Annotated in this window: 61 protein-coding genes and 1 tRNA gene (1 of these 62 only partly in view); 35 read left to right on the top strand and 27 right to left on the bottom strand. The window is 67.8% G+C overall.

Going from position 1 to position 55,401, the window contains the following annotated elements; genetic code table 11:
• Positions 1-478 carry the start of a sensor histidine kinase gene (locus tag RU09_RS03585; RefSeq protein ID WP_042537566.1) on the bottom strand. The gene continues 779 nt to the left of window position 1, outside the view, so only the first 478 of its 1,257 coding nucleotides appear in the window; the start codon lies at positions 476-478; its stop codon lies off the left edge, out of view.
• A gap of 5 nt (positions 479-483) precedes the next feature.
• On the bottom strand, positions 484-1,104 hold the full coding sequence (locus tag RU09_RS03580; protein WP_042537564.1) for a DedA family protein: 621 nt from the start codon (positions 1,102-1,104) through the stop codon (positions 484-486).
• A gap of 111 nt (positions 1,105-1,215) precedes the next feature.
• Here RU09_RS03580 and RU09_RS03575 point away from each other — a divergent pair, with 111 nt between their 5' ends.
• From RU09_RS03575 to RU09_RS03555, 5 genes are all read left to right on the top strand, one after another.
• Positions 1,216-1,518: a CHY zinc finger protein gene (locus RU09_RS03575; protein ID WP_042537757.1), complete on the top strand. Its 303-nt coding sequence runs from the start codon at positions 1,216-1,218 to the stop codon at positions 1,516-1,518.
• A gap of 75 nt (positions 1,519-1,593) precedes the next feature.
• On the top strand, positions 1,594-3,192 hold the full coding sequence (locus RU09_RS03570) for an ABC-F family ATP-binding cassette domain-containing protein (RefSeq protein ID WP_042537558.1): 1,599 nt from the start codon (positions 1,594-1,596) through the stop codon (positions 3,190-3,192).
• A gap of 30 nt (positions 3,193-3,222) precedes the next feature.
• Positions 3,223-3,840 (top strand): pyridoxamine 5'-phosphate oxidase family protein, encoded by a 618-nt coding sequence (locus RU09_RS03565; protein WP_042537556.1) that lies wholly within the window; start codon positions 3,223-3,225, stop codon positions 3,838-3,840.
• A complete protein-coding gene (locus RU09_RS03560; protein ID WP_042537554.1) occupies positions 3,837-4,271 on the top strand; it encodes a cupin domain-containing protein in 435 nt (144 codons plus the stop codon). Before RU09_RS03565 ends, RU09_RS03560 begins: the two co-directional genes overlap by 4 nt.
• Before the next feature lie 3 nt (positions 4,272-4,274).
• Entirely contained in the window at positions 4,275-5,042 is a 768-nt protein-coding gene (locus RU09_RS03555; protein WP_231567457.1) for a hypothetical protein, read from the top strand.
• A gap of 6 nt (positions 5,043-5,048) precedes the next feature.
• Here the strand turns inward: RU09_RS03555 and RU09_RS03550 are convergent, their stop codons facing one another.
• Genes RU09_RS03550 through RU09_RS03535 form a run of 4 tightly spaced genes read right to left on the bottom strand, consistent with a single transcriptional unit; the run spans position 5,049 to position 7,109 of the window.
• Positions 5,049-5,849 carry an SURF1 family cytochrome oxidase biogenesis protein gene (locus RU09_RS03550; protein WP_042537552.1) on the bottom strand — a complete coding sequence of 267 codons (801 nt, stop codon included), beginning with the start codon at positions 5,847-5,849 and terminating at the stop codon, positions 5,049-5,051.
• Positions 5,850-5,857: 8 nt separating this feature from the next.
• The gene (locus tag RU09_RS03545) at positions 5,858-6,052 is read right to left on the bottom strand and encodes a hypothetical protein (RefSeq protein WP_042537550.1); all 195 of its coding nucleotides are present in this window, start codon (positions 6,050-6,052) and stop codon (positions 5,858-5,860) included.
• Positions 6,049-6,405, bottom strand: a complete 357-nt coding sequence (locus RU09_RS03540; RefSeq protein WP_079112931.1) for a DUF3099 domain-containing protein — start codon at positions 6,403-6,405, stop codon at positions 6,049-6,051. Before RU09_RS03540 ends, RU09_RS03545 begins: the two co-directional genes overlap by 4 nt.
• Positions 6,406-6,455: 50 nt before the next feature.
• The gene (locus RU09_RS03535; RefSeq protein ID WP_052492844.1) at positions 6,456-7,109 is read right to left on the bottom strand and encodes a DUF4190 domain-containing protein; all 654 of its coding nucleotides are present in this window, start codon (positions 7,107-7,109) and stop codon (positions 6,456-6,458) included.
• A 103-nt stretch (positions 7,110-7,212) separates the two neighbouring features.
• Between RU09_RS03535 and RU09_RS03530 the strand changes: the two genes are divergently transcribed.
• Positions 7,213-7,920, top strand: coding sequence for a beta-ketoacyl-ACP reductase (locus RU09_RS03530; RefSeq protein ID WP_042537549.1), 708 nt, complete (start codon positions 7,213-7,215; stop codon positions 7,918-7,920).
• 21 nt (positions 7,921-7,941) lie between these two features.
• Here the strand turns inward: RU09_RS03530 and RU09_RS03525 are convergent, their stop codons facing one another.
• The 3 genes from RU09_RS03525 to glgC form a co-directional block, all read right to left on the bottom strand.
• On the bottom strand, positions 7,942-8,640 hold the full coding sequence (locus tag RU09_RS03525) for an alpha/beta fold hydrolase (RefSeq protein ID WP_042537547.1): 699 nt from the start codon (positions 8,638-8,640) through the stop codon (positions 7,942-7,944).
• Positions 8,641-8,673: 33 nt separating this feature from the next.
• Positions 8,674-9,309, bottom strand: coding sequence for a phosphoserine phosphatase SerB (serB, locus tag RU09_RS03520; RefSeq protein WP_042537545.1), 636 nt, complete (start codon positions 9,307-9,309; stop codon positions 8,674-8,676).
• 61 nt (positions 9,310-9,370) lie between these two features.
• The gene (glgC, locus tag RU09_RS03515; RefSeq protein WP_042537543.1) at positions 9,371-10,612 is read right to left on the bottom strand and encodes a glucose-1-phosphate adenylyltransferase; all 1,242 of its coding nucleotides are present in this window, start codon (positions 10,610-10,612) and stop codon (positions 9,371-9,373) included.
• 69 nt (positions 10,613-10,681) lie between these two features.
• Between glgC and glgA the strand changes: the two genes are divergently transcribed.
• The 3 genes from glgA (at position 10,682) to RU09_RS03500 (ending at position 13,018) form a co-directional block, all read left to right on the top strand.
• On the top strand, positions 10,682-11,866 hold the full coding sequence (glgA, locus tag RU09_RS03510) for a glycogen synthase (protein ID WP_042537541.1): 1,185 nt from the start codon (positions 10,682-10,684) through the stop codon (positions 11,864-11,866).
• A gap of 17 nt (positions 11,867-11,883) precedes the next feature.
• On the top strand, positions 11,884-12,669 hold the full coding sequence (locus RU09_RS03505) for an ABC transporter ATP-binding protein (RefSeq protein ID WP_042537538.1): 786 nt from the start codon (positions 11,884-11,886) through the stop codon (positions 12,667-12,669).
• A gap of 91 nt (positions 12,670-12,760) precedes the next feature.
• On the top strand, positions 12,761-13,018 hold the full coding sequence (locus RU09_RS03500) for a type B 50S ribosomal protein L31 (protein WP_042537536.1): 258 nt from the start codon (positions 12,761-12,763) through the stop codon (positions 13,016-13,018).
• 75 nt (positions 13,019-13,093) lie between these two features.
• On the opposite strand, the gene RU09_RS03495 is transcribed toward RU09_RS03500, so the two are convergent.
• The 3 genes from RU09_RS03495 to RU09_RS03485 form a co-directional block, all read right to left on the bottom strand.
• Positions 13,094-13,375: a hypothetical protein gene (locus RU09_RS03495; protein WP_042537534.1), complete on the bottom strand. Its 282-nt coding sequence runs from the start codon at positions 13,373-13,375 to the stop codon at positions 13,094-13,096.
• A gap of 65 nt (positions 13,376-13,440) precedes the next feature.
• Positions 13,441-14,688, bottom strand: a complete 1,248-nt coding sequence (locus RU09_RS03490) for an alpha/beta fold hydrolase (protein ID WP_042537532.1) — start codon at positions 14,686-14,688, stop codon at positions 13,441-13,443.
• A 1-nt stretch (position 14,689) separates the two neighbouring features.
• A complete protein-coding gene (locus tag RU09_RS03485) occupies positions 14,690-16,693 on the bottom strand; it encodes a DUF262 domain-containing protein (RefSeq protein ID WP_042537530.1) in 2,004 nt (667 codons plus the stop codon).
• A gap of 176 nt (positions 16,694-16,869) precedes the next feature.
• On the opposite strand from RU09_RS03485, the gene RU09_RS03480 reads away from it, so the two are divergent.
• Positions 16,870-17,643, top strand: coding sequence for a hypothetical protein (locus tag RU09_RS03480; RefSeq protein ID WP_042537528.1), 774 nt, complete (start codon positions 16,870-16,872; stop codon positions 17,641-17,643).
• 190 nt (positions 17,644-17,833) lie between these two features.
• Entirely contained in the window at positions 17,834-18,337 is a 504-nt protein-coding gene (locus tag RU09_RS03475) for a DUF3145 domain-containing protein (protein WP_042537526.1), read from the top strand.
• Positions 18,338-18,473: 136 nt separating this feature from the next.
• Here RU09_RS03475 and yczR read toward each other — a convergent pair whose 3' ends face one another.
• The gene (gene yczR, locus RU09_RS03470; RefSeq protein ID WP_042537524.1) at positions 18,474-19,877 is read right to left on the bottom strand and encodes a MocR-like transcription factor YczR; all 1,404 of its coding nucleotides are present in this window, start codon (positions 19,875-19,877) and stop codon (positions 18,474-18,476) included.
• A gap of 95 nt (positions 19,878-19,972) precedes the next feature.
• Here yczR and yczE point away from each other — a divergent pair, with 95 nt between their 5' ends.
• Complete coding sequence (gene yczE, locus RU09_RS03465; protein WP_042537522.1) at positions 19,973-20,638, top strand: membrane protein YczE; 666 nt, start codon at positions 19,973-19,975, stop codon at positions 20,636-20,638.
• A 62-nt stretch (positions 20,639-20,700) separates the two neighbouring features.
• Here yczE and RU09_RS03460 read toward each other — a convergent pair whose 3' ends face one another.
• From RU09_RS03460 to aceE, 6 genes are all read right to left on the bottom strand, one after another.
• Positions 20,701-21,939: a beta-ketoacyl-[acyl-carrier-protein] synthase family protein gene (locus tag RU09_RS03460; protein WP_042537520.1), complete on the bottom strand. Its 1,239-nt coding sequence runs from the start codon at positions 21,937-21,939 to the stop codon at positions 20,701-20,703.
• 90 nt (positions 21,940-22,029) lie between these two features.
• Positions 22,030-22,278 (bottom strand): acyl carrier protein, encoded by a 249-nt coding sequence (locus RU09_RS03455; protein WP_017202249.1) that lies wholly within the window; start codon positions 22,276-22,278, stop codon positions 22,030-22,032.
• 69 nt (positions 22,279-22,347) lie between these two features.
• Positions 22,348-23,349 (bottom strand): beta-ketoacyl-ACP synthase III, encoded by a 1,002-nt coding sequence (locus RU09_RS03450; RefSeq protein WP_042537516.1) that lies wholly within the window; start codon positions 23,347-23,349, stop codon positions 22,348-22,350.
• Positions 23,346-24,266 carry an ACP S-malonyltransferase gene (locus tag RU09_RS03445; RefSeq protein WP_042537514.1) on the bottom strand — a complete coding sequence of 307 codons (921 nt, stop codon included), beginning with the start codon at positions 24,264-24,266 and terminating at the stop codon, positions 23,346-23,348. Before RU09_RS03445 ends, RU09_RS03450 begins: the two co-directional genes overlap by 4 nt.
• Positions 24,267-24,370: 104 nt before the next feature.
• Positions 24,371-25,576: a PucR family transcriptional regulator gene (locus RU09_RS03440; RefSeq protein WP_042537512.1), complete on the bottom strand. Its 1,206-nt coding sequence runs from the start codon at positions 25,574-25,576 to the stop codon at positions 24,371-24,373.
• Positions 25,577-25,607: 31 nt separating this feature from the next.
• Entirely contained in the window at positions 25,608-28,334 is a 2,727-nt protein-coding gene (gene aceE / locus RU09_RS03435; RefSeq protein ID WP_042537511.1) for a pyruvate dehydrogenase (acetyl-transferring), homodimeric type, read from the bottom strand.
• Between the two features lie 153 nt (positions 28,335-28,487).
• On the opposite strand from aceE, the gene RU09_RS03430 reads away from it, so the two are divergent.
• Positions 28,488-28,560 (top strand) — tRNA-Val (locus tag RU09_RS03430).
• A 191-nt stretch (positions 28,561-28,751) separates the two neighbouring features.
• Positions 28,752-29,186, top strand: coding sequence for a hypothetical protein (locus RU09_RS03425; protein ID WP_042537510.1), 435 nt, complete (start codon positions 28,752-28,754; stop codon positions 29,184-29,186).
• A 57-nt stretch (positions 29,187-29,243) separates the two neighbouring features.
• Here the strand turns inward: RU09_RS03425 and RU09_RS03420 are convergent, their stop codons facing one another.
• Entirely contained in the window at positions 29,244-30,080 is an 837-nt protein-coding gene (locus RU09_RS03420; RefSeq protein WP_042537505.1) for an alpha/beta fold hydrolase, read from the bottom strand.
• A gap of 194 nt (positions 30,081-30,274) precedes the next feature.
• Between RU09_RS03420 and RU09_RS03415 the strand changes: the two genes are divergently transcribed.
• Both RU09_RS03415 and RU09_RS03410 read left to right on the top strand, forming a co-directional pair.
• Complete coding sequence (locus tag RU09_RS03415) at positions 30,275-31,528, top strand: MFS transporter (protein WP_042537503.1); 1,254 nt, start codon at positions 30,275-30,277, stop codon at positions 31,526-31,528.
• Between the two features lie 62 nt (positions 31,529-31,590).
• A complete protein-coding gene (locus RU09_RS03410) occupies positions 31,591-33,879 on the top strand; it encodes a helix-turn-helix domain-containing protein (protein ID WP_052492843.1) in 2,289 nt (762 codons plus the stop codon).
• Between the two features lie 21 nt (positions 33,880-33,900).
• Here the strand turns inward: RU09_RS03410 and RU09_RS18020 are convergent, their stop codons facing one another.
• Entirely contained in the window at positions 33,901-34,953 is a 1,053-nt protein-coding gene (locus RU09_RS18020; protein ID WP_052492842.1) for a PucR family transcriptional regulator, read from the bottom strand.
• Between the two features lie 228 nt (positions 34,954-35,181).
• Here RU09_RS18020 and RU09_RS03400 point away from each other — a divergent pair, with 228 nt between their 5' ends.
• Both RU09_RS03400 and RU09_RS03395 read left to right on the top strand, forming a co-directional pair.
• On the top strand, positions 35,182-35,907 hold the full coding sequence (locus RU09_RS03400; RefSeq protein ID WP_052492841.1) for an alpha/beta hydrolase: 726 nt from the start codon (positions 35,182-35,184) through the stop codon (positions 35,905-35,907).
• Entirely contained in the window at positions 35,900-37,546 is a 1,647-nt protein-coding gene (locus RU09_RS03395) for an MFS transporter (protein WP_042537501.1), read from the top strand. Before RU09_RS03400 ends, RU09_RS03395 begins: the two co-directional genes overlap by 8 nt.
• Before the next feature lie 131 nt (positions 37,547-37,677).
• Here RU09_RS03395 and RU09_RS03390 read toward each other — a convergent pair whose 3' ends face one another.
• Positions 37,678-38,931, bottom strand: coding sequence for an NAD(P)/FAD-dependent oxidoreductase (locus RU09_RS03390; protein ID WP_042537500.1), 1,254 nt, complete (start codon positions 38,929-38,931; stop codon positions 37,678-37,680).
• Positions 38,928-39,287, bottom strand: a complete 360-nt coding sequence (locus tag RU09_RS03385) for a UBP-type zinc finger domain-containing protein (RefSeq protein WP_042537498.1) — start codon at positions 39,285-39,287, stop codon at positions 38,928-38,930. Before RU09_RS03385 ends, RU09_RS03390 begins: the two co-directional genes overlap by 4 nt.
• A gap of 142 nt (positions 39,288-39,429) precedes the next feature.
• On the opposite strand from RU09_RS03385, the gene RU09_RS03380 reads away from it, so the two are divergent.
• Positions 39,430-40,398: a Dyp-type peroxidase gene (locus tag RU09_RS03380; RefSeq protein ID WP_042537497.1), complete on the top strand. Its 969-nt coding sequence runs from the start codon at positions 39,430-39,432 to the stop codon at positions 40,396-40,398.
• Positions 40,399-40,416: 18 nt separating this feature from the next.
• Here the strand turns inward: RU09_RS03380 and RU09_RS03375 are convergent, their stop codons facing one another.
• A complete protein-coding gene (locus RU09_RS03375) occupies positions 40,417-40,755 on the bottom strand; it encodes a DUF7882 family protein (protein ID WP_042537496.1) in 339 nt (112 codons plus the stop codon).
• Between the two features lie 106 nt (positions 40,756-40,861).
• Here RU09_RS03375 and RU09_RS03370 point away from each other — a divergent pair, with 106 nt between their 5' ends.
• Genes RU09_RS03370 through RU09_RS18200 form a run of 3 tightly spaced genes read left to right on the top strand, consistent with a single transcriptional unit; the run spans position 40,862 to position 43,047 of the window.
• Positions 40,862-41,254 carry a thiol-disulfide oxidoreductase DCC family protein gene (locus RU09_RS03370; protein WP_042537493.1) on the top strand — a complete coding sequence of 131 codons (393 nt, stop codon included), beginning with the start codon at positions 40,862-40,864 and terminating at the stop codon, positions 41,252-41,254.
• 24 nt (positions 41,255-41,278) lie between these two features.
• The gene (locus RU09_RS03365) at positions 41,279-42,916 is read left to right on the top strand and encodes a sodium-dependent transporter (protein WP_042537491.1); all 1,638 of its coding nucleotides are present in this window, start codon (positions 41,279-41,281) and stop codon (positions 42,914-42,916) included.
• Positions 42,913-43,047 carry a methionine/alanine import family NSS transporter small subunit gene (locus RU09_RS18200; protein WP_079112911.1) on the top strand — a complete coding sequence of 45 codons (135 nt, stop codon included), beginning with the start codon at positions 42,913-42,915 and terminating at the stop codon, positions 43,045-43,047. Before RU09_RS03365 ends, RU09_RS18200 begins: the two co-directional genes overlap by 4 nt.
• Before the next feature lie 55 nt (positions 43,048-43,102).
• On the opposite strand, the gene RU09_RS03360 is transcribed toward RU09_RS18200, so the two are convergent.
• From RU09_RS03360 to RU09_RS03350, 3 genes are read right to left on the bottom strand one after another with little or no spacing between them, the layout of a single operon-like run.
• Positions 43,103-43,387 carry a DUF6510 family protein gene (locus RU09_RS03360; protein WP_042537489.1) on the bottom strand — a complete coding sequence of 95 codons (285 nt, stop codon included), beginning with the start codon at positions 43,385-43,387 and terminating at the stop codon, positions 43,103-43,105.
• Complete coding sequence (locus tag RU09_RS03355) at positions 43,387-44,112, bottom strand: ferredoxin reductase (protein ID WP_042537486.1); 726 nt, start codon at positions 44,110-44,112, stop codon at positions 43,387-43,389. Before RU09_RS03355 ends, RU09_RS03360 begins: the two co-directional genes overlap by 1 nt.
• Positions 44,109-44,699 carry a sulfite oxidase-like oxidoreductase gene (locus RU09_RS03350; protein WP_042537483.1) on the bottom strand — a complete coding sequence of 197 codons (591 nt, stop codon included), beginning with the start codon at positions 44,697-44,699 and terminating at the stop codon, positions 44,109-44,111. The genes RU09_RS03355 and RU09_RS03350 overlap by 4 nt, the downstream gene beginning before the upstream one ends.
• Positions 44,700-44,877: 178 nt before the next feature.
• Between RU09_RS03350 and RU09_RS03345 the strand changes: the two genes are divergently transcribed.
• From RU09_RS03345 to RU09_RS03285, 13 genes are all read left to right on the top strand, one after another.
• Positions 44,878-45,735, top strand: a complete 858-nt coding sequence (locus tag RU09_RS03345; RefSeq protein WP_269430302.1) for a sigma-70 family RNA polymerase sigma factor — start codon at positions 44,878-44,880, stop codon at positions 45,733-45,735.
• A gap of 117 nt (positions 45,736-45,852) precedes the next feature.
• Positions 45,853-46,677, top strand: coding sequence for a flagellin N-terminal helical domain-containing protein (locus RU09_RS03340; protein ID WP_042537481.1), 825 nt, complete (start codon positions 45,853-45,855; stop codon positions 46,675-46,677).
• 102 nt (positions 46,678-46,779) lie between these two features.
• Positions 46,780-48,144: a flagellar filament capping protein FliD gene (gene fliD, locus RU09_RS03335; protein WP_042537480.1), complete on the top strand. Its 1,365-nt coding sequence runs from the start codon at positions 46,780-46,782 to the stop codon at positions 48,142-48,144.
• Between the two features lie 40 nt (positions 48,145-48,184).
• Positions 48,185-48,598 (top strand): flagellar export chaperone FliS, encoded by a 414-nt coding sequence (fliS, locus tag RU09_RS03330; protein WP_042537479.1) that lies wholly within the window; start codon positions 48,185-48,187, stop codon positions 48,596-48,598.
• 6 nt (positions 48,599-48,604) lie between these two features.
• Positions 48,605-48,883: a hypothetical protein gene (locus tag RU09_RS03325; protein ID WP_042537478.1), complete on the top strand. Its 279-nt coding sequence runs from the start codon at positions 48,605-48,607 to the stop codon at positions 48,881-48,883.
• 108 nt (positions 48,884-48,991) lie between these two features.
• Positions 48,992-49,339: a flagellar basal body rod protein FlgB gene (locus RU09_RS03320; protein ID WP_042537477.1), complete on the top strand. Its 348-nt coding sequence runs from the start codon at positions 48,992-48,994 to the stop codon at positions 49,337-49,339.
• A complete protein-coding gene (gene flgC / locus RU09_RS03315) occupies positions 49,336-49,728 on the top strand; it encodes a flagellar basal body rod protein FlgC (RefSeq protein WP_042537476.1) in 393 nt (130 codons plus the stop codon). Before RU09_RS03320 ends, flgC begins: the two co-directional genes overlap by 4 nt.
• Positions 49,728-50,045, top strand: coding sequence for a flagellar hook-basal body complex protein FliE (gene fliE, locus RU09_RS03310; protein ID WP_042537474.1), 318 nt, complete (start codon positions 49,728-49,730; stop codon positions 50,043-50,045). Before flgC ends, fliE begins: the two co-directional genes overlap by 1 nt.
• 2 nt (positions 50,046-50,047) lie before the next feature.
• Complete coding sequence (fliF, locus tag RU09_RS03305; protein WP_042537472.1) at positions 50,048-51,688, top strand: flagellar basal-body MS-ring/collar protein FliF; 1,641 nt, start codon at positions 50,048-50,050, stop codon at positions 51,686-51,688.
• On the top strand, positions 51,685-52,767 hold the full coding sequence (gene fliG / locus RU09_RS03300; RefSeq protein ID WP_228385512.1) for a flagellar motor switch protein FliG: 1,083 nt from the start codon (positions 51,685-51,687) through the stop codon (positions 52,765-52,767). The genes fliF and fliG overlap by 4 nt, the downstream gene beginning before the upstream one ends.
• A 134-nt stretch (positions 52,768-52,901) precedes the next feature.
• Complete coding sequence (locus RU09_RS03295; RefSeq protein WP_042537470.1) at positions 52,902-53,540, top strand: FliH/SctL family protein; 639 nt, start codon at positions 52,902-52,904, stop codon at positions 53,538-53,540.
• Entirely contained in the window at positions 53,540-54,865 is a 1,326-nt protein-coding gene (locus RU09_RS03290) for a FliI/YscN family ATPase (protein ID WP_376708834.1), read from the top strand. The genes RU09_RS03295 and RU09_RS03290 overlap by 1 nt, the downstream gene beginning before the upstream one ends.
• Entirely contained in the window at positions 54,862-55,287 is a 426-nt protein-coding gene (locus RU09_RS03285) for a flagellar FliJ family protein (RefSeq protein WP_042537465.1), read from the top strand. Before RU09_RS03290 ends, RU09_RS03285 begins: the two co-directional genes overlap by 4 nt.
• Positions 55,288-55,401 lie beyond the last annotated feature (114 nt).

Here is a 55,401-nt window from a genome sequence, read left to right as displayed (position 1 = left end):
TGACGATGAGGTCGGCGGTGACGCTGCCGGCCGTCTCGGGAGTGGCGACGACTTCGGGGCGCAGCAGCGGCGCCGTGAGGGAGAGCAGAGCTCCGATGGACAGGGGGAAGACGCCCGCTCTGGCCCCGTGCACGAAGGTCACGACGCCGACCAGGATCACGAACGTCAGCAGCGCGGGCACAGACCACGGCCAGGGGGCCTCCGTCGCGAGAGCCGGGACGACGAGAAGCGGAAGCGTGAACGCCGCAGCGCAGAACAGCGCGATCGCCCAGCGCGGGTGACGCAGCGACATCAGTGGTGCGGCGCACAGAGCGGCACCGAGGATGAACGAGAGCGGCAGCGAGGTGCCGTACAGCACGGTCTGCACCGGCACGAGCACCGAGAACAGCACGAGGCTCGCAGCGCCGAGCGCCGTGAGCGCGGCGGTGCGACGGCTGATGCGGGGAGCGCGCTCGGTGCGCGGCCGACGACGTGCCATGTCTGTCATCCTGCCAGTTGCAGAACACGGGTGCGTCGCCGACGGGATGCCGTGACGCGGTCGATCACCAGCCCGATGACGAGAGCCACGGCGATGCCGATGCCGGCGCTCACGAGCGGCTGGTCCTTGATCCACGAGCCCGCGAGAAGTCCGATGGCGAGGCTCAGGGCGCTCCAGCTGATGCCTCCCACGATGCTCAACGGGAGGAACCTCCGCCAGGGGAAGCGCAGGGCACCGGCTGACATGTTGACGGCGACGCGGCCGACCGGGATGTACCGGGCGCCCAGAATGAGCGCCGCACTGCGGTGCGCGAGTGCTCTCTCTGCATGAGCGAATGCGGAGGCGACTCGCGGACGGCGCATCCATGCCCACCGGGTCGTGCCCAGCCTGCGGCCGAGGGCGAACGCGATGTTGTCGCCGATCGTCGCCCCCACAGCGGCGATGAGGCCGAGGGGCAGCAGCGTCCAGAACTCACCGGTCGACGCGAGTACAGCGGCGGCTGCCACGAGGACTGTCTCGCTCGGCACCGGCGGGAAGAAGCCGTCGATGATCGTCACCGCGAGCAGCACGGCGTACAGCCAGGGAGAGGCGACGGTCTGCAGGATCAGCTCGTTGATAACATCCACCTCAGAAGGCTAGGAAGCAGGTGGCTGGTGGGGCATCACCCTGAGGTATCGACCGCGTCCCTCTGGAGAGGTAGATCCGACGATCGCCCGACCGAGGTCGGGGCGACCACCGTGCACGGCCTGCTGGTCGACGACCAGACCCGGTGCGAGCACTATCAGGGGCCGCTCGACGTCATCGCCCTCAAGTTCGCGTGCTGCCGCGACTGGTACCCGTGCCACCTGTGTCACGCGGAGCTCGCCCGGCACGATGCGCGCCGGTGGTCGACGGACGAGCGTTCGACGCAGGCGGTGCTCTGCGGCGTCTGCGGTTCGCTGCTGAGCATCGACGCCTACCTCGAGACATCGGAGTGTCCGACGTGCTCGGCGGTCTTCAATCCGGGCTGCCGGCTGCATCACGATCTGTACTTCGACTGAACACACAGCCGGGCGATCTATACTGGGAGTTTGGCCCCTCGGCCTGAATCCCCTTGAACGAACGGACATCCCGCTGTGCTTGCCGTGCACGAACTCGAGATCCGCGTGGGCGCACGCCTCCTGATGGAGAACGTGTCGTTCCGCGTGAGCGACGGAGACAAGATCGGTCTCGTCGGCCGCAACGGTGCAGGCAAGACCACGCTCACCAAGGTGCTCGCCGGTGACGTTCTGCCGTCGGGCGGAAGCGTGACCCGCTCGGGCCAGCTCGGCTACCTGCCGCAGGATCCCCGATCGGGCAACCCCGAAGACCTCGCCCGCACCCGCATCCTCGACGCCCGCGGACTCGGCCAGCTCAACCTCGGGATGAGCGAAGCCGCACTCGCGATGGGGTCGGACGACCCCGCGGTCGCCGACAAGGCGATGAAGCGCTACGCGCGTCTCACCGAGGAGTTCGAAGGTCAGGGCGGGTACGCGGCCGAGGCTGAGGCAGCCTCCATCGCGAACAACCTGTCGCTGCCCGACCGCATCCTCGACCAGCCGCTCTCGACGCTGTCCGGTGGTCAGCGCCGTCGTATCGAGCTGGCCCGCATCCTCTTCTCCGATGCGGAGACGATGATCCTCGATGAGCCGACCAACCACCTCGACGCCGACAGCGTCGTGTGGCTGCGCGAGTTCCTCAAGAACTACAAGGGCGGGCTGATCGTGATCAGTCACGACGTCGAGCTCGTCGGCGAGACCGTCAACCGGGTGTTCTACCTCGACGCGAACCGCCAGATCATCGACACCTACAACATGAACTGGAAGAACTACCTGCGTCAGCGGGTGGCCGACGAGGAGCGCCGCAAGAAGGAGCGCGCCAACGCCGAGAAGAAGGCCACGACCCTGCAGCTGCAGGCGGCCCGCTTCGGGGCGAAGGCGTCGAAGGCCGCCGCCGCTCATCAGATGATCGCGCGTGCCGACAAGCTGCTCGCCGGACTCGATGACGTCCGCCAGGAAGAACGCGTCGCCAAGCTGCGCTTCCCGAAGCCCGCACCGTGCGGCAAGACCCCGATGATGGCGACCGGACTCTCGAAGTCCTATGGCTCACTCGAGATCTTCACCGACGTCGACCTCGCGATCGACCGCGGATCCAAGGTCGTCGTGCTCGGACTCAACGGTGCAGGAAAGACGACGCTGCTGCGCATGCTCGCGGGCGTCGACCAGCCCGACACCGGTCAGCTCGAGCCCGGACACGGTCTCAAGGTCGGGTACTACGCGCAGGAGCACGAGAACCTCGATGTGAATCGTTCGGTGCTCGAGAACATGGTGTCGGCTGCTCCGCACATCACCGAGATGGAAGCGCGCAGAGTGCTCGGCTCGTTCCTGTTCACCGGAGATGATGTGCTCAAGCCCGCCGGGGTGCTCTCCGGCGGTGAGAAGACGCGTCTCTCGCTGGCGACGCTCGTGGTCTCGTCCGCGAACCTGCTGCTGCTCGACGAGCCCACCAACAACCTCGACCCCGCATCGCGCGAGGAGATCCTCGGCGCGCTCGCGCACTACGAGGGAGCAGTCGTGCTCGTCTCGCACGACCCGGGTGCGGTGCAGTCGCTCAACCCCGAGCGCGTTCTGATCCTCCCCGACGGAGTCGAAGACCTCTGGAGCCAGGAGTACCAGGACCTCATCGAGCTCGCCTGATCCTTCGCCCCTCGTGGCATAGTCGAGAGCGTGACGCACGACGAACATGACTTCGACACCGCCCAGCTCAACGAGTGGCTGAAGGGTCGGCACGCTCTCACCGGGCGAGCCCCTGACTGGGATCTCAGCGCACTTCCTGACGACCCGAGCGCGCTGTTCGCCACGTGGCTGCGCGCAGCGGCTGAGGCCGGGGTGGCTGAGCCGCACACGGTGACGCTCGCGACCGTGGATGCCGACGGACTGCCCGACGCTCGCACGCTCATCCTGAAGCGGATCGATGAGCGAGGCTGGGCGTTCGCCAGCACGAGGTCGTCCCGCAAGGGCGCGCAGCTGGCTGCCTCGCCGGGCGCGGCCCTGAACTTCTGGTGGCAGCCGCAGGTGCGCGCGGTGCGGGTGCGAGGCCGTGTGGAAGAGGCGACTGCCGAGGAGAGCGCCGCTGATCTCGCAGCGCGCTCCCCGGCCGCGCGGGCAGAGGTCGCCGACGGCGACTGGGTGCTGTGGCGGATCATCCCCACTCGGGTCGAGTTCTGGCAGGGATCGAGAGACCGCCGTCACACGCGGGTGGTCTTCGACGCTGTCGACGACGGATGGAGCCGCTCGATCATGGGCGGCCCGGCAGATCAGAGGTCGGAAGGGCGAAGGGCGTGAGCGGATACCAGGTGATCGAGATCGGTGCTCTCGACGAGTGGCGCGCACATCATGGCGGGTTCGACCAGGCGCGCTCGCGCGACGGCCGTCGAGTCGTCGATCATGAGCTGACGATGCAGTACATCGGCCTCACCGCGAACGCCCTCGAACCGGGGGAGGAAGCCGGCTACTGGCACGTCCATTCGCGGGTCGAGGAGCTCTATGTGTTTCTCGACGGACGCGGGCAGCTGGGACTCGACGACGAGGTCGTGGAGGTGGGCCCGGGAACGGTGATCCGCGTGGGACAGGGCGTCGCGCGTACCTGGCGCGCTCGGTCCGACAGCCCGGGAGAGCTGCGCTGGCTCTGCATTCGAGCCGGAGGAGAACAACTTCCGCATCTCCCCGACGACAGCTCTCGCCTCCCCGAGAAGCCGATGCCCTGGCGGGATTGATCCGTGGCCGAGCTCCTGCCGCCGCGTCCGTCATCACCGCCGGCTTTCACGGATGACTTCACTCGGGGGCTCGACGCGGAGAAGTGGGTTCCGCACTACCTGCCGCACTGGACGGTGCCCGAGCGCTCCGCAGCGCGATTCGCTTTCGTCGAGGGCGGACTGCAACTCCGGATCGAGCACGATCAGCTCGACTGGCGACCGGACGACGCGCCGCTGCGGGTCTCGAATCTGCAGACGGCGACGTACTCCGGTCCGGTCGGATCGACCGCCGGCACGCATCGCCACCGCGACGACGGACTCGTGGTCGAGACGCATACGCCGCCGCGACTGCTCTTCACACCCTGTCGCGGGCGGATCGACCTCACGGTTGCCGCGGGCACCGACGAAGGATGCATGCTCGCGGCGTGGCTCGTCGGTACCGAACACCTCTCCGAGACGGACGCCGGCGAGATCTGCATCTTCGAGATCGACGCCTCAGCTGTCGGGAGCACGACGCGGGTACGCACGGGCATCAAGTCGCACCACGACACGAGGTTGACGACCGACATGGTCGAGGTGACCCTCCCGTTCGATGCCCGGAGGCCGCATACCTGGACCGTGATCTGGGGCGATGGCGAGACGATCATCGGATGTGAGGGGCGGGTGGTGCGCCGCTTCGCTCAGACACCGGACTATCCCATGGTCCTGATGATCGACCTCTTCGAGATCGGCGGGCCCGCAGGCGCGTACCCCAAGACCGCCGTCATCGGCGAGGTGACGGCCTGGGACTGACGCGACTCAGCGGGCGTCGAGCAGCTCGTCCTCGACGTCGGCGTCCTTGTCGCGCCGCCGAGTCGTCTTCACCGGTGCGGGCATTCCCTCGACCTCTTCACGGTGCTTCACGATCTCGGTCCGGATGATGTACCCGATGAAGACGAAGCCCATCAGCGCGAACAGGATCCACTGGATCGCGTAGGACAGGTGCGGTCCCGGGTCGTCGGTGGGTGAGTCGAAGCCGCCGAGGGTCCCGTCGCCGGGTGGAGTCTCGCTGACGATCTGGCCGTACGCGCTCGTGATGACGTCTCCGTCGACCAGCTCGGCGATCGAGGGGAGGTTGATCGTCGGCACCTGCCCATCGGGAGCACCTCGCCCCGAGGCCGGGAGCTGCTCACCCGGGCGCAGGCGCACGATGACCTCGACCTCTCCGGGCGGAGGAGCCGGAACGGAATCCGGGGAGTCGCCGTCGCCCGGCGGCACCCATCCGCGATCGACGATGAACACACGGCCGTCGACGTCGCGGAACGGCACCAGGACCTCGAACGCGCTCGTGCCGCCGTGCGGGCGGTTGCGCACCAGCAGCTGATCATCGGCGATGTACTCGCCGTTCAGCACCACGGGATGCCACACGTCACCGGGATCGAGCACTCCGTCGTCGCCGATGAGATCGGCGAGAGGGACGGGATCGGCGTCGTAGTTCTTCTCCACGAGCGCGATCTGCTCAGATCGCGTCTCATTGCGCTCGAACTGCCAGTTCGACAGGAACGCGCAGGCGATCGCGAATCCGATCGCGATCAGCACGTATACGGTCCATCTACCCATCCGGGCACTCACGAGGGCACACCATCTCTCACTGTCACGGGGAAGTCCCTGGCCGCCAGGTAGTCACGGAGGAAGCCGACGTGCTCATCGCACGCGAGCCAGATCTTCTCACGGTCGGCCGCGTGGATACGCGGATTGCGCCACACCACCTGCATGGTCGCCGCGTTCCGGCATCCGGCGCGCGAGCACTCCAATCCACTCACTCGCGATCCTGGCGGCTCTCGTGGATGGTGATGATGCCAGGAGCTGGGGTCTCGTCGACCGGGAGCGTCGGAGTCGCGGCCGGAGCCTCCAACTGCTGCACAGGCGACTCTGCCGTCGTCTCAGTGCTGTCGCTGCCCGCGTTCGCGAAGACGACGGCGATGTACGGGAGCACCGCGGCGGCCAGCGCGAACACCCAGGTGTACCAGCCGTAGGGCTGCACGAACATCATCAGGGCGAAGCAGACGATGCGGATGGTCATCGTGAGCGCGTATCGGCGCACGCGGTGGTCAGCCTCGTCTTTCGGCGACTGCGGAAGCGAGGTGACGGCAGGGACCAGGGGCTTGCTCTTCACGATGAGTCCAGCCTACGCCGCCGCGGGCTCCGCGGCTCGCCCGTCTGCCGCTAGGCGGAGAAGAGGAACGGCAGCGTGAAGGCGCCGAAGAAGAGGAAGCCGATCACCGTCATGACGATGCCGACGACCAGGACCGCGACCATGATGTACCCCATGATGAGGCCCGCGAAGGCCATGCCGCGGCCGCCGATCGCCGGGTTCTCCTTCGTCTGTCGCAGCGCCATGTGGCCGGTGATGACGGCCACGATCGACGCGAGCAGCGGCACCACCGCCCAGAAGAGGACGACGCCCGCGATTCCGCAGATCAGCGAGGTGATCGCGAGTCCGCTGGCGGGGCGAGGAGCGGGGTAGGGCACCGCGCCGTAGTTCGGATATCCGGCACCGGGCTGACCCGGTGCGGACGCCGCCCCGTAGTACGGCGGCTGGGCGGCGGCGGCGTACGGCTGAGCCACCGCAGAGCCGTAGGGCTGCTGCGGGGCATACTGTGGCGGCTGCGGCGACGGGTTCGCGTACCCCTGCGAAGGAGCGACCGACGGCGCCGCACCGGGATACGCCTGGTACTGCTGCGCCGAGGGCGCCGCGGGAGCCGGCGGAGCCGGTGCGAGAGGCGCCGCCGGGGGAGTCGGCTGCTGTCCGTCCGCCGAGGTCGGGATGCTGTTGTCGCTCACGGTGATGCCTTTCGTCGGGTTCAGCGTTCCAGCCACGCGGCTGTTCTGTCAAACGTCGACCCGAACGAGTCACAGCATCATCGGTAGGATCGATGACGACCCGGCCGCCGTACCCGCACCGGCCAGATCAGGAGTGGAAATGAGTTCTCGCGTCGTCCTCGTCACCGGTGGAAACCGCGGCATCGGCCGCGCGATCGCCGAACGATTCGTCAGGGACGGCTACCGCGTCGCCGTCACGGCTCGCAGCGGCGAAGGCCCCGAAGGCACTCTCACGGTGCGTGCAGACGTTACGGATGCCGCTGCGCTCGACGCGGCCTTCACCGAGGTCGAGCAGCAGCTCGGACCCGTCGAAGTCGTCGTGGCGAATGCCGGCATCACGAAGGACACCCTGCTGCTGCGGATGAGTGAGGACGACTTCGACAGCGTGGTCGCGACGAACCTCGGAGGCACCTTCCGCGTCGTGAAGCGGGCATCGAAAGGCATGCTGCGGGCTCGATTCGGCCGAGTCATCCTCATCTCCAGCGTCGTGGGCCTCTATGGCTCGGCCGGGCAGGTGAACTATTCGGCCTCGAAGAGCGCGCTCGTCGGCTTCGCACGTTCTCTCACGCGGGAGCTCGGCGGACGCGGTATCACCGCGAACGTCGTCGCCCCCGGATTCATCGAGACCGACATGACCGCTGAGCTTCCCGAAGAGACTCAGAAGCAGTACAAGGCGAACATCCCGGCCGGGCGATTCGCGACGCCCGATGAGGTGGCAGGCGTCGTCACGTGGCTTGCAGGCGATGACGCCGGGTACATCTCGGGTGCTGTCATCCCCGTCGACGGCGGCCTCGGCATGGGGCACTGACACTCCACCGACGACGTACCGTCATCGGCGGGTGATCGCCGCATCGAGCAGCGCGGCGAGTCTGTTCGGTACCGAGAACTGAGGCCAGTGACCTGAGCCGATGCGCACGACCTCGGCATCGTCGATCGCACGGAACTCTTCGGCATACGGCCCCCACTGCTCGAGCTCGGACTCGAGAGTCTCCTGGTCGAGACCTCCCATGAGCAGCGTCACCGGCACCCGGTGCCGCGCACCGGGGCCGAGCTCGATCTCATCGGTGGGCACGCGCGCTGGCACGCTGTGCGTGAGCGGCGCGGTGCGCGCACGGGTCGCCTCGTCGAGGTCGTCGACGTCTTCCGCAGGGAAGAACTCCCATCCGGGGAACGGGACGACGCCGTCCACGATCTCGAACTCGCTGATGCCGAATCCGGACGGCGGCGGTACGGTGTCGACGAATATCACCCGCGAGACGCGGTCGGGCCGCGCATCGGCCACGCCCCAGGCGACGTTGCCACCGCCGCTGTGACCGACGACGACCACGGGCGCGGCGACGGCGTCCACGGCGGCGACAGCGGCGTCGACCCAGTCGGCGATGCCGATGTCAGCGGACTCGGCGGCCGGGAGGCCCACGCCCGGCATGGTCAGCGGATGCACGGTGTGCCCTGCGCGTTCGAGATCGGTGGTCACTTCGCTCCAGCTGGACGCGTCGAGCCAGAGACCGGGGATGAGGATGATGTCCATGCGCCCGAGGGTAGACGGGGCATAGGACATCCGCTAGGGCAGCAGCGCGATGACCTCGGAGAGATCCTGCGGTCCGATGACGAGGCTCGCAGCCTCGCGCACGGCGGGCTTCGCGTTGAACGCCAGTCCGAGTCCCGCGACCGCCATCATCTGCAGGTCATTGGCTCCGTCGCCGATGGCGATCGTGGCGTGGCGGGGCACTCCGAGCTCGTCCGCCCACTCCAGCAGCGAGGCGGCCTTCACAGCGGCATCGACGATCTCGCCGTCGACCCGACCCGCCAGAGCACCGTCGACCACCTCGAGTCGATTGGCGCGCCAACGGTCGACACCGAGCTCCGGTGCGACATCGTCGAGGATCTCGTGGAATCCGCCCGACACGACCCCGACGACACCCCCGCGCTGATGCACGGCGGCAGTGAGCTCACGCACGCCCGGAGTCGGCTCGATCCGGGCGAGCACTCGAGCGAAACCCGAGACAGGAACGCCTTCGAGAGCTGCGACGCGTGAGCGCAGGCTCGTGGCGAAGTCGATCTCGCCGCGCATCGCGGCTTCGGTGGCTGCCTGCACCTCGGCGCCGCGCCCCACCTCGTCGGCGATCAGTTCGATCACCTCATTGCGGATGAGGGTGGAATCGGCATCGAGGACGACGAGGAATCGAGCGGCAGTCACGCCTCTGAGCCTATCGACCGCAAGGCGCGGGTCGGTGCACGGCGGTCTTCGGCCGACATCCTCAGCGATCGATGAAGAGCCCCTTGCCCACCACAGTGATGCCGGATTCGGTCACGGTGAAGCCTCGCGCGAGATCGCGTTCGCGGTCGACGCCGACGGTCGCGCCGTCGGCGAGCACGACGTTCTTGTCGAGGATGGCTCGATGCACCCGGGAACCGGCGCCTACTCTCACTCCGTCGAAGACGACCGAATCGGTGATGGTCGAACCGCCGCCGGCGAGAGTCCACGGGCCGACGACGCTGCGCTCGAGATGCGTGCCCGAGAGCACGGATCCGAGGGACACGATCGAGTCGATCGCGTTGCCGATACGCCCGACGGAGTCTCGCACGAACTTCGCGGGCGGCGAGTTCACGGCCTGCGAGTGGATGGGCCACTCCATGTTGTAGAGGTTGAAGATCGGCAGCGTGGAGATCAGGTCCATGTGCGCGTCGAAGAAGGAGTCGATGGTGCCCACGTCACGCCAGTAGGAGCGGTCGCGCGGGGAGGACCCCGGGACGTCGTTGCGCTTCATGTCGTAGTAGCCGGCCTCGCCTCGATCGACGAAGTACGGCACGATGTCGCCGCCCATGTCATGACCGGAGGTGGGGGACTCGCCGTCTGCCTCGACCGCGGCGATCAGCGCGTCGGCGTCGAAGATGTAGTTGCCCATCGAGGCGAGCACCTCGTGAGGGGAGTCCTCGAGCCCTGCGATGTCGGTCGGCTTCTCGAGGAACTGCTTGATGCGGCCCGACTCGGTGTCGGCGTCGATCACACCGAACTGAGACGCCATCGCGAGCGGCTGGCGGATGCCGGCGACGGTGGCCTTCGCGCCCGACTCGATGTGCGCGTCGAGCATCTGCCGGAAGTCCATGCGATAGACGTGGTCGGCACCGATCACCACGACGATGTCGGGCTTCTCGTCGTTGATGAGGTTGAGGCTCTGCAGGATCGCGTCGGCCGAGCCGGAGAACCAGCGCTTTCCGAGACGCTGCTGCGCGGGCACGGAGGTGACGTACGAGTCGAGCAGCGCCGACATGCGCCAGGTCTGCGAGATGTGACGGTCGAGGCTGTGCGACTTGTACTGCGTGAGGACGACGATCTGTCGCAGACCCGAGTTGATGAGGTTCGATATCGCGAAATCGATCAAGCGATACTGTCCGCCGAAAGGCACTGCAGGTTTTGCTCGGTCGCCCGTGAGGGGCATGAGACGCTTTCCCTCGCCGCCGGCGAGGATGATGCCGAAGATCTTCTTTGGTGCGGACATGCACCCACAATAGATGTGATTCGGCTCGGCTAACTAGCATCTGGACAAGTGAGTCACTACCGTCTAGACATGCGCGTCGAGATGATCACGAAGGAATACCCGCCGGAGATTTACGGAGGTGCCGGTGTGCACGTCGCAGAGCTCGTCACGGCCCTGCGGCAGAATATCGATGTACAGGTTCGTGCCTTCGGTTCCCCCCGAGATGAGGCGGGTACTTTCTCCTATCAGGCCCCGTCGGAGTTGGCCTCGGCCAATGCCGCTCTGCAGACGCTCGGGACCGATCTCGAGATCGTGGCGGCCATCTCCGACGCCGACCTCGTGCACAGCCACACCTGGTACGCGAACTTCGCCGGACACCTCGCCTCGCAGCTGCACGGCATCCCTCACGTGCTCACCGCCCACAGTCTCGAGCCGCTGCGCCCCTGGAAGGCGGAGCAGCTCGGCGGGGGATACGCGGTGTCGAGCGGCATCGAGAAGCTCGCCTACGAGAACGCTGCGGCGGTGATCGCGGTCAGCGCCGGCATGCGCGAAGACATCCTGCGCAGCTATCCCTCCGTCGACCCCGCCCGGGTGCGTGTGATCCACAACGGCATCGACGTCGAGCGGTGGCGTCCGGTGCAGAACCCCGCGTTCCTCGAGTCGGTGGGCATGGACCCGACTCGACCGTCTGTCGTCTTCGTCGGTCGGATCACCCGTCAGAAGGGTCTGCCGTACCTCCTGCAGGCCGCTCGTCTGCTGCCGCCGGAGGTTCAGCTGATCCTCTGCGCCGGCGCACCCGACACCCCCGAGATCATGGCGGAGGTGCAGGAGGGCGTGCGGCTTCTCCAGCAGACCCGCGAGGGCGTCATCTGGATCGATCGGATGCTGCCGCGCGACGAGCTCTCGGCGATCCTCACAGCGGCCACGACCTTCGTATGCCCGTCGGTGTATGAACCGCTGGGGATCGTGAACCTCGAGGCCATGGCGTGCGGTGCCGCTGTCGTCGGCACGGCCACCGGGGGCATCCCCGAGGTCGTCGACGACGGCGTGACAGGGCGTCTCGTGCCGATCGAGCAGCTGCAGGACGGCACAGGGACGCCGGTCGACCCCGAGCGCTATGTCGCCGACCTCGCGAGCGTGCTCACCGAGGTGACGTCCGATCCGGAGCAGGCTCGCGCCTACGGCGCGGCCGGTCGGGAGCGCGCGCGCGACGAGTTCAGCTGGGATGCGATCGCCGACACCACGCGCGCGCTCTACGCGGAGCTGACCGCCTGAGCCGATAGGCTGGAGGCATGTCGATCGCCTTGGAATTCACCGACGTCGTCGTGCGCCGCGAGGGGCGCGACATCATCGATCACGTGACCTGGCAGGTCGACGATGATCAGCGGTGGGTGATCCTCGGACCCAACGGCGCCGGCAAGACCACACTGCTCCAGCTGGCGGACACGCTGATGCACCCGACCTCCGGAGCCGTCACCGTGCTGGGGGAGACCCTCGGTCGAACCGACGTGTTCGAACTGCGCCCCCGCATCGGCTTCGCCTCGTCGGCGATGGCGAAGCGCGTGCCGCGCGACGAGACCGTCCTGAACACGGTGCTCACGGCGGCGTACTCCGTTCTGGGGCGCTGGAACGAGAACTACGAGGACATCGACGAGCGCCGCGCGCTGCGGGTGCTCGGCGACTGGCGTCTCGACCACCTGGCTGATCGCACGTTCGGAACCCTGAGCGACGGCGAGCAGAAGCGCGTCCAGATCGCCCGGGCCGTGATGACCGACCCCGAGCTGCTGCTGCTCGACGAGCCGACGGCCTCGCTCGACCTCGGTTCGCGCGAGGAGCTGCTCGCGCTCCTGAGCGGCTATGCCTCGTCGCCGACGACACCCGCGATGCTGATGGTCACGCATCACGTCGAGGAGATCCCGGTCGGTTTCACGCACGTGCTGCTCATGCGCGAGGGGCGCATCGTGGCAGCCGGACCCATCGCCGAGACCCTGACCGCCGATACGCTGACCGAGACGTTCGGAATGCCGATCGTTCTGAGCAGCGACGAGGGCCGCTACGCGGCCCGCGCGGCATCCTGACGCGGATCTGATAGAATCGATCCTTGGTGCTCTCTGCACCGCAGACTTCCCTCGTCCCTGGCACAATCCAGGGCAGCAACTAAGGAATCCCATGAAGACTGACATTCACCCCGTGTACAAGGCAGTCGTGTTCCGCGACCTCGGCTCGGGCGAGACGTTCCTCACCCGTTCGACTGTCTCCAGCGACAAGACGATCGAGCTCGACGGCGTCGAGTACCCCGTCATCGACGTCGAGATCTCGTCGGCATCGCACCCGTTCTACACGGGCAAGCAGCGCATCATGGACTCGGCCGGCCGCGTCGAGAAGTTCAACCAGCGCTTCAAGGGCTTCGGCGGATCGAGCAAGTAACGATCACCGCGTTCGAAGGCCCCGTGTTCCTCGGAACACGGGGCCTTCGTCGTCTCATCCCGGTGGATCGCGGGGTCAGATGTCGATGATGATGCGTTCCCCGTCGATCCTGCCGGGCGGGTCGCCGGGAGCGGGCGCCGGTGCGGTGCGCTTCGTCTGGCGATCGCGCTCCATCCCGGCCTCGTGTGCCGATGGCATCCAGATCGCGTCGAACGAACCGCCCAGTCCGCCGCCTGCGCTCTCGTACTTCTTCTCGAGCGGCGCCTTCGCGTAGACCGCGACGATCACCACGACGATCGCGATCACCACGACGAGGAGGATCGCGATCGTGAGCAGCATCCCGAGTGCGTCGGCCATGAGACCAGGCTATTCGGCCGCCGCCGCCTCGGCATCCGTCTGCAGGAGGATTCCGGCGGAGATGCTCAGCGGATGCGTCGTCCGTGCGCGAGGTCGATGAGGTGCGTCAGCACAGGGCCGGAGCGCACGCCGTTGTGCTCGTGCTCACTGGTCACCCAGAGCTCGACGCCGGGCAGCAGGCGTGCGGTCTCGAGTGAGAACTCCATCGGGACATAGACGTCGTTCACATAGACGGCGGCAGCGCCCGTCGCACCGGAGGCGGCGATGGCGACCTCGTTGTAGATCCGGGGCCACTCGAAGTCCGCCAGCGCGAGCGTGACGTCTCGCCACGGCTGGAAGGCGGGCACGGTCTCGGTCCACTCGCGGCGGATGTGCTCGCCCGTGAACAGTGTGACGTCGTCGCGGAAGTCCTGCGGCTCTGTGCGTTCCGCCGACCAGCGTGTGGCGTGCCCGCTCGCGTAGCTCGATTCGTGGAACGCGAAGTAGAGCGGGTTGCGGCCGCCGTACGGCATGGCGTGCATCAGATCATGGCGGAACGCGTTCGACGCGGGATCGCGCTCGAGCAGCGACCATACGGTCTGCCACCCGTCATTCGTGCCGAGCGCCGAGCCCACGGAGCGCAGCCGTGACGGCGAGACCACTTCGCCGTCGGGAAGCACGATCTCGCCTGCCGCGGCCTGATCGACCAAGCGGCGCATGACGTCTCGGTGCTCGGGGAACCGGCGGTAATACCGCTCGGAGGCGGCGCGCATCTTGTCGTAGCAGAGCGCGTAGACCTCGTCGGGGTGCCGGTCGACGGTGCTGAGTCCGCCGGTGATGAAGACATCGGCGAGCGAGTCCGAATCGGTGGACAGGTAGGCCAGGGTCGTGAATCCCCCGAAGGACTGGCCGAGCACGCTCCACGTCTCCGCGCTGAGGTGCTCGCGCATCGCCTCGCAGTCGCGGACGATCGCATCGGCGCGCAGATGCGTGAGGTACTCGGCGACCGCAGCGGAGCCGCGCTCGAGATCGGCATCGCCGACCGGCGTCGAGAGCCCGGTGCCTCGCTGGTCGAGCATCACGACCCGATAGTGCGCGAGGGCCTCGTCGAGCCAGGCGGGGGACGTCGACGAGTGGAACGGTCGAGGGGCCTCGTGGCCCGGCCCGCCCTGCAGGAAGACCAGATAGGGGAGGCGTTCGCCTCCTTCTCGTGTGACGACCCGCGCGAAGATGTCGATCGTGCGGGTGTCTGTCGGATCTCCCCACACGAGCGGGACGGTCAGTGTGTGCTCTTCGACTGTCAGGTCGAGGAGGCGGCGGATGGTTGTCGTCATGTCACATCACATTCCCGATGTAGGAGTACTTGACGAAGACCTCCGAGGCGATGTCCGCCTCGTCGAGCGCGCCCTGCACTGCGTTCATCATGTAGTTCGAATCCCAGCCCATGTAGAGGTGGTGGGTATCGTCCAGCTGATCCCACTGCCCCTTCCAGGCCATCGAGTCGTAGATCGGGCCGCCGTGGGCGGCGCAGTACGACACGGCGGCATCGCGGGTGTCCGTCCACGCGCGACGGAAGACGCGGTTGAAGAGGTGTTTGACGTCGAAGACCTCCCAGCGCTCTCCGCGGTACTCGACATACTCGAACTCGCGCTCCCACCCGGCCGGCCACCCGCGCCGACGCACCGCATCGAGGATGGGAGTGAGCCCGTCGTCGTCGATCTCGGGCAGTGCGGGGCGGGCCCAGATCCTCAGCAGATCGGAGGTGAGCCGGATCGTGCGCTGAGAGATGGCCGCCGTTCCCCACGTCTCCGTGGCAGCGAGTGCACTGGTCTCGGGGACGGAGCTGCGAGCATACGCCGCGCCCCGTTTCACGGAGTACGACTCTCCGAAGACCCGCTCAGCGAGGGACTGCTCGAGCAGAGTGAGATTGCCGAGTGTCGGGGCCAGCGCGCGATGCGCGTTGCGCTCGTCGTCCGAGTAGTCGATCCACGGACGCTGGCCGTCGCCCGACCAGCTGTCGCTGGGGACTGTGGGCACGATGTGCTCCACATCGAACTCGTCAGGGTCGTCGACTCCCTCGAGCCGCCCGAGGACATAGGCCGGATGCGGCAGCTCGCTGTACTTCAGCACGGCGCTGACGCGCTCGTCCGACGGCGTGATCCGGGCGAACGCTCGAGCCAGTGCCTCTCTTCCGTTCGCGCGCGCTCGGCAGAGGCGGGCCACGAGTCGCTCGTTGGGCAGGTTCACGAGCGTGCGCCGCAGATACATCGCCTGGATCCACTCGAGCGTCTCGACGAGCTCGTCGCGGCCGATGAGCCCGCGGCTGTGATCGCTGTAGACGCGGAGAACGAGCGGATAGGCTGCGCGGCCGAAGGTGTTCACGTATCGCAGCTGCCGAGCGATCTCGGGGTCGCGCTCGAGAGACGGGTCGAGCAGTATGCCGTAGATCTCGGCGTAGTGGCGCCAGACCTCGGCGTCCGCCTGCAGGTGATCGAGGTCGACGCGGGGGAAGGACTGTCGGAACGCGCTGTAGACACCGTGCTCGCCGTTGGCCGCCACCTCGCGCCCCGTCGTCATCACGAGGTAGTGCCGCCAGAACGCGCCGATGGTCTCACCGGTGTGCTGCTCGATCGGGAGCCAGAACCGCGCCTCGACGTCGAGCTGCTCGGCGTGGGTCAACCCCATCAGCATGTAGTTGTGGATGAGCTCGTGATCGCGCAGCGGCTCGCCGGTGGAGTTCAGGCTCTCGAAGATCTGCTGCGCGTTCGCGTCGGCGCCGAGGGTGATCGAGACGTGCTCGAGCTTCTTCAGACCCGCCCAGATCTGCGGCGCCTCGTCGGCGTGCACCTGGCTCCGGAAGAACGCGTAATTGTCATCGAACCGAGATTCGCGCTCTGCCTGGACATCGCGCTCCAGCACCACGGACTCGTACAGCTCGGCCCACGCGTCGTGAGGGCGCAGCTTGGTGCGATCGGGGTCGTCCGGGCGCACGAGCACCCGGTCGAGGTCGGCGGCGAGCAGGGGATCGGAGTCCTGAACCGCATGTCGGAGCGCTGCGACCAGCAGCATCAGCGTCGTGATGCGCTGCTGGCCGTCGATCAGCACGAGGTCGGTGTCGGCGTCGCTGTCGTCGGCGGCCGAGAGGATCGACCCGATGAAGTGACGGTGCGACGAGTCTTCACGGGCGACGGCCCGGACGTCGGAGAGCAGCTGCTCGCAGCCGCCGATGTCCCACCTGTACTGACGCTGGTACACCGGCACGACGATGGTCGTGGAGTCCTCTGCGAGCCACTCGATCGTGTTGACAGCTGTCGCCTCGACGTTGGTCGCAGTGCTCATGCTGGTGTCTCGTCCTCCCGTAACGCCGTGCGCCGAGGAGTCGCCAGGCGCCCGATTCAGTCTATTCGCTTATTCACGGCGGCCCTCGGCGGCGCTCCAGAAGTGCCCTGTTAGGCTTGCCTTATCAGGGCCTGTTAAAACGTGCTGGCCCCCGATGAAAGGATCTGGTTCAGATCATGGGATACATCAAGTCCGCTGCGCTCGAAGACAAGGGCTTCGTCGTTCTCGACAGCTACAACCAGGAGCTCGACCCCAAGGAGTGGCTCGACATCGAGTACAACGACTGGAAGTCGTCGGGTGACACCCGCTTCGCCCCTCTCGCCAGCGCCAAGGGCGAGATCGAGTGCAACGGCTTCTGGAACCACAAGCCGCCGCGCACCGACAAGGATGGCGTCTGGATCGACTCGCAGACCGCCAAGGCCCCCAACCTCACGCGTCGCGCGCAGGAGCCCGGTGCCAACGTCGGTCGCTGCCGCGTCATCGAGCTGCAGCCGACTCCGTACGGCGAGTGCCTCTACAACCTCCACCAGGACGACAACAACCGTCTGAACCCCGACGGCACCGGCTGGGTCGTCCGCGGGTTCTTCAACCTCAGCGACGACAAGGACAGCTTCTTCGTCCTGCGCGAGAACCGCACCGACCCGAGCATCGAGTACCGCATCGCTCTGCCGGCGGGCGCTCAGCTCATCGTCGACACGCAGCGTCTGTGGCACGCCGCGACCCACGTGGGCACGGAGCCGCGCTACTGCCTCATCACGTCGTGGACGTCCGGCCCCGAGCTCGACGCCTACATCGAGAAGTACCACGGCACGCAGGACGTGCCTAACGTCGAGGTCCCGCAGGAGGTTCTCGAGGCCGGATACGCCGAGCAGGCCCGCCGCGACGCCGCACGCGCCGCGTACTACGCCGCAAAGGGACAGCAGGTCAAGCAGGCCATGAGCGAGGCGTGATCCTCGTCTGATCAACGGCCGTTCGCGGTCTGAAGGCCCCGGTCCCGCGCGACCGGGGCCTTCGTCGTGTGAATCACATGCTTGTGATTTCGCCTGGTCTGGGCGAGAATAGGCCCACAACCGCATATTCACGCCAGTTCTCGTTGTTTCAGGTCGTTGGGGAAGACGCACCTGATGAAACGGAGAGATCATGGCGACGGCTTACGCACGCGGAGTGGTGTTCATCCACTCTGCACCTCGCGCGCTCTGCCCGCACCTGGAATGGGCGGTCGGTCGCGCTATCGGTCGCGCAGTGAACTTCGACTGGAGCGACCAGCCGGTGCTCGACGGCGCTCGACGCGCCGAGTTCTACTGGGACGGCCCGGTCGGCACGGGTGCCGCTCTTGCAACCGCGATCCGCGGGTGGGAGCATCTCCGTTTCGAGGTCACCGAGGATCCCACACCCCGCAGCGACGGCGGACGCTGGCTGCACACGCCCGACCTCGGCATCCACTATGCGCAGACGGATGCCGCGGGAAACATCGTCGTGGGCGAGGACCGCATCCGCTATGCGATGGAGATCGCCGCAGGCAGCGCGACCGAGCTGCAGCGTGAGCTCGACATCGCGCTCGGCTCCGCCTGGGACGAGGAGCTGGAGCCGTTCCGTCACGCGAGCGACGACGCCCGCGTGGTGTGGCTGCACAAGGTCGGCTAGGCGGACCCACAGACCTGGAACGGGAAGGCGCGAGTATCGGATGCCGGTGAGCGATCCCGGACGCTGAGAAGGCGAATCCCCGTTCCACAGATGACGAAGACCCCGTCCCGAACATCCGGGACGGGGTCTTCGTCTGTCAGATCACGGCCGAGCGTGGCATCTCGGCCCCGGCCGCGCGGCCCCCCGTCATGACGTCCTCCCACGCGAGTCTCAGTCGCCCCATCGCCTCGGCGGTGCGCTCAGGCGGCAGGGTGATCGGAATGCGCAGGCGCCTCTCGAGCACGCCGCCCGTCGAGAACCGCGGCCCCGGCGGAAGGATCAGTCCGTGAGCACGCGCGGCCAGCGACAGGGCGGTCGACACGGGGGCGCCGAGGTCGAGCCAGGCGGAGAGTCCGCCTCTCGTGGGTGGCATGGAGATGGTCTCGAAGGAGCCGAGTCCTGCCGCCACGGCTTCGCGGCCGGCATACAGGCGTGTCGCGACATGCGCGGTGAGCGCCGGCATCTCCTGCAGCAGCTCGACGGCGATGCACTGTTCGAGCAGCGCGGTGCCGAGCTCGAACGAGGGACGGGTGGCGAGCAGACGGGTCATGACCGAGCGGTCCGCCCGGATCCAGCCTATGCGCATGCCTCCCCAGGCGATCTTCGACATCGAGCCGACGGTGATCACAAGCGGGCTGAAGGCGGAGAAGGGAAGCGGGGTCCAGTCGCGATCGATGTCGAGCTCGGCGGTCGTCTCATCGACGATCAGGTGTGTGCCGACGCTCCGTGCCGTGGCCGCGATGCGTGTCCGCTCGGCGTCGGAGAGCGTGGCCCCCGTGGGATTGTGGAAGTCGGGGATCAGGTACGCGAGGTGGGGGCGTCCGCGCAGCAGGGTGTCGGTGAGATGGCCCTCGTCCCATCCTGTGACATCGACCGGCGTCGGCAGCAGCCGGTACCCGTGGCGGTGGAGCGCCTCGAGCGCATGCGGGAAGGTGGGCTGCTCGACGAGCGCGCGCTCGCCCCGCCGGCCGATCGAGGCGAGCACCAGATTGAACGCGTTGAGCGCGCCGGACGTGATCATGATCTCGTCCGCATCGGTCGGCACTCCGCGCTCGATGAAGCGCTGCGCGACAGCCTCCCGCAGCTCGGGGAGCCCTTGCAGTGAATAGCCGCTGGTGCCGCGCATGGCAGCGAGCCGAGGGAGTGACCGCACTGTCGCGTCGTACAGCCCAGGCGTCGAATCCATCGACGCGATCGACAGGTCGATGGCCGACTCGTCTGCTGCGCCGCCGGCCGGGGCCGCGGTGTGCGGCAGAGTGACGCGAGTGCCGCCCCCGTGCAGACGAGAGACGTAGCCGTCGCGCTCGAGGAGGTCGTAGACACGGGTCGTGGTGGAACGCGACCGCCGCAGCTCGATCGCGAGCGATCGCTCGCTCGGCAGCCGCTCGCCCACGGTGAGTCGACCGTCGAGGATCAATGCGCGGATGTGCTCCGCGAGGGCCTTGGCTGTGGCGCCGGCGACGTTGTGGGCACCGAGCTGCTGGACGAGCCGTGAGGTCATGAGTCCATGATGCCGCAAAGTGGACTGAAGAAAGCAGGCCACTTCTCGCCGAGTGGTCTCGTGAACCAGACGGATGGGTGGGCCAGCATGGAGGGATGCAGCTTCGTTCCGTTCTCCTCCCGATCAGCGCCACCAGTCGACGCGACGTCGTCGAGCGCATCGTGCAGCTGCTCGTGGGGTTGTTCCTCTACGGCGTCGCCCTCGGTCTGATGGTGCGCGGAGGCATCGGCGTCGCTCCGTGGGACGTCCTCGCTCTCGGCGTCTCGGGGCAGACGGGGATCGGATACGGCGTCGTCACCGTGCTGGTCTCGGTGCTCGTGCTGCTCCTGTGGATCCCCCTGCGGCAGCGCGTCGGGCTGGGCACCCTGCTCAATGCCCTGCTCGTCGGGCCGAGCGCGGATCTGGCTCTCGCCGTCATTCCCGCACCGACATCGATCTGGGTCGGGGCACCGATGTTCGTGGCGGGACTGTTGCTGCTCGCCTTCGCCACCGGGCTCTACATCGCGGCGGACTTCGGTCCCGGCCCGCGGGACGGCCTGATGACGGGGCTCGTGGGTCGCACCGGGTGGCCGGTGTGGCTCGTGCGCACCCTGATCGAGGGCGGCGTGCTGCTGATCGGCTTCCTGCTCGGTGGTCCGGTCGGCGTGGGCACGGTGCTCTTCGCCTTCGGCGTGGGACCGCTCATCGGCTGGTTCCTTCCGTGGACCACTCGCATCCGTGCGGCGAGATCCCGTCAGCTCGCGCGGGCGACCGCCCACTAGACCTGCAGACACGAGAGCGGCCCCCGGGATACCCGGGGGCCGCTCTTCGTCAGCGCTGCAGGTCAGTCGGCGCTCGCGAAGACGGCGACGGCGTTGTGGCCACCGAAGCCGAACGAGTTGCTGATCGCGAAGAGCTGGCCGTCGCCGAGAGGCTGCGCCTCGCCCGAGAGCTTGAACGGCACAGCCGGATCGGGTTCGGTCATGTTGATGGTCGGCGGGGCGACGCGGTCGCGGAGCGCGAGCAGCGCGAAGATCGCCTCGAGGGCTCCCGTGCCGCCGAGCAGGTGCCCGGTCGACGCCTTGGTGGCCGAGACGGGGATCTCATCGATCCGCTCGCCGAAGACCTTCTTGAGCGCGACGTACTCGTTGGGGTCGCCCACGGGGGTGGACGTCGCGTGCGCGTTGATGTGCGCGACCTGGTCGGCGGTGATGCCGGCCTCGTCGAGCGCCTGCGTGACGGCCCGTGCGGCGCCGGTGCCCTCGGGGTCGTTGCCCGTGATGTGGTACGCATCAGCGGTGACGCCACCCCCTAGAACGTAGCCGTAGATCTTGGCGCCGCGTGCCTTGGCGTGCTCCTCGGTCTCGAGGATGAGCGCGGCTGCGCCCTCGCCCATCACGAAGCCGTCGCGGTCGATCGCGCCGGGACGCGAGGCCGTGGCCGGGTCGTCATTGCGGCGGGACAGAGCCTGCGCGGACGCGAACGACGCCATCGTGATCGGGTGGATGGCCGATTCGGTGCCACCGGCGATCACGACGTCGGCGAGACCGTCCTGCAGGTGGTGGAAGGCGTGGATGATCGACTCGGTGCTCGAGGCGCAGGCGCTGACGACTGTCTGCGCGTAGGCACGAGCCTGGAACTGCAGCGACAGGTTGCCGGCCGCCGCGTTCGGCATGAGCATCGGAACGGTCAGCGGCATCACGCGGCGGGGGCCCTTCTCGCGCAGGGTGTCCCACGCGTCGAGCAGGGTCCACAGGCCGCCGATGCCGGTGGCGAAGTCGACTCCGAGACGCTCGGGAGCGACCTCGGGAGAACCGGCATCCGCCCAGGCCTCGCGTGCCGCGATGAGCGCGAACTGCGAGGAGGGGTCGAGCCGCTTCGCCTCGTGGCGGGGCAGGACCTCTTCGGGGCGGACGATCGCCTCGGCGGCGAAGGTGACCGGAAGTTCGTACTGCTGCACCCAGTCGTGCTCGAGGGTGCGGGTGCCGGACTGGCCTGCGAGCAGGTTCGTCCAGTTCTCGGGTGCTGTCCCGCCGATGGCGGACGTGGCGCCGATGCCGGTGACGACGATGCGCTTGGTCATGTGTGGTTCCTTGTCAGGCGGGTCGAGCAGAGAGCGGGCAAGGCGGAGGATGCCACGCCCCGGCAGCGCGGGGGTGGCATCCTTCGAGGATTACTCCTGGCCTGCGACGATGAAGTTGACAGCGTCGCCGACGGTCTTGAGGTTCTTGACCTCGTCGTCGGGGATGGTGACGCCGAACTTCTCCTCGGCGTTGACGACGATCGTCATCATCGAGATCGAGTCGATGTCGAGGTCGTCGGTGAACGACTTCTCGAGGGCGACCTCGGATGCGTTGATGCCGGTCTCGTCGGTGATGAGCTCTGCGAGGCCTGCGAGGACCTCATCGTTGGTGAAAGCCATGTGGTCTTCCTCTTTCTTACGGGTTTGTATTCGGAACCGTGGAACAGTCTAGGGAAAGTCGGCGCGTTCTCAGGGGAGGACGACGACCTGGGCGGCGAACACGAGTCCGGCGCCGAAGCCGATCTGCAGCGCGAGCCCACCCGAGAGCTCGGGATGCTCGGCCATCAGCCGGTGGCTGGCGAGGGGGATCGAGGCTGCCGACGTGTTGCCGGTGGTCTCGATGTCGCGCGCGATCACGGTCGACTCCGGCAGCTTCAGCTGCTTGGCGAACTCGTCGATGATGCGCATGTTGGCCTGATGCGGGATGAACGCGGCGATGTCGGTCGGTTCGACGCCGGCCTTGTCGAGCGCCTCGCGGGCGACCTTCGCCATCTCCCACACGGCCCAGCGGAAGACCGTCTGGCCCTCCTGGCGCAGGGTCGGCCACGGCACCTCGCCGTCACGGAACTCGGTCAGGGTCGCGTTCATGCCGACCGCATCGGCCTTGGAGCCGTCCGAACCCCACACTGCGGGGGCGATGCCCGGCGTGTCGCTCGGACCGATGAGTGCAGCGCCCGCGCCGTCGCCGAGCAGGAACGAGATGCTCCGGTCGGCAGGGTCGACGACGTCGGAGAGCTTCTCCGTGCCGATCACGAGCGCGTAGCGTGCGGCGCCCGACTTGATGAGCGCGTCGGCCTGAGTGATCGCGTAGGCGTAGCCGGCGCAGGCCGCGTTGACGTCGTAGGCGGCAGCCGGGTTCGCACCCACGCGGTCGGCCACGATCGCCGAGACCGACGGCGACTGCTTCGGGTTGCTGATGGTGGCGACGATCACGAGGTCGATCTGGTCGGCGGGAACGCCGGACTTCTCGATGGCCTCCGCGCCGGCGATCGCGGCGAGGTCGATCGCATCCGTGCCCTTGTCGGCGCGCACGCGGGTCACGATGCCGGTGCGCTGGCGGATCCACTCGTCGCTCGAGTCGATGGGGCCGATCAGGTCGTCGTTCGGCACGGCGTTCTCGCCACGGGCAGCACCGAAGGAGTAGATCCGCGTGAAGGCGGGACCGGTGACCTGGTTCAGGATGGGGCTCATGCGGCTTCTCCGTTCAGCAGCGCGACGGCCGCATCGAGATCATCGGGGGTCTTCACGGCCACGGAGGGGACTCCGCGCAGACCGCGCTTGGCGAGACCGGTCAGCGCGCCGGCGGGCGCGAGCTCGATCAGGCCGGTGATGCCGTGATCGGCGAACGACGCCATGCAGAGGTCCCAACGCACCGGTGACGACACCTGGTCGACGAGGTGGCTCAGGGCCTGTGCGCCATCGGCGACGACGGATCCATCACGGTTCGACCAGAGGGTGATCTGCGGGTCGGCCGGGGTGACCGTCGCGACCGCATCGCGCAGAGCGGCGACGGCTGAGGCCATGTATGACGTGTGGAATGCGCCAGCCACCTGCAGCGGGATGACGCGGGTCCCCTTGACGGGCTCGGAGGCGAGGGCGTCGAGTCCTGCGAGCTCGCCGGCGACCACGAGCTGTCCGCCGCCGTTGTAATTGGCGGGGGAGAGCCCGAGCTCGGTGAGACGCGTGAGGATCGCCTCTTCATCGCCGCCCAGCACGGCGCTCATGCCGGTGGGGGTCTGTGCCGCCGCGTCAGCCATGGCGCGGCCGCGGATGCCCACCAGGCGCATGCCGGTCTGGGCGTCGATCACACCGCTGCCCACGAGCGCGGCGATCTCGCCGACCGAGTGCCCGGCGACACCGTCGGCGGGGCGACCGCCACGCGCCGTGAGCGCGTTCGCCGCGATCAGGGATGCGGCGACGATCAGAGGCTGGGCGATGCGCGTGTCGCGGATCGTGTCGGCATCCGACACCGTGCCGTGCTGCTGGAGATCGACCTCCGCCGCCTCGGAGTACGCGGCGAGGCTGTCTGCCACACCGTCGAGCTCGAGCCAGGGGGAGAGGAAACCGGGGGTCTGCGAGCCCTGTCCAGGGCATACGACGACAATCACAACCCCAGTCTGCCAACGATCCGCCATCAGTGGTGGATGATCCATCACAAGATTCGAGAAAACCCTTGTGTGTGGCGTACAGCTGATGGGGCTCAGATCGCCGATCAGCGCGACGGACGACGCAGGGGAGCCCTGCGCCGGACCTGCTCTGCGGCGCCGATCGAACCGAGGATGAGCGCGGTCTGCAGGATCAGAGCCTCGCGCGGACCCGTGGCGTCCCAGCCGATGACCTCGCTGACGCGCTTCAGGCGGTAGCGCACCGTGTTCGGGTGCACGAACAGCTCTCGGGCGGTCGCCTCGAGCGAGCGGCCGTTGTCGAGGTAACTCCAGAGCGTCGTCACGAGATCGGTGGAGTGCGCCTGCAGAGGACGATAGATGCGCTCGATCAGCGTCTGCTTGGCGAGGGGATCACCCGCGAGCGCCCGCTCGGGAAGGAGGTCGTCTGCGTCGACCGGACGGGGAGCGCTGCGCCATGCGCGCGCCACGGCGAACCCGGCGAGGGCCGCACGTGCACTCTGGCTCGCGTCGACGAGCGCGGCGACCGCAGGCCCGAGCACGACGTAGCCGGGGCCGAACGAGGGCTCGAGTCGCGTCGCGATCTCTTCGAAGCCGAGTTCTTCCTCTTCGCCTTCGGCAGGCTCCTGGCCGGCGATGCGAGCGCGGCCGATCACGAGCACGAGTCGGGATCCCTGCACTCCGATGAGCACGTCGACAGCGAGCTTTCGCGCTGTGCGACGCACGAGGTCGACGTCGAACTGCGGCGGAGTCGTGCCGACCAGCACCGCGACCTCTCCGTGACCGTGCCAGCCCAAGGCGGCGATCCGACTCGGCAGCTCTTCGTCCGCTTCACCGGTGAGGATGGAGTCGACGACGAGGGCCTCGAGTCTGGCATCCCACAGACCGCGGGCCTCGGCGGCTCTGGCGTAGACGTCGGCCGCGGCGAAGGCCACGTCGCGGGAGTACAGCAGGATCGCTTCTCGGAGATCTGCGCCTCTTCCGGCGACGCGCTCTTCGGTCACCTCGACGGTGACTCGGATGAGCTGCAGAGTCTGCTGCAGGCTGACGCTGCGCAGCAGCTCTCTGGGTGCGGCCGCGAAGATGTCAGCGGCGATCCATGGCGTCGACGTCGGATCCTCGTACCACTGGATGAACGACGTGATGCCCGCCTGAGCCACCAGCCCGACCGCAGAGCGGCGGGCTGGTGGCATGTCGGCGTACCACGGGAGGGTGTCCTCGAGGCGCTTGATCGTCACCGAGGCGATGTCGCCGGAGATCCGGCGCAGCCAGGTGAGCGTGGCCGACTTGCCCATGCCGCGCGAAGAGGAACCCGTCACCGACGACTCAGCTTTCGCCGCCCGCGTTGCCGCTGGTGCCGGCGTTCACGTCATGCAGGCTGTACTTCTGGATCGCCTGCGCGGCGAGAGAACGGTCGACGACCCCGTCTTCGGCGAGAGACTGCAGCGTGCGGACGACGATCGACGGACCGTCGATCTTGAAGAAGCGACGAGCGGCTGCACGCGTGTCGGAGAAGCCGAAGCCGTCGGCGCCCAGCGTCGCGAAACGCTGCGGGACCCACGGACGGATCTGGTCCTGCACGGCGTGCATGAAGTCGCTCATGGCGACGACGGGACCCTCGGCACCCTGCAGCTTCTGCGTGAGGTACGCCGTGCGGGGCTCTTCTTCGGGGTGCAGGAAGTTGTGCTCGTCGGCGGCCAGGCCGTCGCGGCGCAGTTCGGTCCACGAGGTGACCGACCAGACATCCGCGATCACGCCCCAGTCGTTCTTGAGCAGTGCCTGCGCCTCGAGGGCCCAGGGGAGTCCGACGCCCGATGCGAAGAGCTGAGCGCGGGGGCCTTCGCCCTCGCCGACCGACACGCGGTGGATGCCGCGCACGATTCCGTCGACGTCCACGTTCTCCGGCTCAGCGGGCATGACCATCGGCTCGTTGTAGAGCGTGATGTAGTACATGACGTTCGGGTCTTCGTGCTCTCCGCCGTACATGCGCTCGAGACCGGAGCGCATGATGTGCGCGATCTCGTAGCCGTAGGCGGGGTCGTACGAGACCGTCGCCGGGTTGGTGGCGGCGAGCAGGTGCGAGTGGCCGTCGGCGTGCTGCAGGCCCTCACCCGTGAGGGTGGTGCGGCCGGCCGTGGCGCCCATGATGAACCCGCGGGCCATCTGGTCGCCGGCGGCCCACTGCGCGTCACCCGTGCGCTGGAATCCGAACATCGAGTAGAAGAGGTAGATCGGGATCAGCGGCTCGCCGTGCGTGGCGTACGAGGTGCCGGCCGCGGTGAACGCCGCGAGTGCGCCGGCCTCGTTGATGCCGACGTGCACGATCTGACCCTGCGGGCTCTCCTTGTAGGCGAGGAGGAGCTCACGGTCGACCGAGGTGTAGTGCTGGCCGTTCGGGTTGTAGATCTTCGCCGACGGGAAGTAGGCGTCCATTCCGAAGGTGCGGGCCTCATCGGGGATGATCGGCACGATGCGGTGGCCGAAGTCCTTCGAGCGCAGCAGGTCTTTCAGCAGTCGGACGAACGCCATGGTGGTGGCGATCTCCTGCGTGCCGGAGCCCTTCTTCGGCAGGGCGTACGCCGTGTCGTCGGGGAGCGCCAGGCCGACGTGCGTCGAGCGACGCTCGGGCAGGAAGCCGCCGAGCGCGTTGCGACGCTCGAGCATGTACTGGATCGTCTCGTCCTGGGGGCCCGGGTTGTAGTACGGGGGCAGGTACGGGTTCTCCTCGAGCTGCGCGTCCGTGATCGGGATGTGCATCGCGTCGCGGAACGTCTTGAGGTTGTCCAGCGTCATCTTCTTCATCTGGTGGGTCGCGTTGCGGCCCTCGAAGTGCGGACCCAGGCCGTAGCCCTTGACGGTCTTGGCGAGGATGACGGTGGGCTTGCCCTTGTGCTCGGTCGCGGCCTTGAAGGCGGCGTAGACCTTGCGGTAGTCGTGGCCACCGCGCTTGAGGTTCCAGATCTGGTCGTCGGAGTAGTCCTTGACCAGAGCAGCGGCACGCTCGTCACGGCCGAAGAAGTGCTCGCGGACGTACGCGCCGGACTCGGCCTTGTAGGTCTGGTAGTCACCGTCGGGGGTGACGTTCATCAGGTTGAGCAGCGCGCCCTCGGTGTCGCGGGCGAGCAGGTCGTCCCACTCGCGGCCCCAGACGACCTTGATGACGTTCCAGCCGGCGCCGCGGAAGAACGACTCGAGCTCCTGCACGATCTTTCCGTTGCCGCGCACAGGGCCGTCGAGACGCTGCAGGTTGCAGTTGACGACGAAGGTGAGGTTGTCGAGGCCCTCGTTGGCTGCGACCTGCAGCTGACCGCGGCTCTCGACCTCGTCCATCTCACCGTCGCCGAGGAAGGCCCAGACGTGAGACTCGGAGGTGTCCTTGATGCCGCGGTTCTCGAGGTACTTGTTCGACATCGCCTGGTAGATGGCGTTGATCGGACCGAGACCCATCGAGACGGTCGGGAACTGCCAGTACTCCGGCATCAGCCGCGGGTGCGGGTACGAGGGGATGCCGTACGGCGCGTGCGACTTCTCCTGGCGGAAACCGTCGAGCTGGTCTTCGCTCAGGCGGCCTTCGAGGAACGAGCGGGCGTACGTGCCGGGGGAGGCGTGACCCTGGACGAAGATCTGGTCTCCGCCGCCGGGGTTGTCGAGACCCTTGAAGAAGTGGTTGAAACCCACCTCGTAGAGAGCCGCCGACGACGCGTAGGTCGAGATGTGACCGCCCACGCCGATGCCGGGGCGCTGTGCGCGGTGCACCGTGATGGCCGCGTTCCAGCGGATCCACGCGCGGTAGCGACGCTCGACCTCTTCGTCGCCCGGGAACTCGGGCTCGTTCTCAGGAGCGATCGTGTTGATGTAGTCCGTGGTCGGGACCATCGGCACGCCCAGGTGCAGCTCCTTCGAGCGCTTGAGCAGGCTGAGCATGATCTCGCGGCCACGGCCATGGCCCTTCGCGTCGACGAGCTCGTCGAGCGACTGCTGCCACTCGCCCGTCTCCTCCGGATCGCTGTCGAGGGGGCCCTGGGAATACGGATCCTGGTCGTGCACAGTCACGGGGGAGCCTTTCGTCAAGCTGGCAGGTCATGCCATTGAAACGGGAAGCGACGCGGGCAACCTTGTCGGTTGTACACAACGCGTGCCGCCCTCAGCCTATCCCCCTTCCACGACATCGGTGCGCATCGGGTCATCTGTAGACTGGACGCACCAGGGCCTTTAGCTCAGCTGGTAGAGCGCCACGTTTACACCGTGGATGTCGTCGGTTCGATCCCGGCAGGGCCCACCTCATCGATCGCCTGCTGACGGTGGACGATCCTCCACCTCAGGTCTCCGACGGGCGCGGAACTCTACTCTGCAGTGTCGAGAATGGCCAGGCCCGGGGGATTTCTTCGTGCATCGTCGCGCCGCTCGTAGAGTTCTTCGTGGACTCTGAGCGGCTTGCGGACGTCGAGGCGATGCCGGGAAGGAGGCCACGTGAAGAGCTGTCGAGAGTGTTCGTTCGTCCTGGCCGATCCGGTGGGCAGGCTCACCGTGTCGCGTGTCGGACTGTTCTCCGACGCCCGGTTCCCCGGCCGGAGCATCCTGAGCCTCCGCGATCACTACGACGACATCGCCGACGCGCCGGCGGAGATCGCCGAGCTCTTCCTGATCGACATCCAGTTCGCCTCCCGCATCATCCGCCGAGCGACCGGAGCCGATCGCATCGACGTCGCACTCTCCGCGGCCGCAGGGCTGCATGTGCATGCGCACCTCGTCCCCCGGCGCCGAGACCGCGATCCTCGTCCCGACCACGGTCCCGACGAGGACCCGAGGGCGCACCGGCCGCTCGAGCCGCTGCCCGAAGCGATGGCCATCGGACTGCTCGCTGCGGCCTTCGACGTCGTCGGGGCCGGGATCTCCGGCTCATAGCGACGGGCGCACCCGGGCACTGAGCCCGGATGCGCCCGCCGCATCGCGCTGAGACTGCTACTGCTGGATGAAAGCGAGGATGTCGGGGTTGATCACATCGGCGTGCGTGGTCAGCATGCCGTGCGGGAAGCCCTCGTAGATCTTCAGAGTCGAGTCGCTCAGAAGCTCGGCCTGCTTCACCGATGCATCCTTGTACGGCACGACCTGGTCGTCATCGCCCTGGATGACCAGCACCGGCACCGTGATGGCCTTGAGGTCGTCGGTTTGGTCGGTCTCGGAGAAGGCCTTGATCCCCTCGTAGTGAGCCAGGGCGCTGCCCGTCATCCCCTGGCGCCACCAGTTCGCGACCACGGGCTCGGAGAGTTCCACGCCCTCGCGGTTGAATCCGTAGAAGGGGCCGGAGGCGACCGCCTGGAAGAACTCCGCACGGTTCGCCGCCAGCGCCTCGCGGAAGCCGTCGAAGACCGAGATCGGCGTGCCCTCGGGGTTGGCGTCGGTCTGCACCATCAGCGGGGGCACGGATGACACGAGCACAGCCTTGGCGACTCGGCCCTGGGGCTGACCGTACTGTGCGACGTAGCGTGCGACCTGGCCGCCACCCGTCGAGTGGCCGATGTGAATCGCGTTGCGGAGGTCGAGGTGCTCGACGACTGCCGAGGCATCGCTCGCGTAGTGATCCATGTCGTGCCCGGTGCCGATCTGCGACGACCGTCCGTGCCCGCGGCGGTCGCTGGCGATGACACGGTAGCCCTTGCCGAGGAAGTACAGCATCTGGGCGTCCCAGTCATCCGACGAGAGCGGCCAGCCGTGGTGGAACATGATGGGCTGAGCCTCGGGGCTGCCCCAGTCCTTGTAGTAGATCTCTGCGCCATCATCCGTGGTCACGAACGCCATGATCAGCCTCCAGGTTTCCGTCGTCCCGAACGATGCCGGACGACTGTCGGTCGCCCCACGTCTGCTTCGTGGGAGCGCGACCACGCTAACCCGCGCGCCGTCATCGACCGCTCGACATCTGTCCAGGATCCGCCCCGTGCGCTTTCGACATCCGTCCGGTGCCGACCGGGCAGGGCGTCGATAGTGTCTCCCCCATGACGAACTCCCGCCTCTCACACGGTGCGGGATTCTGGGTGGTCGCGTCAGCCTTCCTGCTCGTGATGGCGTACGCGACGGTGCCCACACCGCTGTACCCGCTCTACCAGGAGGCCGACGGGTTCCCCGTCTCCGTCATCACGCTGATCTTCGCGGCCTTCGCCGTCGGCGTCGTGCTCAGCCTCTTCCTGCTCGGGCACGTCAGCGACTGGATGGGTCGGCGCCGGATGCTGGTCATAGCGATCCTCATTGCGGTGCTCAGCGCCGTGCTGTTCCTGCTGTGGCGCGAGGTGCCCGGTCTCCTCGCCGCGCGATTGGTGAACGGTGCGAGCGTGGGCATCCTCACTGCCACGGCCACCGCGCATCTCGGCGAGCTGCGCGCGCACGCCCGACCGAGCGAGAACGTCATCGTCGCCGCATCGGTGGCCGGTGCCGCGAACCTCGGCGGGTTGGCGCTGGGACCGCTGATCGGCGGTCTGTTCGCCGAGTTCCTGCCCGCACCGCTCGTGCTGCCGCACGCGGTGTTGCTCGTCGTGCTCATCGTCGCCGCGATCGCCGTCGCCTGCGTTCCCGAGACCGTGACGCCGCCGCACGAGCCGCGGCGGTATCGACCGCAGCGGATCGCCGCGCCCCCGCGATCGAGGACGGCGTTCGTCGCCGCGGGCTTCGGCGCGTTCGCGGGGTTCGCGCTCTTCGGGCTGTTCACCTCTCTTGCACCGACCATCCTCATCAGCACGTTCGGCGAGCACGACCATCTTCTCGCCGGCGTGACGGCGTGCTCGGTGTTCGCCGCTGCGGCATCCGGGCAGGTGGCGCTCGCCCGCGTGCCGATGCGCATCCAGCTCGCGGTCGCGGCCGTCTGCTGCGCAGTGGGCCTCGTCGCGGTCGCAGCAGGAACCCTGCTGCCGTCGCTCCCGGTGTTCCTCGGAGGAGGCATCGTGGCGGGCGTCGGAGTGGGGCTGCTGTTCAGATCGGCGGTCGCCACGGCATCCGCTCTCGCGGAGTCCGGTCGACGCGGTGAGACGCTGGCGCTGATCTTCCTGATCGCGTACTGCGGCCTCGCCCTGCCGGTCCTCGCGATCGGTGTGATCCTCACCTTCGCATCGCAGACCGCTGTGCTGCTCGTGTTCATCTCGATCGTCCTGATCGCGACGGTCTCGGCAGCGGTGGTCATGCGTCGCGCGTTCGTCGGGCCCGCGTCGCGCGCGCAGCATGGAGCTGTCGTCCCGATCGATGACGAAACGGCCTCGTAACCGTCCCGCCATCGTTCCGCGGAGAAGACCTGCCAAGCTGATCTCAGCGAAAGGCGGACGTCGTGACCGAACCCTCACCCTTCGGGCTGCTGCTGCGGTCGCTGCGAGTGGGCCAGAACCTGACCCTCGAAGCGCTCGCCTCGCGATCGGGTGTCAGCGTTCGCACGATCGGCGACCTCGAGAGAGGCGCAAGCGTCTCTCCCCAACGCCGCACCGTCGACGCGCTGGCCCACGGACTGGGGCTCGATGCGGCCGATCAGCATGCGTTCCTCCGCGCTGCGCGCGCCCGGCCGCGTGCCGCCCTCGCGAGCGACGGCCCTGGGGCGATCTCCCCGCACCGGGTGTTCGACTTCTCGGGCCGCGACGCCGAGATCGATGAGGCGCTCGCGATCCTCTACGGTCCGCCGGCTCCGGATCCGCAGCGCCCCGCACTGATCATCAGCGGGGCCCCGGGAATCGGCAAGACGACCGTGGCGATCGAGATCCTCGAACGGGGAGGGCGGACGAGCGGCCACCACAACGTCTTCCTCGGGCTGGACGGCTTCAGCTCGTCGCCCCTGACTCCGCTGCAGGTGATGACCGCGATGCTGCGCCAGCTCCCCGGAGCGGAGCAGAAACCGCCCGCGGATCTCGGCGAGGCGAGAGCGCGATGGCGGGCAGCCGTCGACATCGCCCCGGTCACGGTGCTGCTCGACAATGTCGCGAACGAGGCGCAGATCCGTCCCATCCTGTCGATCTGCGCCGGCGATGTCGTCGTCGTGACCTCTCGCCGCAGCCTCGCAGGCCTCGAAGGCGTGCGGCGGCTGCGTCTCGGACCACTTCGACGACAGGAGAGCATCTCCTTCCTCCGTCGGCTGATCCCGCAGGCCGTGACCGACGACGATGCTCTGGGTGAGGTGGCGGGCCTCTGCGACGACATCCCTCTGGCGCTGCGCGTGGTCGGCAATCGCATCGCCAGCCGGCCCGCATGGACGGTCGATGACCTGCTCGGCCGGATGCGCACGTCGGAGGATCGGCTGCGTCTTCTCGTCGCCGGCGATCTGGCCGTGGAAACCGCCATCTCGCTCTCCTACGACGAGCTCGACCCCCGCACCGCCGCCCTGTTCCGCTGGATCTCCCTCATCGACGGGAGGACGTTCGGCGCTCACCTCGCCGCCGCGGCGGTGCGTTCAGCCGATCTCGCCGAGGTCGAGTCTCGCCTGGACGATCTCACCGATCTGGGGATGCTCGAAGCACGCGGCGGAGATCGCTACCGCCTTCATGATCTGATGCGACTCTTCGGCCGGAGCAAGCTGCGCATGACGGTCGGACCGGACGAGATAGCGCGGCGCCGTGACCACGTTCGATCCTGGCTGCTCGGAAGCCTGGAGCGCGCGGGCGCCTGGTACGAGCCGATGCGGGAGCCCACGGCCCTCGGCCGCACCGGGAGAGGGTTCGTCAGTGCGGAGGCCGCCGCGGCCTGGATCCGCGCAGAGGTCGAGCACTGGTGGCCGGCGTATACGGAAGCCGCAGAGCTCGGCGACGATGCGGTGGTCTGCGATGTCGCCGATGCGCTGCACTGGTATTCCGACATCTGGATGACGTGGGGCAACTGGCACCGGTTCTACTCGCTCGCGGCGAGCGCGGCGCAGCGCTTGGGGGATCCGGCGAAGGAAGCGGCGCAGCTCGGATATGTCGCGTGGGCTGAGATCGTCGAGGTCGGCGATCGCGAGAAGGCGGTGATCACCGGACGGTCGGCGCTGGCTGCTGCACGGGGCGCCGGGGATTCGGCCCAGGAGGGCTGGGCGCAGTACTACATCGGATGGGCGAGCTGGACCCTGGATCGTCTCGTCGACGCTGATGGGGCTGCCCTCGCTGCCATCGACGCATTCACCGCTGCGCACGAGACCACGGGGCTGGAGAACGCCCAGGTGCTGTCATCCATGATCAAGGGCAAGCGCGGTCAGTTCCTCGAGTCCATCGCGGCGACGGAGGCCACCCTCGCGAGGGTGCGATCCACCGAGACCTCGGACAGCCTCACCGGCATCGTTACCCAGTACGCGGCGTGCCTCGACCTGATCGACGCCTACGTCGCCGTCGGACGATTTGAGGATGCGATGCGGATCGGCGAGTCGGGCATCGCCATCGCTCGCTCGCTGAACGACGACACCCGAGTGCTGCTCATGATGCGCAGACACATCCGTGCGCTGATCCACGCCGGCGAAGGCGAGGCCGCGATCGCCGAGGCTGATGAAGCTCTGACTCTTCTGGGGCCGGGCAGCAGCGAGGCGTTCATCTTCGAGAGGGTGCGTCGTGACGTGTCGGCCATCGGGACGCTGCGATCGCCGGGAACAGCCGTGGAGTCCGCATGACGGTCGGTTCGCGACACGCGATCACAGCCGGCCCGTCGATTCCCAGAGCCGGATGAGCTTGAGCGCTAGGTGCAGCGTGCTGCGCTTGACACCGTCGTCGAGCGCATCCTTCACGATCGGGGGCATGCGTTCGAGCCGGTAGTAGAGCGTCGTGCGATGCACGAAGAGAATCCGGCACGCGGCGACCACGTTGGCGCCGACGTCGAGGTACGTCTCGACTGTCAGTCGCTGGGTGTCGTCCGTCTGGGAGTAGAGCACGTCGGCCGCCGGAGAGATGATCCGAAGGGCGTCGGGGTTCGCGGATGCCGAGGCGAGCAGCCGCCAGACGCCGAGATCGCTCGCGTCGACGGACGGATGGAACTGGGGGAGGGCCGCAGCGAGAGAGGCGGCGATCGCCGCCTCGTCGGCTGCGCTCCGGAGGTCTGTCGCGCCTCGCTGCGGCGAGGCGGAGCCGATGCCGAGGATCCTCATCCCGCGTCGTGCGGCCTCTTGCAGGAGGACGTCGGCGAGGTCGATGTCCGACGGCTGACCGACCAACATGACCACTCCGCCCTCGAGCGTGATGAAGTGCGCGGGGACCGGACGCAGATGGGCGAGGTGGCGGCCGAAGGCGATGCGGTCGACGTCGGTGACGGCGGAGTCGATCAGGACGGCGCGCACGACCGTGCCCGCCTCGCGTTGCACCCACCTCTGTCTGAGTGCGCGCGAATAGGCGTCTCGACGCACCGAGTCATCCACGTCCAGCAGATCGCGCAGGACCGACTCGCGATCGGCTCGCGATGAACCGGGGTCACGACGAAGGGTGATCCGGACGAGCGCGGCCGCCGCATCGACGGCCTCGAATTCGCTCGCTGTGAGGGGCGACCCCGCGCCGAGGTCGATCACGATGAGCGCGACGGCATCACCGTCGTCCTGCACCGGCACGGACAGCAGCGTCGGGGACTGCGGGCCGACGATCCCCGGTGGGCCGAACCGGCGAATGACCACCGGGCGATTCAGGGACGCTTCGAGCTGGTCCGCGATCTCGTGCAGCGCCATCGAGGTGGCGTCGGTCGTCGTATCGCTGATCGTCATGGGTTCGCTCCTAGCGGGGGATGGGCTCACCGTGTCGCTCTGCGTCGATGGGAGGGGACTCCACCTCACCGAACTCGAGTACGTCTCATGGAACCCTCTCTCTCGCGCACACACCAGGAGGAAAGCAGGCAGAAGTGGAGATGCTCGTCTTCGACTCCTGTCGCATGGTCGCCGGCCTCTCGGTTCTTAGATTCGTCTCACACGCACGTACGACCACGAGGTGGCGAGATGATGAGAACCAGCACGGTGGTGCTCGTGCACGGCGCTTTTCTGGACGCATCGGGATGGTGGCCGATCGTGCTCCGTCTGCTCGACGGCGGACATCGGGTGCTCGTCCCGCCCGTGATCGGCCGCAGCTTCCTCGGCGACTGCGACTACATCCGTACGTTCGTCGAGCGCGTCGACGGAGAGGTGCTCCTCGTCGGGCATGGATACGGAGCAGCGGTCGTCACCGTGGCCGGTGAGGCGACCAACGTCACCGGACTGCTCTTCATCTCGGGATATGCGCTGGATCAGGGGGAGAGCATCGCCGAGATGAGGGATCGCTTCGCCCCGGATGAGGCATCCGGCCACCTCGTGCCCGCCCTGTTCCCAGGCGACGCCGGAGCACGTCGGACAGAGCTCACTGTCGCGCCCGATCAGTTCGCTCGTCTGCTCGCGCAGGGATTGCCCTCGGACGAGTCGGGTGTTCTGGCGGTCTCGCAGCGCCCGATCTCCGCCTCGGTGTTCACCGAGCGGGCGCCCGGCGCCGGGTGGAGGGCGAAGCCGAGTTGGGGCGTGGTGGCGACCGAAGACCGGTTGGTCAGCCCGCAGCTTCAGCGCTTCGGGTATCGGCGGGCGGGCTGTCGGGCTGTGATGGAACTCGACGCGCCGCATCTGGTCACTCAGAGCCACGCTGCGGAGATCGTGCAGCTCATCGGAGGCATCCTCGAGGAGATCGCGGCCCATGGCTGAGGCGCAGGTGAGTGCTGCGCCGGCGCGCATCGGATGGAAGGCAGGATTCGCTCCGCTCGCCGTCCCCATCTTCCGTCTGGTGTGGCTGGCGTCCATCGTCAGCAACATCGGAAGCTGGATGCAGACGGTCGGCGCCCAGTGGCTGCTGGTCCAGGACGACGGATCCCCGCTGCTCGTGGCGCTCGTCCAGACGGCATCGGCAGCTCCCGTGCTCCTGTTCGCGATTCCGGCCGGTGTCATCGGCGAGTTCCTCAACCGTCGGCTCGTCCTTCTCTGGTCGCAGATCGTGCAACTCGCGGTCGTGCTCGGGCTGACCTACCTGACGGCGACCGGTCAGACGACCACGACGGTCCTGCTCGCGTCGACGTTCGTGCTGGGGACGGTCTCGGCCATCCAGCTCCCTGCGTTCCAGGCACTGGTGCCCGACATCGTGCCACCGAAGCTCCTCCTCGACGCGGCGAGTCTCTCCTCCATCGGCGTGAACATCGCGCGGGCGGTGGGACCGGCGATCGCCGGTCTCGTCGTCGCGCAGTTCGGGGTCGCGGCGGTCTTCCTGCTCAACGCGCTCTCGTTCCTCGTGTTCCTCGGGGTGCTCTTCTTCTGGAAGACGTACAGCCCGCCTGCGATTCGCCCGGAGCCCTTCGTCGACGCGACCAGGGCCGGCATCCGCTACGTCCGCCATTCGCGGGTCGTCCGGCTCATTCTGCTCCGGCTCGCCGTCTTCCTCGTTCCCGCGAACGCCCTGTGGGCGCTGCTCCCGACGATCGCGAAGAACTCCCTCGGGTTCTCCGCGAGCGGATACGGTCTTCTCCTGGCGGCTCTCGGCGCCGGTTCCATCGTCGGCGCCTTCGTGCTTCCCTGGGCGCGTCGGGTCGCAGCCGTCAACGGCGTGGTGCTCGCCTCGTCGGTGGTCTTCGGCGCGGGCCTCGTGGCGCTCGTCGCCTCGCCCACGCTGTGGGTGACATTCCCGGCGCTCGTGGCGACGGGGCTCGCGTGGATCGGTGTGATCGCCACCATCAACGGAACCATCCAGGCTTTCCTGCCCGTCTGGGTGCGCACGCGCGGCCTGTCCTTCTACCAACTCGTGCTGTTCGGATGCACCGCCGCCGGCTCTGCGGGCGCAGGGGTGCTCGCGGCCATCTGGGATCCGGGTCTCGTGGTCCTCGGAGCGGGAATCCTGTGTGGCCTGGGTGGGCTCTCCCTCCTCGTGTGGCCGATGCCCGCGACGAGCGGCATCGGCCGGAGGATCGTCGAGGTGCCGGGGGTCGACGACCGGCCGTGCGCGGGCGGTGACGATGACTCTGCCGTTCTGGTGCTGATCCGATACCGGATCACGGAGGAGCGGAGACAGGAGTTCCTTGCCCTGATGCAGCGGGTCGAGCAGACGCGTCTGCGGACCGGCGCCAGGGAATGGCAGGTGTACGTGGACGCGGACGACCCGGACTCCGTCGTGGAGGCGTACGCGGTCGGCTCGTGGCGGGAGCATGTGAGCCAACACGAGGGGCGGACCACCGAATTCGATGCAGAGCTCATCGCCCGTGCCCGCGCCATGAGCGACACCGCACCGGAGGTCGCGCACCTGCTTCAGATCGCGCGACCTCACCGCCACCGCATACCGACCACCCCCTCCCACGAGTAGTGAAGGGCCTTCACATGGACACGTCCGAGAGCCCCGAGGTGGGTCACGACGTCCCCTCACCCCGCCGGGTGCAGCGCGGCGGCTGGGCGCGGGAGCCCACCACGCAGGAGGGCATCACCCCGTTGCGCTGATCAGAGCGGAGTGACCTCGGCCAGGTATCGATGGATGAGGGTGACCGCCGTGGCGCCTTCGCCCACCGCCGATGCGACGCGCTTGACGGAGTTCGCGCGGACGTCACCGGCGGCGAAGACCCCGGGGACGGAGGTCTCCAGATAGTAGGGGGCGCGTTTCAGGGGCCATCGATCCAGGTCGTCGGGCGAGAGGTCTACGCCGGTGAGCAGGAAACCGCGGGTGTCGAGGCGGACATCGGTGGTCTCCGCCCATTCGGTGTTGGGCGCGCCGCCGATGCAGACGAAGAGGTGCGTGGCCGGCAACCGCGTCGCCGTTCCCGCCTGGTCGAGGGTGATCTCCTGCAGGTGCTCGTCGCCGTCGACGGCGACGACTCGGGTGTTCACGAGGATGGTGACGTTGGGCTGCACGGCGAGTCGGTTGAGCAGATACGCCGACATGGTCGATGAGAGCGACGGTCCGCGCACGAGCACCGTGACATGTGCGGCGTGCGCGGCCAGGTTCATCGCGGCCTGTCCTGCGGAGTTCGCGCCGCCGACGACGTACACATGCTGTCCGATGCAGGCGGAGGCCTCGCTGGTGCCGGCGCCGTAGTAGATGCCCGCACCCTGGAGGTCGCGGGCTCGCGGAAGGTCGAGTCGACGCCACTGCACTCCTGTCGCGCACAGGGCAGCGCGGGCGTGTATCTCGGAGCCGTCGGCGAGCAGCGCCCGCACGTCGTGATCCGTGAACGTGCGATCGACCCCGTGACGCATGAGGACGAGATCCGCTCCGAACGAGACCGCCTGCCGGCGCGCACGCTCCGCGAGCTCTGCCCCGGAGACTCCACCGGGAAAACCGAGGTAGTTCTCGATGAGGCTGCTGAAGCCGGCCTGACCGCCGACGGCGTCGCGTTCGACGACGGCGACACTGAGACCCTCCGATGCCGCGTAGACCGCAGCCGAGAGTCCCGCAGGACCCGCGCCGTGGATGATCAGGTCGTACGTCGATCGGGCAGGGGGATGGACCCAGCCGAGCGCCGACGCGACCTGCTCCGGGGTCGGATCTTCGAGGACGCCGCCACGCGGCAGGACCACAAGGGGGAGACGCCTGCCGGCGAGATCGACGCCCCCCGCGGACGAGGAGCCTGCCGGTACCGCGATCGAGAGGAAGGGGACTCCGCTGCGGGTCAGATAGTCGCGAATCGCGTACTCGTCCGGACCGTCGGCACCCGCGATGAGGCGGAGAGGCGGCTGTTCGCCCGAGGCGTCGGTCATGCGTTCCCGGCGAGCTGCTCTTGCCAATCCGCCGGGACCCGCTCAGCAGGACCCGGGGTGGTCTGCGACAGCGGGTGGCTGTGCGGGGGCGCGAGGACGGGTCCGTCGAAGGCGGTCTCGGTGTCGAAATCCCAGAACCAGTCCTCGCCGGGCTCGAAACTCTGGATCACCCGATGACCGCTCGAGTGCGCATGCTTCGTCGCGTGCTTGTGCAAGGAGTCGTCGCAGCATCCGATGTGCCCGCAGAACGCGCATCGACGCAGGTGCAGCCACCACGAGCCGAGGCTCTCGCAGTCCACGCACCCGGGGCCGGATGGCGGGACGTCGGAACGGATGAAGTCGCTGACATCGCTCATGGGCGGGTCTCCTGTGGTCGGTGTGCTGTCCGGGTCATGATGTCGGGATTCTGGGCCGTACTCAAGGGTGCCCGCCGGAATGCCCCTGCTCGTTCGACACCCGTCGAAGCCTTGTCCGTCGACATCCTCTAGGTTCGACAGCGTGAGCAGCTCTCCCTCCCGCCGCGTCCCGATCGAATCACAGAATGTCGATGCGCCCCTGACCTCCAGCGCGACGTTCCTCGTGCTGCGGATCGCGGAGGGTGCGGATGCCGCGGCGTCCGTGCGTGACGCGATCAGCGGCATGGACGACATCGTGAAGAACGTGGGATTCCGTGACCTCGATGCGATGTTGTCGTGCACGGTCGGCATCGGCTCTGCAGCATGGCCGCGACTCACCGCGCGCCGCGCTCCCGCGGAGCTGCACCCCTTCGCCCCGGTCGTGGGTCCCGTGCACACCGCCCCCAGCACCCCCGGCGATCTGCTCTTCCACATCCGTGCGAACCGTCAGGATCTCGTCTTCGAGTTCGAGAGGCAGCTGCTCGATGCTCTCGGCGACTCCGTGACCGTGGTCGACGAGACCGCCGGCTTCCGCTACTTCGACGTCCGCGACCTGCTGGGCTTCGTCGACGGCACGGCGAATCCTGTCGGGAACAGCGTGGCCGATTCGACTCTCGTGGGTGCGGAAGACGGAGACAACGTCGGCGGCAGCTACGTCGTCGTCCAGAAGTACCTGCATGAGCTCGATCGGTGGCAGTCGCTGACGACCGAGCAGCAAGAGGCGATCATCGGTCGGAAGAAGGCAGACAACGTCGAGTTGGACGACGCCGTCGCGGGGCAGAAGTCCCACAAGACGCTCGCCACCATCGTCGTCGACGGGGTCGAGCACGACATCCTCCGTGACAACATGCCCTTCGGGAGCCCTGGTTCCTCGTCGTTCGGCACCTATTTCATCGGGTACTCGCGATATCTGTGGGTCATCGAGAAGATGCTCGAGAACATGTTCATCGGCGATCCGCCCGGCGCATACGACAGGCTGCTCGACTTCTCGAACGCGACGACCGGCTGCGTCTTCTTCGCTCCATCCGCAGACTTCCTCGGCAGGCTCGCGGACGAGCAGCTCCCTGCATAGCCACGGGGCGGGTATTTCTCACCCGGTGCGCGTGGATCGCCCGGGGTCAGCGCTCGACTCGACAGCGGGCTCGCGCACGACGTACAACCCCGACGGGGCGTTGGCGGTCGACGCGAGCGCCTCGACCCACTGACGGTTGAGGTCGGGCACCCGGCCGCCGGAGTAGCTGAAGACGAGGTTGCAACCGGGGTGCAACCACACCGTGCTGCGACCGCCGCCGATGCTGGTGTCATCCTTCCAGGTGAAGAGGAAGGGCTCACCTCGTCGGAGCTTCGTCGTCACGACCACCTGCAGATGGTGGAGCGTGCGATCGTCGATCTCGGCCTTCTGGCTTCCCTCGTACACGAACCTGCCCATGTGCCCAGACCTACAGTGGTGCGTGGCGTGTCGCAAGGCCCTTGCGAACCGCCGGCGCGAGAGCGCACGAACAACAGGGGAGTGGACGAGGCGTAGGGTCGATGCCATGCGTCCGCAACCGCTGCTCGTCTACGACGGTGACTGTGCCTTCTGCACCACGTGGGTCCGCCGACTCGAGCGGTGGCTCGTCAGGTTCCCCGAGGCTCAGCCGTGGCAGTGGCTCGACATCGACGAGATCGGCCTGAGCTCCGCCGATGTCACCCGCTACGTGTGGCTTCTGGTCGGCGAGCGCCGGTTCCGCGGTCACGCCGCCTTCGCCGCGCTGCTGAGGATGCAGCGGTCGAGGTCTCTGCGCATCGTGGGCCAGCTGCTCGTGACGCCGCCGTTCTCCTGGGCTGCGGCACTCGGCTACACGCTGATCGCCCGCTTCAGACACAGGCTGCCCGGGGGGACCGCTGCCTGCGCGCTGCCGCGCCCCGAGAGTCGCGCAGTCAACTGATCGCGACTCCGGTACTCTCGGCGCATGGCCACCGCAACGACGCAGACCCCTAAACGTGAGGCGTTCGGCTCGCGGAACGTCTTCATCCTCTCTGCGATCGGCTCCGCCGTCGGGCTGGGGAACATCTGGCGGTTCCCCTACGTGGCGTACGAGGGCGGAGGCGGCGCGTTCCTCATCCCGTATCTGTGCGCGCTGCTGACCGCCGGCATCCCTCTGCTGTTCTTCGACTACGCCATCGGTCACCGGTTCCGCGGTTCTGCGCCGTTGGCCTTCCGCCGGATGCACCGCCGGGCAGAGCCGCTCGGCTGGTGGCAGGTGCTCATCTGCGTGGTCATCGCGGTCTACTACGCGGTCATCATCGCGTGGGCCGCCATGTACACCTGGTTCTCCGCTCAGCTGACCTGGGGGCCGGGCAACGAGAACGACTTCTTCTTCGTCGACTTCCTCCGCTCGGCCGACGTCGCCGAGGTCGGCATCTCGACCGAGTTCGTGCCTCAGGTCGGGCTGCCGCTCGTCGCGGTCTGGCTGATCGTCATCGTGATCATGGCGCTGGGGGTCAAGCGGGGAATCGGCCGGGCCAACATGATCCTGATGCCGCTGTTGACAGTGATGTTCGCGATCCTCGTGGTGCAGTCGCTGTTCCTTCCCGGCGCGATGGACGGCCTGAACGCCTTCTTCACCCCGAACTGGGAAGCACTCGGAGACCCCGCCGTGTGGGCCTCTGCCTACGGGCACATCTTCTTCTCGCTCTCGGTCGCCTTCGGCATCATGGTGACGTACTCGTCTTACCTGAAGCGAAAGACCGACCTCACCGGCTCCGGCCTGGTGGTCGCCTTCGCGAACTCGGGCTTCGAGATCCTCGCGGGCATCGGCGTGTTCGCCGCGCTCGGCTTCATGGCGCAGGCGCAGGGCACCGAGGTCGCCGGAGTCGCGTCGTCGGGCATCGGATTGGCGTTCATCGCCTTCCCGACGATCGTGTCGCAGGCGACGGGCGGCTCGATCATCGGCGTCCTGTTCTTCGGGGCGCTGGTCTTCGCAGGCGTGACCTCACTGATCTCCATCCTCGAGGTGATCGTCGCAGCCCTGCAGGACAAGCTCGGCTGGGCGCGCATCCGCACGACCCTGACGGTGTCGATTCCGCTCGCGATCGTCTCGATGGCGCTCTTCTCGACGACCACCGCTCTGTCGGTCCTCGATACGGCTGACGCGTTCGTCAATGCCTTCGGCATCATGGCGGTCGCGCTCGTCGCCGTGATCGTCGTGGCCTGGCTGCTGCACAAGCTGCCGGCGCTCGTCGAGCACCTCGATCGCCGTTCGAGTTTCCGGGTCGGTCGGGTCTGGATGCTGCTCGTCGGTGCGCTCGCGCCCCTGGTGCTCGGCTACCTGCTGGTCACCGAGCTGATCTCGAAGATCTCCGAGCCGTACGGCGGCTACCCCGGATGGTTCCTGGCCGTCTTCGGATGGGGCATGGTCATCGCACTCGTCGCGCTCGCGCTGCTGCTGTCCGCGTTGCCGTGGAGCGGTCGCTCGCACGCCAAGGACGACCCGGAGTACGACGAGTTCCTCGCCGAAGAACACTACGAGCCGGATGCCGAGACCTCGTCGATCCCGATGGTGCCGACGACGGAACCCCGCTCGACGGAGAAGGGAGCCAGCGCATGACCATCACAGCCGTCGTCATGATGATCATCGCGATGGTCACGATCTGGGGCGGACTCGTCGCCGCCATCGTGAACCTCGCGCGTCACCCCGAGGTCGCGGATTCGGAGCCCGCTCCGCCGGTCGAGCTCTGACCGACGCCAGGGGACGCGGCGTCGCCCCAGGACCTGCATCCCACAGGTCGGGGCGCTATCCGTCGGCCGGCCAGCGCAGGAGACTCAGAGCACCGATCACGAGGGTCGCGCTGCCGCCGTCGCGGAGACAGGTCAGCAGTGTGCGACCGCACCCGCGGCAGAGGAGGATGACGCCGGCCGGATCGAGCTCGGCGATCGCGTCGGCGAGCTCGGCCTCGCGGTCGCAGTGCGCGCATGCTGCTCGCGCGCTCGTCATGTCTCTGCCGAAGACCTCGAGCAGGATCCCGCCTGCGGCGTTGCCGTCGACTCGCGTGCGATGACCGGGGTGGGCAGCGTCCATCAGGCACCTCCGAAGCGCTCAGTGCGGATCCGTTCCGGCGGATGCCCCGCCGCCACGAGCAGGTCTGCGACCGCCTCGACGAAGCCCGTCGGCCCGCAGACGTAGACCGACGGGTGTTCGGTGGCGGGAATGGTGGAGGCCGCGATCGTCGCCGCGTCCACCCGGCCGGCCGGGCGTTCGGAGCCCGGAGGCGCCGAACGGCTGTACGCCCAGTCGACGAGGAAGGCGTCGTCGGCGAGCTGGGCGAGGTCGTCCGTGTAGAACGCATCGGCGGCTGAACGCACCGCGTACAGCAGGCGCATCGGCGCCGAGCTGCCCGTGCGCGCATGCTGCCTCGCCATCGCGATGAGCGGGACGATCCCCGACCCGCCTGCGATGAGCTGCACGGGCTCGGTCTGGGTGGGGGTCCACACGAAGTAGGCGCCGATCGGACCGCGAACCTCCAGTTCGTCTCCGGGGCGCACGTCCTCGACGAGATAGGGAGAGACCTCGCCCTCGGGCACTTCGTCGACCGCGAGTTCGATGATGTCCGAGTCACCGGACGATGCGAGGGAATACGACCTGACCGCTTGATACCCGTCTTCTGCGGTCAGACGCACGTCGACGTGCTGACCGGCCAGATTCCCCGGCCACCCGTCGACCCGCAGCTCGAGCACGCGACCGTGGGGGGTGGGGTTTCGTGTCTCGACGACTCTGGCGACCAGCCACAGCGGTGCCGTGGTCACCAGTAACGCTCCTCTTTCCAGGGATCTCCGTACATGTTGTAGCCGTTCTGCTCCCAGAATCCGGGTTCGTCGTTCTCGAGCAGATCCAGACCGTGGACCCACTTGGCAGACTTCCAGAAGTAGAGGTGCGGCACCAGAAGGCGAGCAGGGCCGCCGTGCTCCGCAGCGAGCGGCTGGCCGTCGAATTCGAACGCCACCCACGCTTTGCCGCCTGTGAGGTCGGCGCGCGGAACGTTGGTGGTGTACCCGCCGTAGGAGAAGACCCGCGTGAAATCGCCCTCGCCGGCATCCTGCAGCAGATGATCGAGCGAGACCCCACGCCAGCGGGTGCCGAGCTTCGACCACCGGGTCACGCAGTGGATGTCTGTGGTGATGGTGTCGATCGGGAGTGCCTGCAGGTCGTCCCATGACCAGGTGCGACGGATGCCGTCGAGACCGACGACCGCGAACTCCCACGTGTCGAGGGAGACTCGCGGCGTCGGCCCTGCGGAGAGCACGGGGAAGTCCTCGGTGAGGTACTGGCCCGGAGGGAGGCGGTCGTCCGACTCGCGTCGCCGTGCGCCGAAGCCGCGGGAGATCACACCCATGATCGTCTTCTTTCGTTCGGTCGGAGCGGAGCCGCGAGTCGCTCGCGGGGGATTCCTGCCGTGTGGGACTGATTCTAGGGCGACTGAGTATCGGCGCGCCCTGACCATTTTTTACTCATAAACGTGCGCTTCATGCTAACTTCACTCGTAAAACAGTCGTTCAAGCCACGGAGTCACATTGCTGAGTAGTTTCGCTGTTTCTGCTGATTCCACTCAGCCTGAAGTCGTCTCTGCCTCGCCCGAGAAGCTGGCGCGCGACAACATGCCGCTCGCGACCTTCCTGGCTGTGGAGAAGGCGAGATCGGCGACGCATGTCGACCTCGACGATCTGCTCTCGGCCGCACGCCTAGGCCTCGCCCGTGCCGCGATGTCGTATGACCCGGCGCGCGGCATTCCCTTCGGCGCCTTCGCGAGCAGCCAGATCAACTGGGCGATGCTGTCGGAGATGCGCAGAGCGGATCCTGCCGGCGAACGCAGTCGCGACAAGATCGAACGCCTGCGGGTCGCCGCCGAGACTCTGCTCGCTCGCACCGGCCGGGTGGCGACCACGGCGGAGCTCGCGCGGGAGTCCGGCTTCACTGTCGACGTCGTGGCCGAGATGATGAAGCTCGACGAGATGGTGCGCACCGCGACCAGCTTCGAGGAGCACTTCGACGTCGAGACCGGGCGTCAGGCCGCCGATCTCACCGACGGCGTCATCCTGCCCGAGCACGCGGTCGAGCAGTCGGAGACGCGTGCGATGGTGAACCGCGTCATCGAGGCGCTGCCGGCGGCGATGCGACAGGTCGTCCGCGGGATCTACCTCGAAGACCGGATGGTGAAGGACATCGCCGAAGAGCTCGAGGTCAGCCACGCGTATGTGTCGAAGGTCCGCTCGCGGGGTCTCGCTCTGATTCGCGAGGCCATGGAGGCATGGGAGAACGGCACGACCGGCGATCGATCGACCAAGGCGCGGGCGGAGTTCTTCGAGACCCTGTTCGGCCCGATCCGCCCCGAGGCTCGCGACCGGTCGAGCGAGCTCCTCGCCGCCGTCTGAACCGACCCCCGGAATCTTCCGGCTCCGTGGTTACGACGGCGGCGCATGTCGCGAATATCGGTTGTGCAGGCCCACGGATGGGCCCGCGTCCAGCCCCATAACCACGGAGGAATTCTCATGGGTCTTCAGATCGCAACCAACGTCGGTGCACTCAACGCGTACCGCAACCTCTCTGTCAACCAGAACGACGTCTCGAAGTCGCTCGAGAAGCTCTCGAGCGGTCTGCGCATCAACCGCGCAGCCGATGACGCCGCCGGCCTCGCCATCTCCGAGGGCCTGCGTTCGCAGGTCAACGGCCTGAACGTCGCAGCACGCAACGCTCAGGACGGCATCTCGGTCATCCAGACCGCGGAAGGCGCGCTCACCGAGGTCCACTCGATCCTGCAGCGCGTTCGTGACCTTGCCGTGCAGGCGGGTTCCGACTCGAACAACGCCGATTCGCGCACCGCCATCAAGACCGAGATCGACTCGCTCGGCAAGGAGCTCACCCGCGTCGCCGCCAGCACCAACTTCAACGGCATCAAGCTGCTCGACAGCGCGAGCACGCTGACGTTCCAGGTCGGTGCAGGCTCTGACGCCGATGAGGACCAGATCGCAGTCACCCTGACCGACTTCTCCGGTCTCGGCGCTCGTATCGAGGCGCTGACGGTGACGGACGCTGCCGCTGCGCTCACCACGATCGCGGCGCTCGACACCGAGATCAAGGGTGTCTCGACGGCTCGTGCCGGCCTCGGTGCCGTGCAGAACCGCTTCGAGTCGACGATCAACTCGCTGCAGGTCTCGGCCGAGAACCTGGCCGCAGCGAAGAGCCGCATCGCGGACACCGACATGGCGGCCGAGATGGTCAAGTACACCGCCTCGAACATCCTGCAACAGGCCGGCACCGCCATGCTCGCTCAGGCGAACCAGTCGGGCCAGGGCGTCCTGCAGCTTCTCCGTTGAGTCGCTGCGCCTGAGGCGCAACAGGCGCCCGGGCGGAGTCACCTCCGCTCGGGCGCCTTCCTGTAGGACACCCCAGACCACCTCGCACGGAAGACGACCGGGATGAAACTCGACGGACTCGTATCAGGGCTCAAGACGCAAGAGCTCATCAAAGCGCTCATGGACGTCTCGGCGATTCCGAAGACGCTCATCACCAACAAGATCGCAGACCGCAACTCGATCATCACGAACCTCCAGTCGCTGAACACCACGCTGCAGGAGCTCGTCGCCAAGGCCAAGACCGCGGCCGCACCCTCCTCGCTCGCCTCGTTCACGGCGACATCGTCATCCGAGACCGTCACGGTCACGGCCGGCGCGAAGGCATCGGCGTTCTCGACCGACGTCGTCGTCGACGCCGTCGCCACGGCGCACTCCATCGTCACGGCATCCGGAGGATCCGCGGCATGGGGCGGCGCATTCACTCTCGTCGGCTCGGACGGTGAATCTATCGAGGTGACCCCGCTCGGCACGGGTCCGCAGGACCTGGCCAAGGCCATCAACGCGTCCAAGGCCGGGGTGAGCGCGACGCTCGTCCCCGCCGGTGTGGATGCCGACGGCAAGCCGCTTTCTCGCATTCAGCTGACGTCGATCGAGACCGGCGCAGCCGGCGAGTTCGCCGTGCATCGAGGCACTGCCGCGGACGTCGCGGCCGGCACCTCGACGGATCTCGGCGCCGAGCCGGGCGCCGCCGTCATCACGCAGGGGGCCGACGCCCGAATCCGTCTGTTCGCCGGAACCGCCGCCGAGCAGACGCTGAACAGCGCCAGCAACACGATCAGCGTGGGCGAGGGCATCGAGGTCACGGTCACGAAGCCCAGCGCTGATCCGGTGACGGTGACCGTCGCCAGGGACGACAAGAAGCAGACCACGACCGCCGAGACGTTCGTCAAGGAGATCGCTGCGCTGCTGACGCGCATCGACAAGGGATCGAAGGCGACGATCGGAGATGTTGGCGAGACCACCACTCTCGGCGTGTTCACCGGAGACAGCACCGTTCGCAATCTCCGCGGCGCTCTCGCGAACGCGATGCAGCTTCCGGTCGACGGAGTATCGCCGTCGACGATCGGAATCTCGATCAGCGACAAGGGCGTGCTCTCCTTCGACGCGGAGAAGTTCGGAAAGGCCCTCGCCGAGGATCCGGAGAAGACCCAGGAGATCTTCTCGTCGATCGCCGGACGGGTCGAAGGCGTCACCGACCAGTACTCCGACAAGTACGACGGGCTGCTCACCCAGCGCATCACCGGTCAGGAGACCGAGGTCAAGACGCTCAAGACCCAGGTGGAGCGATGGGACGTCCGGCTGGAGCAGAGGCAGGCGACGCTCGAGCGCACGTATGCGCAGCTCGAGGTCCAGCTCTCGAAGCTCCAGTCGCAGTCGTCGTGGCTCACCTCGCAGCTCGCAGGCCTCAACGGCACGACGACGTCGTGACCTGAGCACCGCAACCACCATCTCATCGGAGACCAGAACCATGCCCATCACCTCTCTCGACCGCGCGAAGCAGCAGTACCTCGAGCAGCAGGTCGCCTCGGCCACGCCGGAACGCCTTCTCGTGCTGCTCTACGACCGCCTGCTGGTCGACATCGAGCGCGCAGACGCCTCGCAGGAGTCCGGAGACTGGGCGGCCGCGGGCAACCACCTCGTGCACGCGCAGCAGATCGTCGCCGAACTGAACGGCTCACTCACCGATGAGTGGGACGGCTCCGCTGAACTGCATGGCGTGTACACGTACCTCACGGGCCGTCTGATCACCGCGAACATCGCTCGTGATCGGGTCGCCACCGCAGAGTGCCGCGATCTCGTCGTTCCGCTGCGTGAGGCCTGGCATGCGGCGGCCGCGGCGATCACGTCCGGCACGCAGACGCCCATCACGGCTCTGGCCTGAGCTCTCGTGCCTGACAACCTCTCGGCCTGGCTGACGGTGCTCGACCAGTTCGAGCGGGCTCTCGACGCTGCCGACGAGCAGCTCGATGACCAGCCCTTCGATGCGCCACCCGGCCCCGTGCCGGAGGAGCTTCGCGAACGCGCAGAGGCTGTTCTCGCGCGACAGCAGCTCATGATCGGCGGCCTGGTCACCTCCCGCGCCCATGTCGCACGCGAGATCGCCGCACTGCGACGGGTGCCGACCTCCAAGACGGACGTACCCGCATATCTCGACGTCGAGGGTTGAGCATCGAGGTTACGTGAGCAGTCGAGTGTCGCGATAGTCGGCACCGAGCACGGATCGCTCGACGATTGGCCAGGGATCGGCCTCTCCACCAACGTCCGGAGTGCCCCCGTGCTCGAATCCGTCACCTCCTCTGCGCTGATCAGCGCCCTCGATGGGCTGGCCCTGCGCCAACGCTCGATCGCCGAGAACATCGCCAACGTCAACACGCCCGGCTACCAGGCCAAGCGCGTCCAGTTCGAGGACGAGCTGCGCTCCGCCGTCGAAGGCGGTTCGGGAACAGTCGGCGCCACGGTCGAGCGATCGCTCGAACCGACCAGGGTGAACGGCAACAACGTCAACCTCGACACCGAGACCCTGTCGAACATCGACACCGTGCTGCGGTTCCAGTTCGCCAGCCAGGCGATCGGCGGCCAGGCGGCGTCCATCACCAAGGCGATCGGGCAGGCCTCCGCATGACCTTCGACGCGATCGGCATCGCCGGCACCGGCCTGACCGCGCACCGCAAGTGGCTCGACGCGCTCAGCGACAACATCGCCAACGTGAACACGGCCACTCCCGCGGGCCAGGAGGCGTTCCGAGAGAAGTTCGTCACCGTGCAGGCCGGCACGGAGAGTCCGGGCGTCTACGTCGCAGGCGTGGTCGAATCCGATGCCGAGGCCAAGCTCGTGTACGACCCCGAGCACCCCTACGCGAACGAGGACGGCTATGTGCAGTACCCGAACGTCGAGCTCGGCGACCAGATGAGCATGCTGATCCTGGCGCAGCGCGGATATGAGGCGAACGCCGCCGTCGTCGACCGTGCGAAGACGACGTACGAGGCCGCACTGCAGATCGGGCGCAACTGATGTCCGGCGTCGAGGCCATCTCCGCGGCAGGCGTCACGCCGCTCTCTGCGCTCAGCTTCGAGACGGGTCCGGAGGCATCCGGTGCATCGGCATCGGGGAGCGCCTTCGCGACATCGCTCTCGGGTGCCGTGGAGAACCTCCAGCAGCTGCAGTCGTCGTCGAACGAGCTGGCGGTGAAGGCCGTCACAGGTGACCTGCAGGACATCCACCAGGCGATGATCGCCTCGACACGCGCCTCAGTGACGCTCGATCTGGTGGTCGCCGTGCGTGACCGCAGCGTCTCGGCGTTCAACGAGATCATGAGGATGCAGGCCTGACGATGCCCAAGATGCTCACGAGCTACTACGACCGCGCGAAGCTGGTCGTCTCAGGATTCTCTCTCGCACAGCGCACGATCGCCATCATCGGCGTCGCGCTGCTCGTGATGGGGGCCATCGCGCTCGGCGCATGGCTCACCAAGCCGCAGATGAGTCCGCTGTTCACCGGCCTGAGCGCCGGCGATGCCTCGGCTGTCGTCGAGCAGCTGAAGTCGGCGGGCGTGGGCTACGAGCTCACCGAGGGCGGCGCGACCATCCTCGTGCCCGACGACCAGGTCTACGCGCAGCGCCTGGCAGCGGCATCGGCCGGTCTTCCCGGAGACACCAGCGAGGGGTACACGCTGCTCGACGACATGGGTGTGACCGCGAGCGAGTTCCAGCAGTCGGTCACCTACAAGCGCGCGATCGAGGGCGAGCTGGCCGGCACGATCGGTGCCATGGAGGGCATCTCCACCGCATCGGTGCAGCTCGCGATCCCCGAAGAGAGCGTGTTCGTCTCGGAGCGGCAGAGCCCGACCGCATCCGTGTTCGTGAAGACCCGCAACGGATCGACCCTCAGCGACGAGAAGATCGAGGCCATCGTGCACCTCACGAGCGCCGCTGTGCCGGGGATGACCCCCGAAGACGTCGCGGTGACGGATCAGGACGGCCGAGTGCTCTCGGCTGTCGGAACCGGCCTCACCGGCAGCTCGTCGAAGCAGGCGACGGAGCACGAGGCGAAGGTCGCCGCATCCGTCAGCAAGATGCTCGAGACGATCGTCGGGCCCGGAAACGCCACCGTGACGGTGTCGGCCGACGTCGCGAACTCCACGTCCGAGCGCATGGACGAGACGTACTCCGCCCCCGAGGGGGAGCTGAGCGCGTCGGAGGAGACCAAGACGGAGACCTACAACGGCGGTCAAGCGGGCGGCACCGGCGTGCTCGGCCCCGACAACATCGCGGTCCCGAACAACGCCGACGGCACCGGCGCCTACGAGTTCGAGGAGACGTCTCGCAACAACGCCGTGAACAAGTCGACGGAGAAGACCATCACCCCGGCAGGAGAGGTGACGAGGCAGACGGTCAGCATCGCGCTGAACCGCGGAACCGTCACAGGCGTGACGGCGAACCAGATCGAATCGCTCGTGGCATCGGCCGCCGGCATCGACGTCGAGCGCGGCGACGAGATCGCCGTCGAGTTCGTCGAGTTCAACGAGGCGGGAGCGACGGCGGCTGCGACGGCGCTCGCGGCGGCGGAGGCCGAGCGTGAGGCGCAGATGCAGCAGGAGCTGCTGCGGTCGGCGATCATCGGCGGATCGATCCTGCTGGCCGTGATCATCCTGATCGTCTTCCTCGTCGTGCGCCGCAAGATGAAGCGCCGCGTGCTCTACACCGAAGACGGTCCGATCGAGTACTTCGCCACCGTCACCGAGAGCGAGGAGCAGAAGCTCCGTTCACTCAGGGGCCTCAAGGAGGCCGAGGCGATCGTCGCCCCGGCACCCACGACGCTGCTGCCGTCGGCATCGATCGACCTCGATGACGAACCGGAGCCCGACAAGGTGCTCGTCGAGCGCAGACGCCGTGAGATCGACGATCTGGCGAAGCGCGAACCCGACACCATCGCCAGCGCACTGGCCGACCTGATGGACGAGGCGACCGTATGAGCGCATTGACCGAGTTGCTGGATGCACAGGCCGACACGGTCGAGGTCTCGACCGCCGTGGCGCCCGCGGCGATTGCGGTGCCGGAGATGAGCGGCCTTCGCAAGGCCGCGATCGTGCTGATGAACATGGACCGCGCGGCCAGCGCCGAAGTGCTGCGTCACCTCGGTGAGGAGCGCTCCGAGATGCTCGCCGCCGAGCTCACGCAGCTCGGGGGAGTGGACGTCGCCTCCACCGCCCGCGCCCTCGCGGAGTTCCGGCGCATCGCCACCGGCGGCTCTGTGCCGTCGCGCGGCGGCCAGGAACTCGCCACCGGACTGCTCGAGACGGCGTTCGGGCGCGAGAAGGCCGTCGGGATGGTCGGCAGGGTGATGTCGCAGGGCTCGGTGTCCTTCGACTTCCTCAACGCGGCAGACCCGGCCCAGCTCGCCACGATCATCGAGGGCGAGCTGCCGACCACGGTCGCCGTGGTGCTGGCGAACCTGCGAGCCGATCGGGCGGCGGCGGTGCTCGCCGCCCTGCAGGACCCGCTGCGCACCGATGTCGCTCAGGCGATCGCGACGATGGGCACCGCGACCCAGGAGGCGATCTCGATCGTCGCCGACTCGCTGCGCTCTCGCACCGGCGTCTTCGCGATGCGCGACAATCATGAGGCGATCGGCGGCGTGCAGCCTCTCGTCGAGATCATCAACAGGTCCGACACCGCCCTCGAGAAGTCGCTGCTCGCGAGCCTCGAGGGGCGCGACCTGGCGCTGGCCGAGGATATCCGCAGCCGCATGGTCACGTTCGCCGACATCGCTCGTCTCGAAGACCGCGACGCCCAGCGTGTGCTGCGCGGGATCGACCTCCGCATGCTCGCGCTCGCGCTGAAGGGCGCAGACGAGCAGATCACCGACAAGGTCAAGAGCAACATGACCGAGCGCAACCAGGAGAACCTCGCTGAGGAGACCCGGGTGCTGGGTCCCGTGCGCATGCGTCAGGTCGACGAGGCCCGCGCCGAGATCGTGCGCATCATCCGTGATCTGGAGGCCGCAGAGGAGATCACGATCTCGCGCGAAGACGAGGACGAGCTCATCGAGTGATCCCTCTGACGGCAGGTGATTCGGCGGCGGCGGTTACGGCCGCAGATATGTGTCGCGATAGTGGGCAGGGAGCACGGATCGCTCGACCTACGGGCCACGGACAGGCCTCGCCCTTCGACTCCGAGGTGTCCGCTGTGCTCGATTCCGCCTTCACGCCGTTGGTCGTGCCGCGCGTCGGCGAGACTCCCATCGACCTCCGAGGCGAGGCCGACCGCGCTCGCACCCGGGGCTACGCCGACGGCTTCGCCGAAGGTCGCAGAGTCGCACTGGACGAGGGTGAGGCCCAGCGTGCCGCGCAGCAGCAGCGGATGCAGGAACTCCAGGAGCTGTACCTGCACGAGCGGGGCTCTGGTCTGCGCGCGCTGGAGACCGCGCAGGCGGCGCTCGACCAGCGCATCGACGAGCTGAGCACGCTCGCTGCCGACCGAGTCGAAGAACTCGCGGTCATGCTGGCCACGACGATCCTCGGAGCGGAATTGTCGGATCCTGCGCGATCCGCCGCTCACGCGCTTCGGCGCGCCCTGGCCGAGATGCCGGCGGACCGGTGGACTCGCGTCGCATTCAGCGTGCAGGACGCCCGTGTCCTGCAGGAGGAGGAGTCGACGATCGACGCGCTCCGCGGCATCCAGGTATCGGTCTCTCCCGCCGTGGACAACGGCGGCGCCATCGTGGAGATCGAGAACGGGGCGGTCGACACGCGCATCACCGCAGCACTCGCGCGCGCGGCCGCAGCACTCGACGGCGACGACCAGGTTGCCGAGGTGATCGGGTGATCACCGGGACGCGGTCGTGGCAGCGCGCGCTCACGGCCGCGCGCCCCGAGCGCTCCGGCACGGTGAAGGCGGTGCGAGGACTCGGGGTGGAGGTGCTCGGCATCGACGGAGCGGTCGGCGACCGCATCCGCATCGACACGGCGGACGGCCGCCCGGTCGATGCCGAGATCGTCGCCGTCGACGGTGCCTCAGCCCGCTGCATGCCCCTGGGCAGGCTCGACGGGATCACCGCCCGTGCCCGGGTGCGGCATGGGGGAGCGCCGCTGCAGGTGCCGACGGGACGAGCGCTGCTCGGACGCGTGCTCGACGGACTCGGTCGGCCGATCGACGGCAAGGGGCCGCTCGACAGGAGCGTCGCCCACGTGTCGCTCGACCACGATGCCCCGAGCGTGATGGACCGCCAGCGCATCGACCGGCAGCTCGGACTCGGTGTGCGCGTGCTCGACACCATGACACCCGTGGGCTCGGGACAGCGTCTCGGTCTGTTCGCCGGGTCGGGTGTGGGCAAGTCGTCACTGATGTCGATGATCGCCCGTGGATCCACCGCCGATGTGAACGTCATCGCCCTCGTCGGCGAGCGCGGTCGCGAGGTGCGCGAGTTCCTCGAAGACGACCTCGGGCCTGAGGGTCTGTCGCGTTCGGTGGTGATCGTCGCGACCTCGGACCAGCCGGCGATGGCACGGCTGCGCTCGGCGTTCGTCGCCACGCGGATCGCCGAGGGCTTCCGCGATGACGGACTCGACGTGGTGCTGATGATGGACTCGTTGACGCGCGTCGCCATGGCGCAGCGCGAGATCGGGTTGAGCGCCGGCGAACCGCCCGCGACCCGGGGCTATCCGCCCTCGACGTTCTCGGTGCTGGCCCGGCTGCTCGAGCGGGCGGGAACAGGGCCCGTGGGGTCGATCACCGGTCTCTACACGGTGCTCGTCGACGGCGACGACCACAACGAGCCGATCGCCGATGCCGCCAGAGGAATCCTCGATGGGCATGTGGTGCTCGATCGGGCCCTCGCGATCCGCGGTCACTTTCCTGCCGTCGACGTGCTCGGGTCGGTGTCGCGCGTCGTGTCGAAGGTCACCACGCCGGAGCAGCGGCAGAACGCCGTGACGCTGCGCAGCGTCCTGGCCGCTCGGCGCAGTGCGAACGACCTGATCGAGATCGGCGCCTATCGGCAGGGGGCCAACCCGATGGTCGACGCCGCGATCGCTCACGAGGGTGCGATCTCCCGATTCCTCACCCAGAGCATCGACGACCTCGCCGCGACAGACGAATCCTGGCTGCAGCTCGCCACCCTCACCACCGACTTCGGAGGACTCACCCCATGACCTTCCCACTGGCTGGTCTGCTGCGTGTGCGCGGCGCCCAGGAACGTGTCGCCGCCGAGCATCTCTCGCGTGCGAGCGCAGAACGGGCGCAGGCCGAGACCGCGGCGCAGACTGCGATCACGAGCCTCGCCGACATCAGCGCTCAGATCGATGATCCTCGGGCGCTGATGGCCATGGCCGCGGCCCGCGCCGCGGGGCGCAGCACTCTCAGCGACCTCCAGGCGCTCGTCGACATGAGACGCAGCGCGGAGTCGGAGGCCAGGTCTGCGCATGTCGAAGCGCGACGCGATCTGAAGGGGCTCGAGCGACTCGAGAGCACCCACCGGGTCGAGACCGCCAAGGCCGAGCTCGCCGCCGAGCAGACCGCGCTCGATGAGATCGCCGTGGTGCGCACCTCGCGACGTGAGGGGAGCGCGGCATGACCGGGCTCGCAGCGGTGATCGCCCGCGTCGACGCGATCGAGACCCAGATCGTGTCGCTGGATCCAGCGGGGCGTGCGGCCGCCGCAGCTGCGACCGAGGCGACCACCGTGCCGT

The sequence above is a fragment of the Microbacterium sp. MEJ108Y genome (assembly GCF_000834175.1).
GTDB classification, from domain to species: Bacteria; Actinomycetota; Actinomycetes; order Actinomycetales; family Microbacteriaceae; genus Microbacterium; species Microbacterium forte.
This window is presented reverse-complemented; position numbering and strand designations above follow the sequence as displayed.

Coding starts and splice junctions, on each gene's coding strand:
- fliE (WP_042537474.1), top strand. CDS start 49,728: ATGTCCGGCGTCGAGGCCATCTCCGCGGCAGGCGTCACGCCGCTCTCT.
- RU09_RS03350 (WP_042537483.1), bottom strand. CDS start 44,699: ATGGGTGTGATCTCCCGCGGCTTCGGCGCACGGCGACGCGAGTCGGAC.
- RU09_RS03360 (WP_042537489.1), bottom strand. CDS start 43,387: ATGGACGCTGCCCACCCCGGTCATCGCACGCGAGTCGACGGCAACGCC.
- RU09_RS03440 (WP_042537512.1), bottom strand. CDS start 25,576: ATGGGCAAGTCGGCCACGCTCACCTGGCTGCGCCGGATCTCCGGCGAC.
- RU09_RS03340 (WP_042537481.1), top strand. CDS start 45,853: ATGGGTCTTCAGATCGCAACCAACGTCGGTGCACTCAACGCGTACCGC.
- RU09_RS03390 (WP_042537500.1), bottom strand. CDS start 38,931: ATGACCGACGCCTCGGGCGAACAGCCGCCTCTCCGCCTCATCGCGGGT.
- yczR (WP_042537524.1), bottom strand. CDS start 19,877: ATGACCTCACGGCTCGTCCAGCAGCTCGGTGCCCACAACGTCGCCGGC.
- RU09_RS03485 (WP_042537530.1), bottom strand. CDS start 16,693: ATGAGCACTGCGACCAACGTCGAGGCGACAGCTGTCAACACGATCGAG.
- RU09_RS03400 (WP_052492841.1), top strand. CDS start 35,182: ATGATGAGAACCAGCACGGTGGTGCTCGTGCACGGCGCTTTTCTGGAC.
- RU09_RS03285 (WP_042537465.1), top strand. CDS start 54,862: ATGACCTTCCCACTGGCTGGTCTGCTGCGTGTGCGCGGCGCCCAGGAA.
- RU09_RS03475 (WP_042537526.1), top strand. CDS start 17,834: ATGGCGACGGCTTACGCACGCGGAGTGGTGTTCATCCACTCTGCACCT.
- RU09_RS03455 (WP_017202249.1), bottom strand. CDS start 22,278: ATGGCTTTCACCAACGATGAGGTCCTCGCAGGCCTCGCAGAGCTCATC.
- yczE (WP_042537522.1), top strand. CDS start 19,973: ATGCAGCTTCGTTCCGTTCTCCTCCCGATCAGCGCCACCAGTCGACGC.
- glgA (WP_042537541.1), top strand. CDS start 10,682: ATGCGCGTCGAGATGATCACGAAGGAATACCCGCCGGAGATTTACGGA.
- RU09_RS03550 (WP_042537552.1), bottom strand. CDS start 5,849: ATGGGTAGATGGACCGTATACGTGCTGATCGCGATCGGATTCGCGATC.
- RU09_RS03375 (WP_042537496.1), bottom strand. CDS start 40,755: ATGGGCAGGTTCGTGTACGAGGGAAGCCAGAAGGCCGAGATCGACGAT.
- fliF (WP_042537472.1), top strand. CDS start 50,048: ATGCCCAAGATGCTCACGAGCTACTACGACCGCGCGAAGCTGGTCGTC.
- glgC (WP_042537543.1), bottom strand. CDS start 10,612: ATGTCCGCACCAAAGAAGATCTTCGGCATCATCCTCGCCGGCGGCGAG.
- RU09_RS03365 (WP_042537491.1), top strand. CDS start 41,279: ATGGCCACCGCAACGACGCAGACCCCTAAACGTGAGGCGTTCGGCTCG.
- flgC (WP_042537476.1), top strand. CDS start 49,336: ATGACCTTCGACGCGATCGGCATCGCCGGCACCGGCCTGACCGCGCAC.
- fliS (WP_042537479.1), top strand. CDS start 48,185: ATGCCCATCACCTCTCTCGACCGCGCGAAGCAGCAGTACCTCGAGCAG.
- RU09_RS03480 (WP_042537528.1), top strand. CDS start 16,870: ATGGGATACATCAAGTCCGCTGCGCTCGAAGACAAGGGCTTCGTCGTT.
- RU09_RS03385 (WP_042537498.1), bottom strand. CDS start 39,287: ATGAGCGATGTCAGCGACTTCATCCGTTCCGACGTCCCGCCATCCGGC.
- fliD (WP_042537480.1), top strand. CDS start 46,780: ATGAAACTCGACGGACTCGTATCAGGGCTCAAGACGCAAGAGCTCATC.
- RU09_RS03395 (WP_042537501.1), top strand. CDS start 35,900: ATGGCTGAGGCGCAGGTGAGTGCTGCGCCGGCGCGCATCGGATGGAAG.
- RU09_RS03495 (WP_042537534.1), bottom strand. CDS start 13,375: ATGGCCGACGCACTCGGGATGCTGCTCACGATCGCGATCCTCCTCGTC.
- RU09_RS03450 (WP_042537516.1), bottom strand. CDS start 23,349: ATGAGCCCCATCCTGAACCAGGTCACCGGTCCCGCCTTCACGCGGATC.
- RU09_RS03460 (WP_042537520.1), bottom strand. CDS start 21,939: ATGACCAAGCGCATCGTCGTCACCGGCATCGGCGCCACGTCCGCCATC.
- RU09_RS03490 (WP_042537532.1), bottom strand. CDS start 14,688: ATGACGACAACCATCCGCCGCCTCCTCGACCTGACAGTCGAAGAGCAC.
- fliG (WP_228385512.1), top strand. CDS start 51,685: ATGAGCGCATTGACCGAGTTGCTGGATGCACAGGCCGACACGGTCGAG.
- RU09_RS03500 (WP_042537536.1), top strand. CDS start 12,761: ATGAAGACTGACATTCACCCCGTGTACAAGGCAGTCGTGTTCCGCGAC.
- RU09_RS03530 (WP_042537549.1), top strand. CDS start 7,213: ATGAGTTCTCGCGTCGTCCTCGTCACCGGTGGAAACCGCGGCATCGGC.
- RU09_RS03525 (WP_042537547.1), bottom strand. CDS start 8,640: ATGGACATCATCCTCATCCCCGGTCTCTGGCTCGACGCGTCCAGCTGG.
- RU09_RS03370 (WP_042537493.1), top strand. CDS start 40,862: ATGCGTCCGCAACCGCTGCTCGTCTACGACGGTGACTGTGCCTTCTGC.
- RU09_RS03415 (WP_042537503.1), top strand. CDS start 30,275: ATGACGAACTCCCGCCTCTCACACGGTGCGGGATTCTGGGTGGTCGCG.
- RU09_RS03420 (WP_042537505.1), bottom strand. CDS start 30,080: ATGGCGTTCGTGACCACGGATGATGGCGCAGAGATCTACTACAAGGAC.
- RU09_RS03505 (WP_042537538.1), top strand. CDS start 11,884: ATGTCGATCGCCTTGGAATTCACCGACGTCGTCGTGCGCCGCGAGGGG.
- RU09_RS18020 (WP_052492842.1), bottom strand. CDS start 34,953: ATGACGATCAGCGATACGACGACCGACGCCACCTCGATGGCGCTGCAC.
- RU09_RS18200 (WP_079112911.1), top strand. CDS start 42,913: ATGACCATCACAGCCGTCGTCATGATGATCATCGCGATGGTCACGATC.